Source organism: Arthrobacter oryzae, assembly GCF_031454875.1.
Classification (GTDB): Bacteria; Actinomycetota; Actinomycetes; order Actinomycetales; family Micrococcaceae; genus Arthrobacter; species Arthrobacter oryzae_D.
Genome location: NZ_JAVDRQ010000010.1, coordinates 112,214 through 168,534, shown reverse-complemented (window position 1 = coordinate 168,534; position 56,321 = coordinate 112,214). Strand labels below are relative to the sequence as shown.

Below are 56,321 nucleotides of genomic sequence, written 5' to 3'. Positions count from 1 at the left end.
GATGCCGCGCACAAGGCCGCACCGGCGTGGGGCAAGGCATCCGCCACGGAGCGCGCCGCCGTGCTGAACAGGATCGCCGACCGCATCGACGAAAACCTCGAGATGCTCGCCGTCGCCGAATCGTGGGACAACGGCAAGCCGATCCGTGAAACCCTCAATGCGGACATCCCGCTCGCGGCCGACCACTTCCGGTACTTCGCAAGCGCCATCCGAGCCCAGGAAGGCCGGCTCTCCCAGCTCGACGACGACACCACGGCCTACCATTTCCACGAACCCCTTGGCGTGGTGGGCCAGATCATCCCGTGGAACTTCCCCATCCTGATGGCCGTCTGGAAGATGGCTCCCGCCCTGGCCGCCGGCAACGCCGTGGTCCTCAAGCCTGCCTCCAACACGCCGGCCTCCATCCTGGTCCTGGCCGAACTCATCGCGGACCTGCTGCCGCCGGGCCTGCTGAATATCGTGAACGGCTTTGGTGCCGAAGTGGGCAAGCCGTTGGCCTCCAGCCCGCGGATCCGCAAGATCGCCTTCACCGGCGAAACCTCCACCGGGCGCCTGATCAGCCAATATGCCAGCGCCAACCTGATCCCGGTCACGCTGGAACTGGGCGGCAAGAGCCCCAACATCTTCTTCAACGATGTTGCCGCGTCCAACGACGCGTTCTACGACAAGGCGCTGGAGGGCTTCACCCTGTATGCCTTCAACCAGGGCGAAGTCTGCAGCAGCCCGTCCCGCGCCCTCGTCCAGGACGGTATCTACGAGTCCTTCATCGCCGATGCCGTGGCCAGGACGCAGAAGATCATCCAGGGCAACCCGCTGGACACCAACACCCAGATCGGCGCCCAGGCATCAGTAGGCCAGATGGAGAAGATCCTCTCCTACATCGACATCGGGCTCGAAGAGGGCGCCAGGATCCTGACCGGCGGTGCACCGACGGAGCTTGAGGGGGACCTGGCCGGCGGCTACTACGTCCAGCCCACCATCTTCGAAGGCCAGAACAAGATGCGGATCTTCCAAGAGGAGATCTTCGGCCCCGTGGTCTCCGTTGCACGCTTCGCGGACTACAGCGACGCCATCAGCATCGCCAACGACACCCTCTACGGCCTCGGCGCCGGCGTCTGGTCCCGCAACGGCAACGTCGCGTACCGTGCCGGCCGCGAAATCCAGGCGGGCCGTGTGTGGGTCAACAACTACCACGCCTACCCGGCCGGCGCTGCCTTCGGCGGGTACAAGTCCTCCGGCATCGGCCGCGAGAATCACGCCATGATGCTGGACCACTACCAGCAGACCAAGAACCTCCTGGTCAGCCACTCCGAAAACAAGCTCGGCTTCTTCTAAGCCCTGCACCAGCCAAGGCTCACCAGGACTGCCACCGCGTGACCGCCTACTGCACCATAACTACCGTTAGCTGCATGAAAAGCCAGTGGACGGCGGCGGGACATCCCGCCGTCGTACTCTGCTGTCACGCAGCGATGCATCCTGGTCGCAACTGACATGAAGCAACGGCACAACGAAGGGATATTTGAATGACGAGAATGTTGATTATTGGCCCGCCCGGGTCCGGCAAGGGCACGCAGGCGGAGCGCATCTCGGAGCGCCTCGGCGTTGTTGCGATCTCCACCGGCGACATCTTCCGCGCCAATGTGAAGGGCGGGACTCCGCTTGGCATCGAGGCCACGAAATACATGGACGCCGGTGACTTCGTGCCGGACAGTGTCACGAACGAGATGGTGCGCAGCCGCCTTTGCCAGGACGACGTCGACAACGGCTTCCTGCTGGACGGTTACCCCCGCACCACGGCGCAGGTTGATTATCTGGACGGGGTCCTGGCCAGGGCAGGGCAGGAACTGGACGTCGTGCTGCAGCTGACGGCCGATGACAACGAACTGGTGCACCGTCTCCTGGGCCGCGCCAAGGAGACGGGCCGCAGCGACGACAACGAAGCCGTCATCCGCCACCGCCTGGACCTGTACCACGAGCAGACCGAGGCCGTCGTGGCCAAGTACGCCGGGCGCGGCATCCTGACCCGGGTCGACGGCATCGGCGGCATCGATGAAGTGACCGACCGGGTGATGGGCGCCATCGAAAACCCAAGCACGGTCTCCATCGTCAGCGGACGGTGATTCCCGGCCACGTGAACGCCGCGGCTGTCCAGAGCTAAAGCGGAGGGCGACGGCGGGACTTCCCGCTGTCGCCCTCCGATTCAGTTACCGGGGCGGCTGCCGCGCGGCCGCTCGGGCTACGTCGTAGCGCGACGGTCCAGGTGTGGACGTATCATTTCTGCGGAGCCTTTCTGGCTACGGTTTCGGAGCGCACACGGCCCCAGGGGCAGTGGCGTGCCGATAATTGCGGCGGAGGGCAGAGATGGACGGGGCGGGTTTGGATCACATCGACCAGAAGATCCTTGCGGAACTCACAAGGAACGCACGGGTATCCCACGCCGAACTGGCCGCCAGGGTGCTCCTGTCGCGGAATGCCGTGCGGCAGCGTGTTGACCGCTTGGAGCGGCAGGGCTACATCCAGGGCTACACGATTGTGGCGGGCAGCGTAGGCCAGAGCATGGTTTCCGCCTTCCTGATGATTTATCGGAAGGACCGCATGCGCGGCGCCGACGTCCTGGCAGCCTTGCGGACTATTCCCGAAGTGGTCCTCTGTGATGTCCTGAGCGGCGACTTTGACCTGCTGGTGAGGCTGGAGGCGCGCTCGCTGGACAGGGTCCAGGAGATCTGGGAACAGATTGCTGCGCTCCCCGGAGTGGCCGACACCGTGACCGCACTGACCCTGTCCAACGTCATCCGACGGCGCGGAGCTGAACCTGACCGAGCTGACAATGACGGCGCAGCCGGTCACACCGCAGCCACTGACGGCGCAGCCGGGCTCTAGGACTGCCTCCGCTAGCCCCTGATGCAAACCACTTTGGGCTGTGTCATCTCCTCATAGGCGAACCGGACGCCTTCCCGGCCCATGCTGCCGTACTTGGACCCGCCGAACGGCATTCCGTCGAACCGGTAGTCGGAGCTGTCGTTGATCATCACTCCGCCGGCGTCCAGGTCCCGGGCCGCACGCATCGCTGCCGGAAGGGAGCGGGTAAAGATGCCCGCGTGGAGGCTGAAGTCGATGGAATTGGCCAGCTCGATCGCTTCGTCGTAGGTGCTGAACATCCTGAGCATGACCACCGGTGCGAAGACTTCCTCCAGCCAGAGGCGGCAATCCTCCGGGACGGACTCCAGGACCGTCGGCTGCAGGATGTTTCCCTCAGCGTGGTTGCCTGCCAGGACCGTTGCGCCGCCGTCGATGGCGCCCTGGATCTTGAGCTGGGCCGCGCCGACCGCGCCGGGGCTGATCATGGGGCCCATGTCGGTCCGTTCCTCGGCGGGATCCCCGGTGACCAGTGCCGTGGTGGCCGACACGAACTTCCGGCGGAATTCGCTGTAGACGGAGCGGTGGACCAGAATCCGCTGTACCCCCACACAGTTCTGGCCTGCGGCCCAGAACGCGCCGGACACACATGAGTGCACCGCCTGGTCCACATCCGCATCGTCCAGGACGATCACCGGCGCGTTGCCGCCCAGGTCCATGGCGAGCTTCTTCAGCCCGGCGCCGCGGGCAATTGCCTCACCGGTCGCGAACCCGCCGGTAAAGGACACCATCCGCACGTCCCTGGTTCCGATGATTGCCGACGCGACATCCCTCCCGCCGTGGACCACCGTGAGGACCTTCGGGGGCAGGCCGGCGTCGTAGAGGGCGCCGGCCAGCAGCTGGGCGGACAGCGGCGTGAGGGCTGACGGCTTGAGCACGACGGCGTTGCCCCCTGCGATGGCCGGGCCCACCTTGTGCGCCACCAGGTTCAGGGGATCGTTGAACGGTGTGATGGCCGCAATGATCCCGAGCGGCTCCCGCGTGAACCAACCGGTCCGGTCCTCCGACCCGGCGTATGAGTCAAAGGGAATGACCTCGCCGGCGCCGCGCGTGGCTTCCTCGGCGGACAGCCTGAGCGTGTTGACGGCCCGGTGCACCTCCTTGCGCGCCTGGCGGATGGTCTTCCCCGCCTCCGCCACGATGGTGCGCGCAAAGTCCTCGCTTCTGCGTTCAATGTCCGCCGCGGCCGTGGACAGGATGGCGGCGCGGGCATGGCGGGACAGGGACTTTGCGGCCACAGCGCCGGCGCGGGCCCCGACCATGAGCGAAGCAACAGCGGTGGCCTCGGTGGTGGGGACGGCTCCCACAACGCTGCCGCTGTAGGGACTGGTCACCTCGTGAAGCCGGGGAACCTGGACGTCCTGCAGAACGGTGGCCTCAGACACGCGACAGCCCTCCGTTTTCCAGGGCAGCCTCAAGGGAACCGGCCGCGGCAGGGGAGCCGGCGGCGCCGCGGCCCTCCGCGACCTGGTGGATGGCGATGATGTCAGAGAGCAGGGCGTAGGCCGTCTCGATGCGTCCGGCGCCGGGGCCGGAGACCGTCACAGGGCCCAGCAGGTCGGTTTCGAACGAAACTGCGTTCGTCGCGCCCGAGATACCCGCAAGGCTGTGCTCCAAATCGACGGCCCGCGGTGCAACGCTTGCCGCGATGCCTCCGTCGGGAGTACGCCGGGCGGATCCGATCAGCTTCCAGCGCCGGCCGGCCGCCGCTGCCCTGATGTCCTCCGGCGTTATTGCGGTGATGCCCTCGCGTTGGACGTCCTTCAGCTGGAGGTTCCCGCCGAGGAGCTCGTTGGCGAGGATCAACACCTTCAGCTGCACGTCGAAACCCTCAAGGTCCGCGGCAGGATTCGCCTCGGCGTAACCCAGCTCCTGGGCTTCCCGGACAGCCTCGCCAAGACCAAGGCCGGCTTCCATGCGTCCCAGCACGTAGTTGCTGGTGCCGTTCATGATCCCTTCGAAGCCGTTGAGCTTCAGCCCGCTGAACATCTGCTTGGCGAGCCGGATCACCGGAGTGCCGCTCATGACGGCACCTTCGAATTCAAAGCGGACTCCCTGCTGTTCCGCCAGGGCCGACAGTTCCCCGCCCCGAAGTGCCACAGGTCCCTTGTTGGTGGTGCAGACGCTCTTGCCCGATTCCAGGGCCCAGCGCACATGCGAAACCGCGGGCTCGCCGTCGTCGGGATTGGTGAAGGTGGCTTCGCAAATGATGCCCGCCGTGCAGTTGCGGATCACCGCTTCGTTGTCCGGTTCCGCGGAACCGCCGTGCTGGGCAAAGGTTTCGCCGGTTCCGCCCAGCGCCAGGGCCATGGACAGATCAATGCCGTTCGCGTCCATCAGGGAGCCCAGGCGGAGGTCGGTGATGGCGACGACACGCAGGCCGAAGCCCACCTCTGCGCGGAGGGTTTCGCCGCGGGCGGCGATCAGCTCAGCAAGGCTGCGGTTCACTCCGCCGAAGCCGATAAGTGCAAGGTCGTAGGTGGTCATGGCGTGTCCTTCTGTCGGAATTGCGTGGTGATTCCATGCTCAGGCCGTTCCCTGTCCGTCCCCCCATGTGAATCCGCCCGAAGGACTGCGCAAAGTGACCAAGGATGACGCCGTTTGTACCGTTGCCACTTAATATTCGTGCAATATATGCATCTAGGGATGTTTTTAAAGATCAAAAGCGGCCAAAAGTGTTACTTTCGTCACGGCGGTTGGGCCTACTAGTCCCCAACCCCCTCCGAGGCTTTCCGGTGCATCAATCCCGTTCGCACCTCGACTACTTTCCCGGGAGCAATTCATGGAACTTTCTTCCACAACCCGCTTGGATCCGCAGGCTTCTTCATCCCCTGGATCGGGACCCGCCGAACCGCGGCCTGCTGAATCAAAGCAGCCGGCGCCGGGGCTCCGCCGATCCATGGGGCCGCGGCACCTGGTGATGATCGCCATGGGCGGCGTCATCGGGTCCGGCCTCTTCCTCAGTTCGGGCTACACGATTTCCCAGGCCGGCCCGCTCGGTGCGGTCCTCGCCTATCTCGTGGGCGCTTTCGTCGTCTACCTCGTCATGGCCTGCCTTGGCGAGCTGGCCATCGCCTACCCGGTCTCCGGCGCGTTCCACATCTACGCCGCCAGGTCCATCGGTCCGGCCACCGGATTCACCACGGCCTGGCTCTACTGGCTCTGCTGGGCCGTGGCCCTGGGCTCGGAGTTCACCGCGGCGGGACTGCTGATGCAGCGCTGGTTCCCGGGAATCGACGTATGGGTCTGGTGCGTCGTCTTCGCGTCCGTTCTGTTTGCCCTGAACGCCGTATCTTCGCGATTCTTCGGCGAATCCGAGTTCTGGTTTTCCATCATCAAGGTGGGCGCCATCGTTGTCCTGATTGCCTTGGGCGGCGCCGCGCTGGTCGGCTTCCACCCGCTGGCCGGAGATGCCCACCCGTTCCTGTTCGAAAACTTCAATACGTCGGGCGGACTGTTCCCCAACGGCTTCTCCGGCGTCCTGGTGACTGTCCTTGCGGTGTTCTATGCGTTCTCAGGGTCGGAACTCATCGGCGTCGCAGCCGGCGAGACCGCCAACCCCGAGACCAGCATTCCCAAGGCCATGCGGACCACGGTGTTCCGCCTGCTGATCTTCTTCGTGGGCGCCATCGCCGTCATCGCTGCCACCATCCCCTTTGACCAGGTGGGTCTCGACGAGAGCCCGTTCGTAACGGTCTTCTCCTCCATCGGCATTCCCTACGCGGCGGACATCATGAACTTCGTCATCATCACCGCCCTGCTCTCCGCCGGAAACAGCGGCCTGTTCTCCTGCGCCAGGATGCTCTTCTCCCTGTCCGAGGAAGGGCACGCGCCCAAGGCTTTCCGGAAGCTGACCAAACAGGGGATTCCCCTCATCGCGCTCTGCGTGAGCATGGTGGGCGGGCTGGCCTCCCTGATCAGCAGCGTAGTGGCTCCGGAAACGGTGTACCTCGCACTGGTGTCCGTCGCCGGGTTCGCCGTGGTGGGAGTCTGGATGTCCATCACGGCGTCGCACTTCTTCCACCGGCGGGCTTTCGTTCGGAACGGCGGGAACATCGACGATCTCGCGTACAAGGCCCCGCTGTTCCCGGTGGTTCCGATCCTGGCCTTCACGTTGTGCCTGATCTCGCTGATCGGCATCGCCTTCGACCCGAACCAGGTGGCTGCCCTTTACTTCGGTATCCCCTTCGTGGGCGCCTGCTACGCCTTCTTCCACTTCAAGTACGGACGACGGCGGCAGCTCGCTAAGTAGCCTGCTGCGGCAGGTCTGCGGCAATCCCGCCGGCCCGGCGGCCGAACCAGTGTTCGGCCGCCGGGCCGCTGGCATGCCAGGCAGTTTGCCGGCCCTTCGGCGTAGCTCGAAAGCCGCCGGTGACCACGGCCCGCGCTGTGTGAGAATGGGCGTTGAAGTCCACCAGAGGGAGCGGTTCAGCTTGGAATTGTCGGAAGCGTCATCGCTGGGCCAGGGCCTGCGCATCGTCCGGCTCATTGTCGACCGCGAGAAGCGGGGCAGGGGACTGCTGGGGGTTTCCCAGCTCGCCGCCGAGCTGGAAATGGACCAGAGCCGGGTGTCCCGGCTGACCCAGGAGCTGTGCGAACTCGCCATCTTGGAGCGCGTGGAACGCGGACCGTTCCGTGCCGGCCCTGCATTCTTCAGGCTTGCGGGCAGCCTCAATGTGGGCTGGATCGGCCAGGCCAGGACCGAGCTGGAGCTCTTCGTAGCTGAGTTCGGACTCCGGGCCCGGCTGTCCGTCCGTGATGGCGTTCGGGTGATCCTGCTCAGGACGTCCAGCAATGACGGAGCGCTGGGAAGCTTTGTGAAACCGGGGATGGTCACGCCCGTCTGGTGCACGGGTTCAGGGCGTGCGCTCCTCTGGGACTACAAGGCCGCCGACGTAGAGGAACTCCTCCAGGGTGTGGACTTCATCGGTGTGGGCGGACCGGGGGCGGCTCACTCCGTGTCGGAAGTGTACGGGTTGATGGAACGCGACCGCCCGCAGGGCTTCATCAGGTCGGCCGAAGAGTTTGAGCACGGCATCCATGAGCTGGCCGTTCCCGTCCGGGATCCGGGCGGGCGCGTAGTCGCAGCCCTCACCGTCCTGGGCGGCAGTGCCGCATTTGGGCGGGCCGGGGAAATTGCCGATGCGTTGCACTCGGCAGCAAAGCGCCTGTCGGTGGCGGGCTCGGACGGCGGCGGTGTCAGCTAGGGCGGCCCAGGGCCGCTTCAAGCCACGCGCCCCACTTCAGGGCCGCAGCGGCAATCTCCTCGTTCCTCGGTTGCAGCCGGGCCCTTGATCCGACCACCTGTAAAGCTGAGATGGTCTCGCCGCGGAAATCACGCACGGGCACGGCCACTGAGTACAGATTGGGCTCCGCCTCTTCGTCCACCACGGAATAGCCGCGCTCCCGCGCCTTGGCCAGGCGAGCCAGGAAGTCCTCAATGTCGGCGGGAGTGTTGGGGCCGTGACGGACAAAGTCGGTCTGGCTAAAGACGGCCCGGACCTGGGCGTCGCTGGCGTCCCACAGGAGCGCCTGGCCGGCGTCGCTGCAATAAGCGGGGTAGGGCCGGCCGATCCACGAGCCCACCATCCTGCTGTTCGCCGGGACGTGCTCGCCGATCGTTACGGTGCTGTCCCCGTTGAGGACGCCGAGGAAGCAGCCTTCCCCGGTGTCCTCGACAAGGCCCTCCAGCGCTGCTATGCCTTCGGTCCGGAGTCTTTGCTCCGTGAGCAGCTGGGCATCCGTGTAGAGGCTCCAGTCCAGTGAATACTCCCGGTGCTCACCGCGGAGCAGGAAATTCTCCTGCTGGGCCGCCTTCAGCCCGCGGGATACCTGGCTGCGGTCCTTGCCCAGGTCGGCCGCGATGTCCCCGACTGTCGCGCCCCGCGCTCCTCTGCCGTGACGGGATCCGACGGCGAAGACAACTTGCATTCCGCGGCCCATGCTGGAGATCTTCGACATGGATCCGATCTTAGTTGCTGGCACTGCGGCGTGGCGGGCGCCGCCGTTCCGCGGATTGTCAGTGGATCGCGAAGACCCGGGCGGGAAATCCGCTACCGCCCTGGGGCTTCGGCCATGTGGCCACCAGGACAGCCCCTGATTCGGGCAGGCCGTCCAGGTTGGCGAGCAACTCTATCTGCCAGCAGTCCTGGGCAAGGATGTACGTTTCCAGGCTGAAGTCCTGGCGCGAGGTTGCCTTGCCCGGGTCCGTATCCGTCTGTTCGTGGCCGATCGCAGTGATGTTCCGCTCGGTCACCAGGAAGGTCAGCACGTCGCGGGACCAGCCCGGAGTGTGGCTGACGCCGTCGGAATCGCGGTTCGCCATCGCCTTCGGGTCCGGCCAGCGGTTGCTCCAGCCGGTCCGGAGCGCCACGAACGCGCCCGCCGGAATCCTGCCGTTGCGCTCCTCCCATTCATTGACGTCCGCCAGGGTTGGCGCCGCGTCAGCGTCGCCCGCGGCCCTGGCGCTGATGTCCAGCACCACCAGGGGCAGCATCATTTCGTCCACCGGGATGTTGTCCAGGCTTCGTCCGCCCCGGATGAAGTGCGACGGCGGGTCTACGTGCGTGCCCCACTGGCCGACGATGGAGTAGACGTGCGCGGTGAAGCCGTCCCCCTTTTCCAGGTCGAACAATGCCGTTCTGCCTTCGTCCGGAAAAGCAGGGAAATGCGGCTGACCCGGATGGAAAGCATGCGTCAGGTCCGTGAATGTCCGGCCGGACAACAGAGACTGAAAGCCCCTCCAGAGGCTGGGTGCCTGAGCGTCGATTGTCTGGGTGCCGGGGGACCTGGCCGTCATGACGCCTGGCCCAGGGCCGGACGAATCGCCGATGCAGTGGACACCCGGACCGGATCGGAGAGCTCGATGACCGGCACCTCCCAGGGGTGCACTTCGATCATGCGGGCCAGGAGTCGGCCGACGGCAGCCTCGGACAGATCGGCGTCCAGGTAGGTGGTCAGGACAAAAGTGGGCGACAGGGTCCGCTCACCGGCCCGGCCCAACGTGGGATTTGCCGCCGCCGATGCCGTGAACCCCTCGAAGCCGAGACTCGATTCGAACACATGCCGATAGTTTCCAAAGTCCCCCAGCTCGGGGCAGGACTCGAGTGTGTCAAAAAGTGACGCGAGGCCTGGGTCCGCTTTCAGGACCTCCAGATCGCCCTCCACCAGGTGCCTCAGCGAGACCGCCGCAATGGGCCAGTGGACGCGGAGTTTGCGCACACTTCTCATTCCAATGTTCATGTCTTGATGCCTCTTCCATGGATCGTCCGCCGCCAGCTCCTGTGGCTTTCGCATCATCCTGACAGAAGGTGATGCGCAACACAAGCATATCTACTTGCATATAATGCACATAGATCGGAATTGTTCCCTCCACGAAAGCGAAGTGATCCGCCTTGAGCACCTCCACCTCCCCGCTGCTTTTCGCCCTCTACGAACAGGCCAGTGTCGGTTGCGGCGGCGCCCCCAGCCTGTGGACGCACCCGCTGGATAACCGGCTGGAGCTCAACTCCCTGGACCGCTGGCGGGATGTGGCAATCACGGCCGAGCAGGCCAACCTTGATGCGCTGTTCTTCGCCGACGTCCTGGGCCTCTATGACGTCTACGGCGGATCGGCCGACGCCGCCCTGGGCTGGGCCGTGGAAGCCCCGGCGAACGATCCCTTTATGTACGTGCCGGCACTGGCCGCCCTGACGGAGCGACTGTCGTTCGTGATCACGGCCTCGACGACATACGAGCACCCGCTCTCCCTGGCCCGACGCTTCGGGACCCTGGACCACCTGAGCAACGGCCGGATCGGCTGGAATATCGTCACTTCCTACCTCTCCAGCGCCGCCCGCAACTTCGGCATGGACGAGATGCTCAAGCACGCGGACCGTTACGGCCGCGCGGACGAATTCATGGATGTGTTCTACAAGCTGCTGGAGGGCAGCTGGGCGGGCGACGCCGTCGTCGGAAGCAAGAGCGACAAGGTGTACGCGCGTCCCGGTTCCGTCCAACCGATCAACCACGACGGCGAGCACTTCCGCGTGGACGGACCGTCGCTGACGTCTCCGTCGCTGCAGCGGACGCCCACGCTGTTCCAGGCCGGGTGGTCGCCGCGGGGCCGAGAGTTCGCGGCCAAGCACGCCGAAGTGATTCTGCTTCCCAAGAAGGACCCGCAGGAAATAGCCGCCGGGCTGGCTGACATCAACCGCCGCGCACTGGATCGCGGGCGCCCCGCCGGTGAGGTGCGCTCCATGGCGCTGGCCCGGATCATTACGGCACCGACTGCGATTGAAGCCCAGGAAAAGTATGACGGGCTGCAGCGGAACTACCACCTGGAGGCGCAGCTCGTCAGCTACGCCGGCGATACCGGGATTGACCTCAGCAAGTATGCCGACGACGAGCCGCTGGCAACCGCATCCAACGGACTCACGTCGTATGTGGTCAAGGGGGCGCCGCAGGGCAAACCGCTCACCGCCGGGGATGTGCGCCGTAAATTCTCCGAGGTCACGCGCGGAACCGACCTGCTGTTCATCGGCACCCCGGCGGATGTTGCGTCGCAGATCCAGGGCCATGCGGCGACGTCAGGGCTGGACGGCTACATGATCAATCCGCTGGTGAGCCCCGGGTCCCTGAATGACTTCGCCGAGCTGGTGGTACCGGAACTCGCCAAACGCGGACTCTACGACACGGAACCCAAGAGCGGCAGCATGCGCTCCCGGCTTCGCGCTGACAACGCAGACCTGATGGCCGGCACCTCCTACGGGGCGGGTTTCCGACAGTCCTGACCCATTGACACCCATCTATCGCAGCCGTATTCTACAACCAAATGGTTGTAGATCAGATGAGCGAAGCCGATGTGGACCGCCTCTTCCAGGCGCTCTCCGATGCCACCCGCCGGGATATTGTGCGACGGGTGACGGTGGGGGAATATTCGGTCTCGGGCCTTGCCGCCCTCTACGCCATGAGCTTCGCCGCCGTTCAGAAGCACGTGGCGGTGTTGGTGCGCGCCTCGCTGGTTACGAAGGAGAAGCGCGGAAGGGAGCAGATCGTGCGGGGCAATCATGAAGGCTTGGAGAAGGCCCGGCGGCTGCTTGATGAGTACGAGGCGATCTGGCGGCAGCGTGCCGAACGGATCGCGGACATTCTGGCTGAAGGATAGGAAAGGTTCCGCAATGACTGTTGTCAGTTCCACCAAGAATCTCGAGGCACTGAGCTTCACCCTCGTCGCCGAGTTTGATGCGGACGTCAAGCGCGTCTGGCAGATCTGGGAGGACCCGCGGCAGCTTGAGCGCTGGTGGGGACCGCCCACCTGGCCCGCCACGTTCGAACAGCATGACTTCCAGTCCGGAGGAAAGGCTGCCTATTACATGACCGGCCCGGATGGTACCAAGGCCCGCGGCTGGTGGCGCATCACCTCCGTCCAGGCACCGAACAAGCTGGAGTTCGACGACGGTTTCGCCGACGACGACGGCGCACCGGTCGACGACATGGGAACCACCCACGCGACCGTCACCCTTGAGGATCTCGGCGGCCGCACCCGGATGACGGTGCTGTCCAAGTTCGAGTCCGAGGACCAGATGAACAAGATGGTCGAGATGGGCATGGAAGAAGGCATGAAGGAGGCGGCAGGCCAGATCGACGCCCTGCTCGCCGAGCACTCCCATGCCTGACCGGCAGCGCGCTTTCACGGCCTGCTGAGCGGCAGCCGCTTAAGCGGGAAACGCAAGAGAACGACGGCGGGAGCTCCCGCCGTCGTTCTCTTGCGTTCTACGTGTGGTTCCCTAAACGGTGAGGCCCTCGGCGGCTTTCCGGTTCAGGCTCACCGTAAAGGTGTTCGGCCCGCTGAGCGTGACGGCAACGTCGTTGCGGTGCGCGTTGGCCTTCGTGGAAATGTCGTGAACCAGGGCGTCCAGCGTGTGGTCAATCGCGGAGCGGTCCCAGATTTTCAGCGTCACGGAGTGGTTGGTTTCGAACGTCATTATTCGGTGCCTCATTCGTAAATTCGGTCATGGGCTTCGCGTCGGTGCGGAGCCCGGGACGGGTCTATTCATGAACGCTCAGAGGCCTTCTGCAGCTCGGGCGAGCTCACTGGTTTGGCCTCGTTGCGTCCACCAGGTTGGGTCCTTCTGGCCGCCGCACCTCTGCGCGAAGCGCGAGGATCAGGGCCGCCGCGGCTGGGAAATCGCATTCTCAGCCGCCCTTTCCATGATGCATGGAGGGGTGCAGGCGGCTCAAGCCAATACGCCATTCATTGCGCGTGAGACTCATCACAGCGGTTTCCGGGGGCCCACCCGTCCGGCTTCGGACCGGCTCCTATTGACAAGTGTACGGCGTACACCTAGTGTCAATCGCATTAGGTGTACACCGTATACCAGCCAGTGGAAGGCCCCACCATGCCAACGCAAACCATCCGCCTTGCAGCCGCACCGGTCCGGCGTTCCCGGCCCCAGTGGCCCGTGCCCACCGGGTTGATCCTGCTGAGCCTCATCCCGGTAATTTTCGGGGCACTCCGGCTGACCGAACTGACCTCCGGCGCCGAGGTCACGCCGCAAAACGCGCGGTTCTTCGCGTCTCCGGTCCCGGTGTTTACGCACATCGTCAGTGTCACCGTCTATTCCCTGCTCGGAGCGTTCCAGTTCGTTCCTTCGCTTCGGGGGCGGCGCGGCTGGCATCGCATCGCCGGACGCATCCTCATCCCCGCAGGCCTGCTCGCTGCCCTCTCCGGGCTGTGGATGTCCGCCTTCTACCCGCTTCCCGACGGCTACACCGACGTCCCGCTCCGGCTCTTCTTCGGCACGGCGATGCTGGTGAGCCTGGTCCTGGGGCTCGCAGCGGTCAGGCAGCGGGACTTCTTGCGGCACAGCGCCTGGATGACGCGCGCCTATGCAATCGGCGTCGGCGCAGGAACGCAGGCGTTGGTGGGCATCCCCTGGCTGCTTCTCATCGGCCCCACCGATGTGCCCACCCGTGCAGTGCTCCTGGGAGCGGGCTGGGTGATTAACGTGGCAGTGGCCGAGTACGTCATCCGCCGGCGGGCCAGGAAGGCATCCGCCGGCAGGATGCCGCGCCGGACAGTCAGTAGGCCTTCACCCGCTGTTCCACGATGAGGTGGATGAGGGCGAACATCCCGTCCCTGTCGATGGCCTGGAACGCGGCGTCGAGGGCGGCCGGCACATCACCGTCGCGGGTCACCGTGATGCCGAATCCGCCGAAGGCACGGGCCATGAGGCCGAAGTCAGGGTTCTTCAACTGCGTGCCGGACACCCGGTGCGGGTAGTGCCGCTCCTGGTGGGTGCGGATGGTGCCGTACTCCTGGTTGTCCATCACGATGATGAGCGGCGTGGCCCCATACTGCGCTGCTGTGGCCAGTTCCTGGCCGTTCATGAGGAATTCCCCGTCTCCGGCGATGGTGACCACGCGGCGGCGGGGACTGGCCAGTGAGGCGGCGATGGCGGATGGGACGGAGTAGCCCATGGAGCCGTTCCGGGCGCTGATCATTGAGGCGTAGCGGCGGGTGGGGAAATACCGGTGCGCCCAGTTGGTGTGCTCACCTGCTCCGAACGTCACCATGGCGTCCTCAGGCAACCGCGGGACCAGGTTGGCCATGAGTGTGTCCATCTTTGCCGGAGCGTCGCCCGTCGCGGGACCTTCTCCGGACGCCTCAGCGGCCCCGGATGCCGGGGCGTCGCCCGGCGGCAGGGCGGCGAAGGACGTCTGCTCGGCGCGCATCCTGGCCGTCCACGCCTTCCATTCCTCCTTGACCGGCAGGTCGATGCCCAGCAGATCGCGGACGAAGGCGTCAGGTTTCGCCAGGATCTGCCGGGAGACCGGGCCGGAACGGCCGCGCAGCGAGGGGTCGATGGTGACCAGGAAGTTTTTCTTGTTCCAGTCCTGCCGGCAGACGAATCCGTCGGTGATCACGTCCCCCGGGACGGTGCCGACAAAGACGAGCAGATCGGTCTCCTCCAGCAGGTCATAGGTGGGGCGGGGGCGGCCGTAGCCGATCGGACCAACATAGGACGGGGAGTCGAAGGAGACGGTTCCCTGGGTGCGCCATTCCGCCGCGGCCGGGATGTGGTGCCGTTCCAGCCACTCCGTGAGCTGGCTGGCCGCTTCCTGGGTCCAGTCGTTGCCGCCGGTGACAAAGAGCGGCTTCGAGGAGTTCTCCAGCGCGGCGGCCAGTGCTTGGGCGTCCGTGGTGCTCATGCCGCCCGAGGCCACCGGGATGATGGGGTGCGGGGCCGGATCAACCTGCTGGCGGATGATGTCTTCAGGCAGGCCGACGACTACCGGCCCCGGCCGTCCGCTCATGGCCGCAAACATGGCTTCCGCAACAATCTCGGAGGCGCGCTCGGCGTGATCGAGCACCATAACGCGCTTCGCACCGGTATCGAACCACGCCTTGATATCGAATTCCTGGAACGCTTCGCGGTCGCGGTGCGCAAAGGGAATGAGCCCCACGAAGAGCAGCATGGGCGTGGAGTCCTGCCAGGCCGTGTGCAGGCCGACATGGGCGTTGGCAGCCCCCGGCCCGCGGGTCACCATGGCAACGCCCGGACGCTGGTTCATTTTGCCGTCCGCCTCGGCCATATAGGCGGCGCCGCCCTCATGCCGGCAGACCACGGTTTCGATGTCCGAACCGTGCAGGCCGTCCAGCACGTCCAGGAAGCTCTCGCCGGGAACCACGTAGGTGCGCTCCACGCCGTGGGCCACGAGGGAGTCGACAATCACGTGCCCGGCGGATTTCAGGGCGTTTCCCCCGGCCGGGTTGCCGGTTGGGTTGCCGCCGGGGTTGGTGCCGGGGTTGGCATGGGCAGCCGATGGCGTGGGCTGGTTGGGGATTTGGCCTTCGAACGGTTGCGTGTGGGTTGCGGTCATGGTGGGTGCGGACTCCGTTGTCATTACTGCTTGTCTACTGGGGTTGGGTGGTGGTTGGGTGCGTTGGGTGGTGGCGCCGTGGCTGCCTAATCCGTTTCCGGTCCGGTGCAGAAGAAGCAGCCGTCCTCGCAGCTGTCCGTCGCCGGGCTTTCCATCGACGGCCGGTCGGTGTTGAGGGTTAGCAGGTTTTGTCGGTTCATGGCGGGCTTTCGTCGGTTGTTGGCGGAGTGGTTCTGACGGAGACGGGGCAATGTTGCGAGCTACCCGGTGGGAGCTACCGGATGGGAGTCCGGTTTGCGACCACCGGCGCGGCGCCGGTGTAGCCGTCGCGGGCTTCGGCGATCTCATGGATCTGCTTCCGGCACATGTACCAGCCGACCACCATCAAGGCGCAGGCGATGAGCGTCACCAGGAGGGTCAGGGGTGACTCGATGAAGACCATGACCAGGACGCCGACGAGGAACAGCAGCGAGAGGTAGCCGGTGTACGGCGCGCCGAACATCCGGAAGGAGGGGCGCTTGAGCCAGCCCTTGTCGGCCCAGCGCTTCAGCTGCATCTGGCACAGCACGATGGTGGCCCAGGTGACGATGATGCCCACGGAGGCGACGTTCAGGACGATTTCGAAGGCATCGGAAGGAACGAGGTAGTTCAGCGGAACGCCCAGGAGCGAGACGCCGGCGGTGATGGCGATGCCGCCGTAAGGGACGCCTGCCTTGTTCATGCGCTGGGCGAATTTAGGAGCAGATCCGGCGACGGACATGGAGCGCAGGATCCGGCCGGTGGAGTAGAGCCCGGCGTTCAGGGAGGACAGGGCGGCGGTGAGGACCACGAGGTTCATGATGACGTCCACGCCCTGGATGCCGATGGAGCCGAAGAAGGTCACGAAGGGGCTGACGCCCTTTTGGTAGGAGGTGTAGGGCAGCAGCAGGGCCAGCAGGATTACGGAGCCGACGTAGAACACGGCGATGCGGAAGACCACGGAGTTGATGGCCTTGGGCATGATCTTCTCAGGGTTTTCGGTCTCGCCGGCGGCGGTGCCCACCAGCTCGATCGAGGCGTAGGCGAACAGCACACCCTGCATCAGGATGATCATGGGCAGGATGCCGTTCGGGAAGATTCCGCCGTTGTCGGAGATGAGGCTGAAGCCCACTTGCTGGCCGTCCACGGGGGTGCCGAAGATGACGAAGTAGCTGCCGATGACCAGGAACGCGACCAGGGCGGCGACCTTGATGATGGCGAACCAGAATTCCATTTCGCCGAAGACCTTCACGGAGACGAGGTTCAGGCCCAGCACGACAACGAGGGCGATCAGGGCCCACGCCCACTGGGGGACGTCGGCCATCCAGGGCACGTAGTTGCCGAAGAAGTTCATGTAGAGGGCGGCGGCGGTGATGTCCACGATGGTGGTGGTGGCCCAGTTGATCCAGTAGAACCAGCCGGCGACGAATGCGGCTTTTTCGCCGAAGAATTCGCGGGCGTAGGAGACGAAGGAGCCTGAGGAGGGCCGGTGCAGGATGAGTTCGCCCAGGGCGCGCAGGATCAGGAAGGCGAAGAAGCCGCAGACGGCGTAGGCGATGACCAGGGACGGGCCCGCGGCGTTGAGCCGGCCACCCGCGCCGAGGAACAGGCCGGTGCCGATGGCCCCGCCGATCGCGATCATCTGGATCTGCCGCGGCTTCAGGCTCTTGTGGTAGCCCTTGTCCTCCGCGTGCAGCAGGCTCTCAGAGGCATGCGCGTGGCCGCCGTCAGCCTCGTACTGGCCAACCTCGTCATTGGGGTTGTTGGACATGGGGGATCCTTTCGACCGGTTGAAGATCTAACTGGGGGGTGGAACGGGAAAGTGCGGGGGCCGGGTCAGAAAACAGACCAGCCGGTGCGGTCGGACAGGTCAGCGAGGGCCGCCGTGCCTGCCAGGGAATTTCCTTTGGAGTCGAGCCGCGGACTCCAGACGCAGATGGCGCATTCCCCGGGGACGATCACCAGGATGCCGCCGCCCACGCCGCTCTTGCCGGGAAGGCCGACGCGGTAGGCGAATTCACCGGCGGCGTCATACATGCCGCAGGTGAGCATGACGGATCCGATGCGCTTGGCCTCGCTCCGGGAGAGGACTGGGCCGTTGGCTCCGTGCCCGCCGCGGGCCAGGAAAAGGCCGGCCTTGGCCATCTCGACGCAGCTCATCATGATGGAACACTGCCTGACGTAGTTTTCCACCACGGCTTCGGCGGGCCGGCGCAGATTGCCAAAGTCCTTCAGGAAGTGGGCCAGGGCCAGGTTTCGGCTGCTGTTGGCCAGTTCGCTTTTGGCGGCCGCCTCATCAATGAACGGCCCCTGCCCGCTGCTGCGCTGGCCTGCCTGGTCGCGGAGGAACTGCAGGACATGCCCGGCAGCGTCAGGAACCCTTTCCATCAGGTGGTCGGTCACCACCAGGGCGCCGGAATTGATGAACGGATTCCGGGGGATTCCATGCTCCACTTCAAGCTGCACCAGGGAGTTGAAAGAGGTTCCTGACGGCTCGCGGAGCACCCGGGACCAGAGCGTGCCGGCGCCGTCGGCGCTAAGGGCCATGGCCAGGGTGAAAACTTTCGAGATGCTCTGGATCGAGAATGGCAGGCTGGCGTCGCCGGCGCTGAACACGTCCCCGGCGGTTGTGGCCACCGCGATTCCGAAGCTGTTAAATGGCGGCGATGACAGATGGGGAATGCCAGCGGGAACGGAGCCCGCAACACTTCGGGGACGGTGGCTGCGGACAATGTCAGCCAGGACCAGTCCGAGGGGCGGTGAATCGAGTGCTGTCATCATTTCTTGCCCAGGTGCTCCTTATGCGTGGCAGCCCACTCCTGGATATGGAGCAGGGCGACCAATGAATCTTGGGGATTGCTGAAGTTCAGGCCGGTGACCCGGCTGATCTTGCTGATCCGGTAATAGACGGTGTTTTTATGCATCCTCATGCGCTGCGCGCAGCCGGCCACGTCCAGCGACGCCTCGAAATACGCCCGGAGGGTTTCGGCCAGTTCGCCGTCGTCGCGCAGGAGGGTCCAGAGGGTGCGATGGCGGAAGTCAGAGGCCGTGAAGTTCTCCACCGCCTCGTGGAACAGGATGTCCACTTCGAAGTCGTCCACCGTGGCCACCGAAGCGGTCCCGGACCGCCGCATGCAGCCGAGCAGGGCTTCCGTTTTGGCGGTCACGGAGTGAATTGACAGCAGATCCGGGGCGATCGGCCCCACTGCCGCGAACGGGCTGATGCCCAGGTGTTTCCCGGCGTCGCGGATGATGGCCTCGGCCAGGCTCCGAAGCCCGGCTTCGGCCTTGGCGGACTGGAGCGCAGGGACAATCACGGCGGTGTCGCCGTTGAGCTGCCCCACGATGGCTGACGCTTTGTAGGCCGCGGCATGGATGGAGGCGAGGTTGGCCAGTTCCCCGTGTTTGAGGGCAGCATCGTCTTGGTGGGCCTCCGCGGCGGACATTCCCAGCAGGATCAGTGCTGACGGGCGGTCTGCGGGGATCTTTTCGCTGTGTGCACTCGCTGCGGCTTCCGCCGGACCGGAGAGGATCCGTGCGATGCGGTCCTCGCGCATGTGCACCGACTGCTGGTTGCGGTAGCGGATCAGCTCGGCGGATACCCGGGCAGCCGATCCGGTCAGGACATAGTCGACGTCGGCGCCGAAGCCGTCCCCGGTTTCCTGCAGCCAGATGTAGCCCATGATGCGCTCACCGGCGAACAGGGTGATGGCGACGCGCTCCCTCAGTCCGTCCTGGGGCCGGGCCGGAACCCGGACCGGCAGGCGGGTCCGGTGCAGTTCGCGGTAGGCGCCGAGGTCCTTCAGCAGGAGTTCGTATTTTCGCGGACCACGGCGTGCCAGGATCGATGCCTTGCGGAGCTCATCGATGTCATTGGTCACCGTGGAGTAGGCCAGCACCTTGTTGGCCGCGTCCTCGATGACAACGTGGCTCGAGGTCAGGCGGGCCGTTGTCTGCGCAATGGCGAACAGGTCTTCTTCCAGCAGGGTGAGCACTTCGCTCTGGTAGCTGCGCGGCGCAATCCGGTCCTTGGCGATGGACAGCAGCCTGTCCCAGTCCGCGGCCGGGTCCACCAGGAGGAGGCCCGTTCCGGCTGCCCGGAGCAGCTCTTCCGCTTCCGCGAGTTCGCCGGGACTGCCCTTGACGGCGAGCACCAGGGGCGGGTTCTTCACGAGGCGCCGGAGTGCCGGCAAAGCGGACCGTCCACGGACCCCGATCAGCAGCACAAATGCGGCGCCGCCGTCGGCCGTCTCGTCGTCTGCGTCAACGATCAGAAAGCGTTCAATGGGAGATTCCGCGCGCGACGGCCGGAGAATGAGGCTGGCAAAACCCAGCGGGAGATCCGACAGGATGTCGTCCACTGTAGCTGCGGCCATGGGCTTCCTTCGGCATTGATACCTGACCGGACGGCTCTGTCCGGTCACCCCATGCTATCCAGTGCAATTGCCGGAAAATATGGATGCCGGACTAAATCCACCACCGGCTTTTAGGTCCCTGAACCAAGGTGCGGTTCGCTAGGGGAAAAGGGCATCGGATTCGGCGGTAATTCGGCGTGTAAGTCAGTGGAAAAACGGAAAGCGGACGACGGCGGGAAGTCCCGCCGTCGTCCGCTTGCTTGGCGGCCAGCGCCCTCGGGTTAGGCGCCCGTCACCGCTATTCCCGGAGCCAGCGCGTAGAAGGGCGTGCAGCGCCCCCTCGCTTCCGGGGAAATGTCGGAACGGACAATCGAAGCGCTCTCCAGCGCCGCCAGGTGGTATCTGACGCAGTCCCGCGAGAAGGCGATTCCGCTGCTGATGTCAGCTACTTTGCTGGCGCCGTTGCTTGCCAGGTATTTGATGATTTGTGCTCTGATCGGTGTGCTTCGCGCCCTTTTTCTCCGCTCGATGCGGTGCGCGTCCGGCGGGCTCTGGAGTTCAAAGTCAGCGGTCATTGGCCATGCCTTTCGTCCGGTCTGAGGGGAGGTTTGCTGGGTCAGTGCATCGAAACGCGCTCGGGCTCCCTGCTGTCCTCTGCGTGTTCGGCGTACGCGGGGTCATGGGTGTCGGCGGAGGCGCCGGCCGGCATCTCTTCGAGGAGGGAAGCGGTCCTGTCGTGTTTCCGGCCGATGACCGCGGTGGCGATCGCATTTCCCAGGATGTTCGTGGCGGTCCGTCCCATGTCCAGGAGCTGGTCGATCACCAGCAGGACGCCGATCCCGGCGGCAGGGATACCGAAGGCAGGAACCACGGCAGCCACGACGACGAGCGACCCGCGCGGCACGCCGGCCATGCCCTTGCTGCTGAGCAGGAGCATTGCGGTCATAGCGATCTGCTGGCCGAGGTCCATGTCGATCCCGTAGGCGTTGATCAGGAAGACCGAAGCGAAGGTCATGTACATCATGGAACCGTCCACGTTGAACGAGTAACCCAAGGGCAGCACGAAGCCGGTGGTGCGCTTTTCGATGCCGAACTTTGTCAGGCCTTCAATGAGTTTGGGCAGGGCTGCCTCGCTGCTGGAGGTGGCGAAGGCGATGACCATGGGTTCACGCACGATGCGGACCAGCCGGAAGGCGGCCTTGCCGAGGAAGACGACGGCGACGCCGATCATGATCACCCACAGGGCGGAGAGGGAGACGTAGAAGCCGCCGATGAACGATGCGTAGGTGGCAAACGCGTCGAGGCCCTCGGCGGTGAAGGCCGCTGCGATGCCGGCGAAAACGCCCACCGGGGCCGCCTTCATCACATATCCGGTGACCTTGAGCATGACGCCCATCAGTTCGTCGATGGCGTCCGCGATGGAGGAGCGGCCCTTCTTCCGGAGGTTCAGCAGGGCGATGCCGAAGAGAGCGCCGAAGACGAGGATCTGAAGCGGGTTGTTGGCCGTGAGGGCGGCGAAGACGCTGGTGGGGATGATGTGGGTCATGAACTCGGCGTAATCGAGGGGCTTCGTTTCCATCCCGGCGTCACCTCCCGGCATCAGGTTGAGCCCGTCGCCGACGTTCAGCACATGCGCGGTGATGAAGCCGAAGGCGCCCACCAGGACGGACGCGGACAGGAACCAGATCATGGACCGGCCGAAGAGCTTGCCTACGCCGGCGGACTTGGCAGCCCCTGCGATGCCGGAGACCAGGGTGGCGAAGATCAGCGGGGCGATGATCATCTTGATGAGGTTCAGGAACATGTGGGTCACGGTGTCCAGCACGGACACGACGGATTCGCGGGTGGCGTCCGGCAGCAGCCAGTGGAACAGCAGGCCGCTGAGGATTCCGAATACAAGCGCTGCCAGAATCCACATGGTTGATTTGTTTTTCATACTGAGTCCTTGCGTAGAGGCCGGGTTAGTGTGGCCCGGTGCTGGAACGGTCCTCGTCATCGAGTGCCGTTTTCTCTGTAGTCGGTCGGGATTTGGGCACGACGGTGTGCCCCTGTTCCCTGATGGGCGGGGTTAAGGAGGTGGGGGCGCCGGTCGAGCCTGCCGAGACCTGGCAGGTTCAGCCAGCGGTTGAGCCGGTGGTAATCGGTGGTCGAGCCTGTCGAGGCTTGGTTTCGGCGGGTTCAGCCAGCGGTTTGGTTGGGGATTTTGCTGAGGTTGGCCAGGCGTTGGGGGCTGAGGAGTTCCTGGAGTTGTTCGGCGGTGAGGAGTTGGTGTTCGAGGACGAGTTCGGCGACGCCTTTGCCGGTGGCGAGGGCTTCCTGGGCGATCGCGGTGGCGGTGGCGTAGCCGAGGTGGGGGTTCAGGGCGGTGACCAGGCCGATGGATTGTTCGACCGTGAGGCGGAGGTGTTCGGTGTTGGCGGTGATGCCTCGGATGCAGCGTGCGGTGAGGGTGCGGCAGGCGGCTTCGAGGTGGGAGATGCTCTTGTGGAGGCTGTGGACGATGATGGGTTCGAAGGCGTTGAGCTGGAGTTGTCCGGCTTCGGCGGCCATGGTGATGGTGACGTCGTTGCCGATCACTTCGTAGGCGACCTGGGAGACGACTTCGGGGATCACGGGGTTGATTTTGCCGGGCATGATGGAGGATCCGGACTGCACGGCGGGCAGGTTGATTTCGCCCAGGCCGGCGCGGGGGCCGGAGGAGAGCAGGCGCAGGTCGTTGCAGATTTTGGAGAGTTTCACGGCGACGCGTTTGAGGACGCCGGAGAGGTGCACGAACGCGCCGACGTCCTGGGTGGCTTCGATCAGGTCCGGGGCGGTGACCAGGGGCAGGCCGGTGATCTCGGCCAGGTGCCGGCAGGCTGCCTCGGCGTAGCCGGGGGGTGCGTTCAGGCCGGTGCCGATGGCGGTGGCGCCGAGGTTGATTTCGTGGATGAGCAGGTCCGCTTCGGCGAGGCGGAGCCGGTCTTCGCCGATGGTGACGGCGTAGGTGCCGAATTCCTGGCCGAGGGTCATGGGCACGGCGTCCTGGAGCTGGGTGCGGCCCATTTTGACGATGGTGCGGAATTCGGCGGCTTTGGCGGCGCAGGCTTCTTCGAGTTCGGCCAGGGCGTCGAGGAGTTCGCGGGCGGCGAAGATGGTGCCGAGTTTGACCGCGGTGGGGTAGACGTCGTTGGTGGACTGGGAGAGGTTGACGTGGTCGTTGGGGTGCAGGCGGGTGTAGTGGCCTTTGGGGTGGCCGAGGATTTCCAGGGCGCGGTTGGCGATGACCTCGTTGGCGTTCATGTTTGAGGAGGTTCCGGCGCCGCCCTGGATGACGTCCACGACGAACTGTTCGGCGAGGTGCCCGGCAAGGATTTCGGTGCAGGCCGTTTCGATGGCGGTGGCGCGTTCGGCGTCCAGCAGGCCGAGTTCGCGGTTGGTGCGTGCGGCGGCGAGTTTCACCGCGGCCAGGCCGCGGACCAGGTACAGGTTCGTGGAGAGCGGCTGGCCGGTGATGGGGAAGTTTTCCACCGCGCGGAGTGTGTGCACGCCCCAGTACGCGGCGGCCGGGACGTCCCGGTCACCGAGGAGGTCGTGTTCGGAGCGGGTGTCCGGGGCAGGATCGGTAATGGTGGTCATGGGGTCCTCACAGGGCTTCGTTGACGGGCACGGACAGGAAAATTTGGGCATAGGAACCCAGGGCAGGGGCAGTGCTGGGTGACGCCGCAGCCAGGGCGGCGGGCATGGCTGTTCCACGGCAGGGCAGCAGGGCATACGGCAATCGGGGACTTGGGGGGTTGGAGGAGGTCAGGGAAAAGCGAACTTCGGAGCTTGGGAACTAGCGCGTATGGCCGGCCCTGGACTGCTCGGTTCCGGGGACGAGGGTGCCCAAGGCACATTCAACCCCGTGCAGATGCATCCTCATGGCCTGGGATGCTTCCTCGGCTGACCCGTTCTCGATGGCAGTGAAGATGCGGGCATGCTCCTCACCCGACTCCTTGCGCCGATCGGCCACGAGGTTGAGCGTGTTCGACTGGTTGGCCATGGCGTCGCAGATGTCCGAGAGGAATGATTCGAACACGCCGTTGCCGCTGCACCGGGCAATGGTCACGTGGAACTCGGTGTTCAACTGCACCCACTGCTGGAGATCATCCTCCTCGGACATTTCCCGCAGGATTTCCCGGAGGGCCTCCAGGTCCTCGCTGCTCCGGCGTTGGGCCGCAAGGCCGGCGGCCGGAACCTCTACGTGGGGGCGGGCCTCCACGAGGGCGCTGGCCGAGTACTTGCCCAGCTTGAGGTCCTGCGCCACCTTGTCAGCGATGACGAAAGTGCCCTTGCCGGTGTGGGTGGCGGTGAGTCCCAACGCAGTGCATGAACGCAGCGCCTCCCGGACCATAGTGCGACTCACGCCGTACTGCTTGGCAAGCGACGCCTCCGAGTCGAGGCGGGTGCCCACCGGGATCTTGCCGCCTTCAATGGCGCTTCGGAGGGAGGCGAAGACCGCTTCGGCCGCGCCAACGCGGACCACTCGATCTTGTCCAGCTGTCCAGCTGTCCAACAGGTTCATATGAAGACTATGGCACGTGTCACAAGCCCTGTCAAAGGTTTCCCGTAATGTCAGGCGCGGAACACGATCAGGGGGAGTTCAGGCCGGTCAGGCCGGGCGGATTTGCGCCCGCAGGAGCCGCTCGCGATGCCACCTTTGCTGCCTCTTGATCGAAGAGTGCAGGTCCTGGACCCACCCCGGCTCGTCTCCGCGGCCTCCGGCGTCCAGAACGTTCTCCAGGCTAAGGACCAGCCGCGCGGAGGCTGCCAGGGAATGCAGCGGAAGGGTCTGTTCTTCTTCTTCAGTGAATGTCCGGATAGCGCGGTATCCGGAGAGGAAGGCATCCAGTAGGGCGGGCCGCATCGCTGAATCCGGGGTGACGCCCGTCAGGTCGCGAACTGCCAGGGCGACGTCGCCGGCAAACCAGCCCTCGTGAGCTTCGTCCGTATCGAAAAAGACCGGTCCGTCAGGTCCGAAGCGCAGGTTGTCGAGTTCAAAGTCCCCATGGCACATGCCTCGGGAGTGTGCGGCCGGGTCCTGCTGTCCCATTGCGTCCGTCAGTTCCCTGATGACATGCGTCAAAGGGTCCTCGCTGCGGGCCGGTCCAGGCCCAGCTGTTTCCTCTTGCCCGGCGTCCACTTCCGCGGCGTCCTCTTCCGGCCTTGCCTCCGGGACGGGCAGTCCCGTACATCCCTCCTGGTGCAGGCGGCCCAGCGACTCGCCCCATGCAGCCGCCCGCTCCATTGTCAGCTCTTCGACGGTGATCTCGACTCCCACGGCGGCCGGGACGAGCATCGCTACCATTAGCCCGTGTGCGGTGGGCACGGTCTCGGTCAACTGTCCCCGGAGGCTCGGCAGCGGCTTTACGGCACCCAGCCCGCGCTCAGACCACCCGGCCATCAGCTCGGCGGACGGGGCGAGCTTGCTGCCCTGCGCGGAGCGCGCCGGGGCGAACCGCAGAAAGAGCGCGCCCTCCGCCAAATGCGAGGCCGGAACGATGAAGACGTGAGTCGAGCTCGAGCGCAGCCAAAGTGCCGAGCCCCGCGGCAGGCCCCAGGCTTCGGCCGCAGCGTCGGCAACGGGACTCTGCCACTTGGAATTGACGCTGTCGCTGATTCGCCAGATCTCAGAAATCGGAAGCATGCCCAACTTTTTCACATCAGGTGGATGTCCGCCGGGAGGCGCAATATTCGCCAATACACGAGCCGAGTCTTGCATTGTGGGTTTAAACCCATAATATGGGAGAAGGCCCTGTGTCGCTCATCACTCTCTCTCGACCCTGTTCCAAGCCTTCAAGGTCGAAGGCCCAACGATCGGATCCCTTTATGTCAGACATCGCCGTCCTGATTAACACGGCCGTGGCGGTCCTCGCCGCGGTGGTGCTGATAGTTCGCTTCAAGGTCAACCCTGTAATCGCCCTGGTCATCGGCTCCGTCTACCTCGGCCTGGCCGCCGGCCTCGGCGTGGAAAACACCGTCAAGACAATCACGTCCGGCTTCGGCGAGATCATGGTGGACGTTGGCCTGCTCATCGCCTTCGGCGTCCTGATGGGCTCCATCCTGAACCAGACCGGTGCCATCCGGCGCCTCGTGGAACACCTGCTGAACACGTTCGGCCCGAAGCGCCTGCCCTACACTATGGGCCTTGCCATCGGGACGCTGCTCCAGTCCATCTTTCTGGATGTGCTGCTGGTCATTTCAGCCCCCTTGGCCCGCAAGCTGGCGCCGAGAATCGGCAAGCTCGGCACCGCACGGATGGCGACGGCCATGGCCATTGCCCTTGAATGCGGCATTGTCTTCACGGTTCCCGGGGTGGCGTCGCTGGCCCTGGCCGGCCTGCTGAACGTGCCCCTCGGAAAAATGCTGCTGTTCGGCCTGCTCCTGGTCATTCCCACGATCATCATTTCCATCGCCATCATGACGTTCCTCTTCCGCCGCGGCTTCTGGAACGAAGCCAAGGATGAGGACCACACCTTCGTCGAGGAGGAAGACCGGGAGGGTGAGGAAGAAGCGTACGACGGCGGCGCGAGGCCGGCTTCAGCTTCCGACCGCCAGCCGACGGGTGGCAAGGCTGCCACCAACGGAACCGGACTGGAGACGGGCAACGGAGCCGTTGCCGTCGCCGAACGCGAAACCAGGCAATTCCCCCTGCTTCTGCTTTTCGCCCCGCTCCTGACCTCGCTGCTGCTCATCGGCGCCGGTGCCATCCTGGAAATTCTCAAAATTGACGCCGAGTGGATGAAACTCCTGGGTGAGCCGGTGATCGCCCTCCTCATCGGACTGATCGGCACCTGCCTGGTGGCCCGTTCAGCAGTCGGCCAGAAACGGGTGGAGCAGGCCATCACGGTGGGCTTCAAGGAAAGCGGACAGATCCTGATCCTTACCGGCGTCGGCGGCTCGCTCGCTGCCACAGTCGCGGCAGCAGGCCTCGGCGACATCCTGGGCGGCTTCTTCTCGGCAAGCACCGTAGCCCCGCTGCTCGTTGTCTGGGCCATTGCCGCCGTGCTGCACATCGCCGTCGGCTCGGTCACCCTGTCCGCCATCACTGCGGCCGGACTGCTGGCACCGATCGCCCCGGCCATCGGCCTGGACCCGGTCCTGCTCGCCCTGGCAGCCGGCGCCGGCTCCCTGTTCATGGTCCATGTCACCAGCAACACCTTCTGGCTCCTGCAGTCCCTGCTGGGCCAGAGCGTTAGGGGAGCGCTGAAATCGGTGACCGTCGGCGTATCGGTGGCCTCCGTCGTCGCGATCCTGCTGATCCTGCCCATGAGCCTGCTGTTCTGACCGAACGCCCCACAAGAAGTACGCTACGAAAAAAGGAAACCCGATGACACAGACAGGCATTGCGCCGCTTGAGGGCGTCCGCGTCCTTGAACTTGGAAACTACATCGCCGCGCCTACGGCAGGGAGGATGCTTGCCGATTTCGGCGCGGAGGTCATCAAGGTGGAGCGGCCGGGAACCGGTGATGAGCTGCGCAACTGGCGCCTGCACAAGGGCGATACGTCCATGCTGTACCGCACCATTAACCGCAACAAGAAGTCCGTGGTCCTGGATCTTCGCACCGAAGCCGGGAAGCAGGCGGTGCTCAAGCTTGCCGCGAAATCGGACATCCTGCTGGAAAACTTCCGGCCGGGGACGTTGGAAAAATGGGGGCTCGGCCCCGACGTGCTCAACGAAGCCAACCCTGACCTGATCATCACCCGGATCTCCGCGTTCGGGCAGACGGGCCCGCTGTCCGAGCGCCCCGGCTTCGCCGCCGTGGCCGAGGCCTACGGAGGTTTCCGCAACCTTGTGGGTGACCCCGACCGCCCACCTGTCCGTGTCGGAGTTTCGATCGGTGACTCCATTGCGGGCCTGTACGCCGCCTTCGGCTCCATGATGAGCCTCTACCAGCGCGAAGCACGACGGCGGGATGCGGCCGGCGCGGTACCGCTCACCGAGCGGATCATCGACGTCGCGCTGAACGAGGCCATGTTCTCCATGATGGAATCCCTCATTCCGGACTACCAGGCCTATGGCGTCGACCGGCAGCGCGTGGGAGGCCGGATGGATGGAATCGCCCCTTCGAACGCCTACTTCTGCAAGGACGGTGCGAGCATCGTGGTGGCTGGCAACGGGGATTCCATTTTCCAGAGGTACATGGAGACCATCGGGCGCCCGGACCTGGCCGCCGATCCGGCACTGCAAAGCAACGCCGGCCGCTGGGCCCGCCGTGAAGAACTTGACCAGGCCATCGGTGCGTGGACAGGACAGCTGGATTCTGCGGAGGCACTCACCGCCCTCGATGCCGCCGGTGTCCCGGCCGGACCGATCTACACCGCGGCGGATATCAGCAGCGACAGCCAGTACGCTGCCCGCAACATGATCCAAAAATTCGATGTCTCCACAGGGGAGGAAACCCTGGCGGGCGTGGGCTTCCCCGGAATTGTTCCGGTGATCGGTGAGCAGTCGCTCCCCATCCGGAACCTGGGCCCCGACCTGGGTGAGAACACAACGGAAATCCTCGTCGGACTCCTCGGGATGGACGAGGCAGAAATCAGTGCGGCATCGGGCCGCGAGGAGGCACTTCAGGCATGACACAACCTTCAAACGGCAGCCACTTCGCTCCGCCCGCTGAATTGGGCAAAGCCGTCCTCCGGGACGTCACCCTCCGTGACGGACTCCAGCTCACCGGCAAGCTCCTTTCCACGGACCAGAAACTCGAGACGGTCCGGGAGCTGCTTCGCCTGGGCGTTCCGGCCATCGAGCTGGGCTCGATGGCCCGGCCGGACCTCGTCCCCACCATGGCCAACACGCTGGAAGTGGTCCAGGCCCTGACTCCGGAGGAACTGGAAAAATGCTGGATCTGGGTGGCCACCCCCGGGCACGTGGCCAAGGCGGCCGCCGCCGGGGCACGGAACTTCCAGTACTGCCTCTCAGCGTCGGACTCGCACAACAAGGCGAATATCGGCCGCACCACGGACGAAAGCCTGGCGGCACTGCCGCAGGCGGTGGAGTACGCGCAGGCGGTCAACGGACAGATCCAGCTTTGTATTGCGACGTCGTTCACGTGCCCCTTCGAGGGCAGAGTGCCGGAGGAGCGCGTCCTGTCCATCGCCAATGACCCGCGCGCCGAAGGCACCACGGACATCGTCCTTTGCGACACTCTCGGGCAGGCCATCCCCGCGCAGGTGTCCGGCCTGGTCACCAGGGTCAGGGAAGAATCCCCGGCTCGGAGGATCGTCTATCACGGGCACGACACCTGGGGACTTGGCGTGGCGAATACCCTGGCCGCCATCCAGGCGGGTGCAGCGATGGTGGACGGCGCACTCGGCGGCCTGGGCGGCTGCCCCTTTGCCCCGGGGGCCAGCGGAAACACCTCCAGCGAAGACATCCTGTTCGCCACGCGTCCGGGGTGGCTCACGACGGAAACGTTCGGTGACCTCGTAGTCCTGTCCGAGAAGCTGCTTGCCGAACTGGGCGAACCCAACCGCTCCAAAGCCGCCCAGGGTGCCCGTTCCAAGGCGGCCGCTTTCGAATGGGTCCTGCCCGCAGACAGTGCCGCCGCACCCTGCACCACGGGAGGCAACTGAAGATGGCCAGCAGTTTCCTGGTGACCACCGCCATCCCGGATCCCGGGCTTCAACTGCTGGACGACGCCGGACGGGTCACCGTGCTGCCCGAACCTCCCGACTACGGGACCCTGGCGGCGCTGTGCGCCTCAGGCGATTTCGACGTCGTCCTCACCCAGCTGCGGGACGTGATCGATGCGCCGCTCCTGGCCGGTGCCCGGCTGAAGGGCGTATCCAACTTCGCCGTGGGATACAACAACATTGACGTGGAGGCCGCCACCAGCCACGGCATCATCGTTGGCAACACGCCAGGCGTCCTGACCGACGCCACTGCGGATATCGCCATGCTGCTGATTCTCGGCACCGCGCGGCGTGTGGTGGAGGCAGACATGTTTGTGCGCGCCGGCCAGTTTCATGGCTGGGAACCCGAACTCCTCCTGGGCCGCGACGTCTCCGGTGCCGTGCTGGGCCTCGCCGGGTTCGGCAGGATCGCCCGCGCCACCGCCAGGCGTGCCCTGGGCTTCGGCATGGAGATCATCTTCTCGCCGCGGCCGCCCGGCGACCGTCACGTCAGCGACGAGGAACTCGGCGAGTTCGCGGGCAAAGTGCGGCAGGTGCCGTGGGAGGAACTCGTGGAGCGGAGCGACTTCCTGTCCGTACACGTCCCGCTGCACCACCAGACCCGTCACCTGGTGGACGCGGACGTGCTGCGCCGCATGAAACCCAATGCGATCCTGATCAACACCGCCCGCGGGCCGATCGTGGACGAGGCGGCACTCGTGGATGCGCTGCGGGGCGGCATCATTGCCGGCGCCGGGCTGGACGTCTTCGAGGATGAACCCAGGCTGGCACCCGGCCTGGCCGAGCTGCCCAATACGGTCCTGTTGCCGCACGTTGGCAGCGCCACGGTTTCCGTCCGGAGCGAAATGGCCCGGTTGAGCGCGCTGAACGCTGTGGCCATCGCAGAGGGACGTGTGCCGCCGCACGCGGTCAACCCCCTGGCCATGTCCCGGTAATTTCCGCGCTACACCTCGCCGGGAAACCGGCCGCCGATCAGTCTGGTCATATGCTCCGCTGTTGCCAGCAGCGGTTCCACCCATGCCTCGCAGGTTTCCAGCGGCATCCGCAGGGTAGGTCCGCTGATGGTCAGTGCCCCGACCAGGCCGGCCGCCGAGTCGAACACGGGTGCCGAGAGACCGGAGGCGCCGTCTTCCCGTTCGCCAACGGTGATGGCAAAGCCGTCTCTCCGGGTTGTCTTGACCGCGGTTTCCAGATCCTCGGAGCTGGTAATCGTGGATTCGGTGATGGATTCCAGGGGATCGCGAAGAACGGCGTCCATGAGCTCCTCATCCCAGGCGAGGAGCACCCGGCCGGCGGAACCAGCGTGGAGTGGGAGGAGCTTGCCCAGGTGCATTTCGCGGCGAAGCGCGTGCCGGGTTTCAGCAATTGCCACACACACGCGGTAGTGCTGTTCAGCCTTGAAGAAGCACGTGGTCTCGCCGGTGGTGTCCCGGAGGGTCTTGAGCACGGGACTGAGCACGTCCAGGACTTCCATTCCGCGGGTGGCCGGGGCGGCCCAATATGCCATCCGCATCCCGATGCGGTAGGCGTCTTCTTCCCGGTCCAGGAAGCCCTCGGAGGTCAAATTCGTCACCAGGCGCTGAACCGTGGAGTTGGGCATTCCGGTGGATTCACGGATATCGGACAGCGAGAGGACCGGCCGGGACAGCGAGAAGGCGTCCAGGATGGATGTGATTTTTGCGAGGACCAGCAAAGTGTTGCTGTTGGACTTCGCTGCAGAATCGGGAGCCGCCATAGGACTCACGCTAGACGGTGGGTGCACCCCGGTCCAATCCCGCTCAGGAAAGCGGACGACGGCGGGAGGTCCCGCCGTCGTCCGCTGCTGTACCTGCCCCCGACGCTGGAAAAGTCCGGACTAGAAGGTCCGCGCGTTCGCGAGCACCGGCAGCTTTCCGCGGACGTCGGTGATGACGACGGGGTCGATGTCCACTACGGCCAGCTCGGGTTCGGCGCCCAGGGTGACCATCGGGGAGCCGAGCGGGGAAACTACGGCGCTGTGGCCGATTCCGGTGGGCGCGGCTCCGGCGGACGGCAGGCCGATGCTGGCGGGATCACCCTGCCCGCATGCCACCACGAAGGTGGTGCTGTCCACCGCGCGGGCACGGACCAGCAGGTCCCACTGCTCCGCCTTGCCTTCCCCTGCGCCCCAGGATGCACAGACGATGTTGACCTGGGCTCCGGCACGGGCGTTGGCTGCGAACAGTGCGGGGAAACGCACGTCGTAACACGTCGCGAGGCCGATCACCGTGCCGTTGAGTTCAAAGGTCACCGGCGACGTGCCGGCGTCCACGGAGTCCGACTCCGCGAAACCAAATGCATCGAAGAGGTGGATCTTGTCGTAGGAGGTCTCGACGCCCGGGCCGGTGACGAGCAGGGTGTTGCGGACGCGGCCGCCGTCGCCCGGGGTAAACATGCCCGCCACAACGGTGATGCCCAGATCCAGGGCGATGCTGCGGACCGCGGCGGCCCAGGATCCGTCCAGCGGCTCGGCGATATCCGCCAGGCTGTTGCCGAAGGCGCGCATTGCCGCTTCCGGGAACACCACCAGCTCGGCCCCGGCGGCTTTCGCCCGTGTGGCGTATTCTCGAATGAGCTCCAGGTTGGCGGCCAGATCGGCTCCGGTGATGATTTGGGCCACTGCTAAACGCATGAAACTACTCCAGACTGTTGTATACATAATGTATGCGAAAAAGTTCGGGGACGGCGGCGTCCGGCCGCGAGAAGGCGTACGCGTACCTGCGGGAAAACATCCTGATAGACCCGGAGGTACAGGGGAAGTTCCTCAACGAGCAGGAGCTGGCCGCCGAAATCGGCGTCTCGCGCACGCCGGTCCGGGAGGCGCTCCTGCTGCTCGTCTCCGACGGCCTGGTGGAACTGATCCCGCAGCGCGGAGCGTATGTTCCACCCGTGACGGGCCGCGAAATGTCGGAGCTGATGGAACTTCGCGGCGTGCTGGAGAGCCACGCCGCCCGCCTCGTCATTGAACAGAGCCGGGTGCCGGCGCAGACCATGCAGGACACCCTGGACCAGCAGGCCCGGCTTCCCGAGCAGATGAACGCGGAGGCTGCGCAGGAGTTCATCCGGCTGGACACACTCTTCCACCAGCAGCTGATTGACGCTGCCGGCAGCGAGCTCATCTCCCGGACCTACAGCAAGCTCCACGTCCGGCAGATCCTGGTGGGCGTCTCCGCCCTGTTCCGCACCGGCGGCCGGCGCGGGCAGGTGTGCGCCGAGCACCAGGACATCCTCGATGCCCTGGTGTCCGGCAACGCCGTGAAGGCGCAGGAAGCCATTGACCATCACCTGGCTGTAACCCGGGACATCCTGCTCCGCACGTAAGTGCCTGTCACTTGGAATCGCTTGAGCCGGACGGCTGGGTTGCCACGCTGGCTCCTTCCAGCAGCAGGCGGTAGTCCGCGTCCTCCACGGTGTCGTTGTCCCGGCCGAGGGCCAGTCCCACTACGGTGACGGCCGCTGCTACGGCAACGTATATGGCCACCGGGATCCAGGTGCCGAACTGGGACAGGAGCAGCGTGAACATCAGCGGGGCGATGGCGCCGCCGATCACGCCGGCGAACGTGTAGGCCAGCGAGCTGCCGGTGGAGCGGAGCCGAGGCGAGAACTGCTCCACGATGAAGGCGGCCTGGGGGCCGTACATGAAGGAGTGCGCCATGAGGCCCAGGACAATGCCAATGACGAGCATCGGCTCGTTGTTTCCGCCCAGGATGCCGAAGAAAATGAACGTCCACACGGCTCCCACGACAGCGCCGACCCCGTAAACCAGGCGGCGGTTGAAGCGGTCGGACACGGCGCCGGCCAGCGGGATCATGAAGAGCTGGAATGCGGAGCCCACCAGGACGGCGGTGAGTACCTGGTTGCGTTCGTAGCCCAGGACCTGGATGCCGTAGGTGAGGGTGAAGACCGTGAACAGCGCGTACAGCACATCCGGGCCCACGCGGCACAGGATTGCGGCGATCAGCGGGCGGAGCTCCCTGCGGAAGACCTCGTAGATGGGGGCGTGGGGCTGCTCGCCGTGGGCCTGGATGGCCTTGAAGACGGGGGTGTCTTCCAGCCTCAGCCTGATCCAGAGGCCGAAAGCCACCAGAAGGGCGGAGACGAGGAAGGCGATGCGCCAGCCGAAGGAGAGGAACTGGTCCTCGGTCAGTGCCAGCGTGAGGACCGCCAGGGCGCCGTTTGCCATCAGGTTGCCTGCGGGCGGGCCCACCTGGGCCGCGGACGCCCAGAAGCCGCGCCGGTGGGGATCGCCGTATTCGCTGGAGAGCAGGACGGCGCCGCCCCATTCGCCGCCCACGCCCACGCCCTGGGCGAAGCGCAGCAGGACCAGGATGATGGGGGCGGCGATGCCGATGGTCGCGTAACCCGGCAGCACACCGATGAGCACCGTGGCCACACCGATGATCATCAGGGTTGTCACCAGGACCTTCTTGCGGCCGATCCGATCGCCGAGCCTGCCGAAGATGATGCCGCCGACCGGCCGGGACACGTAGCCCACCGCGTAGGTGGAGAAGGCCAGGATGGTGCCCGTCAGGGGATCGGACGTCGGGAAGAAGACGACGGGAAATACGACGGCAGCTGCCGCCGAGTAAACGGCGAAGTCGTACCACTCGAGCGCGGTGCCAGTAAGGCTGGCTGCGAAGGCCTTGTACAGGCCTTTGGGGTGAATCGGCTTATGCGGACCCGGCGTTGTGCCGGGCGCCGGGACTGGGACGTTTGCCATGGTGTTGTCCTCCACGAGATTTATATAGTGACGCCTGTCACGCTGGCGTTAAATGTATACATTACGCATACTGGATGTACATTGGCGACCGTTTCCGGTTTCTGGCTTGTAAAAACTTCTCCAGCAGCACACGCAAAGGATGGACCACCATGACGACTCTGACCTTCGAACTTCCCGACGGCAGCACCAAGGACGTACCGGTAAAGCACCTCCTGAACGCAGGCTACGCAGGGCGGGAGCAGGACGAAGTTCAGGCCCACATCGCCGAATTGGCCGAACTCGGCGTTCCGGGCCCCACCACCACTCCGGCGCTGTATCCGGTCTCGCCGTACCTGGCGCAGCAGGTATCGGAAGTCCGCGTGCAGCATGGGCGGACCTCCGGGGAAGCCGAGTGGGCGCTGGTGATCACTGAGGACGGTGTGCTGCTCACGGTCGCCTGCGACCACACGGACCGCGAGCTGGAGGTCCACGGGGTGGCCTGGAGCAAGAACGCGAGCCCTGACGTTCTGGGCCGCAAGGCCTGGCGCCTCGACGAGGTGCGGGACCACCTGGACCAGATCACGCTGAAAGGCTGGGTGGGGGAGGGCGATACGCCGGACACGCTGATTCAGGACAGCTCGCTGGCGGCCCTGCTGACGCCGGACTACTGGCTGGACGTCCTCACGGAACGTGGCCTGAACGCACCGGGGACCGTCCTCATTTCCGGCACCGTGGCCATGACACACGGCGTGAACCAGTTCGCCCGCAGCTGGAAGGTGGAAATGGCGGACCCGGTAACCGGCGCCTCGGTGGACGCACAGTATGTTGTGGAGCAGATGGCCGAACCGATCGGCTAGGTCGCCTGAATCGGCAACAGAAAGCGGACGACGGCGGGTTCTTCCCCGCCGTCGTCCGCTTTCTGCCGTGGGGGCGGATTCGTCGGCAGCCGCGCAGGCTCAGTCCCCGCCGCCACCTCCGCCGCCGTCGCCACCGCCTCCGCTACCTCCGCCGTCACTTGAGTTGTCGCCGTCGCCGTAATAGCCGCCGGAGCCCGAGCCGTCTGAGCCGACGAAGCGCCTTCGTGGCGTCATGACGCCGAACAGCAGCACGCCGGCTGCCTGGGGATCGCCGCCGGCGGCAGCAAAGGCGGCTTGCCGCTTTATGCCGGCTCGCCAGATGGTGAAAAGGAATACGGCATAAGAAAAGGCGACTCCGGAGAACGTGGCCGCCCGGGCTGCGGAATCCTCAAGCCCCAGTGCGGCGATCAGGGCAGCTCCGAAGAGCAGTCCGACCGGAAAGGCAGTGAGGAGGCGCAGGATCAGCCGCCACACCAGCTTTGCTTTCGGGACGGGAAGGGGATTCAGATGCCCGATCCCGGAACTCCGGCGACGACGCCGGTGAACCGGCTTGGCTGATGGTGAAGTGTTCTTGATGGCGCTGCCCCCAGGCTCTCGTGAAGGGCAATAATATCCCGCCAGAGGGGGAGGGCCGGCTCACAGCTGCGGCATAAAGGCGGGGAACGCCAATACAGCTTCGCACCTCTGGCCGACATCCGCGTTCTGTGCTGGGCTGTCTGGTGGGCTGAGCCTGAGACAGGCGCCGCCTACCATTCGGCCCGCAAAGAAGGGATCTGCTTCATGGCAACGTTCAGGATCGGCTACTTCGTTGGAAGCCTGGCCCGCGGCTCCATCAACCGCACCCTCGCTAACGCCCTGATCAAACTGGCCCCCGAAGACCTTGAGTTCACCGAGATACCCATCAAGGACCTCCCGCTGTACAGCTATGACTACGACGCCGATTTCCCGCCGGCCGGCCGTGCGCTGAAGGAAGCCATTGAGGGCTCGGACGGCATCCTGTTCGTGTCGCCGGAATACAACCGGTCCATCCCCGGAGCGCTCAAGAACGCCATCGACTGGGGATCCCGCCCCTGGGGCAGCAACTCCTTCGCACGCAAGCCCACCGGCATCATCGGCGCCTCGCCGGGCAGCATTGGCACAGCCGTGATGCAGTCCTCGATGCGCGCCGTCCTCAGCTTCCTCGACGCGCCCCAGCTCAACGCGCCAGAGGCCTACGTGAAGTTCAATCCGGCCGCATTCGCCGACGACGGCACGGTCACAGACGAGGGCACCGCGGATTTCCTGCGCCACTACATGGAGGAATACGGGGCGTTCGTGGAGCGCGTGCTCGCCGCCAACGCGCCCGGACACATCGGCGACCTCAAACCGGACGCGGCCAAGCTCTCGCGTTAGGTCCCAGGCAGGGCAATACGTCTCAGGCAGTCTGCTCGAGGATGAACTTCACTGTGGCTTCGGGCTGGTCCCAGTGCGGGAAGTGGCCGCAGTCTTCGAACCAGTGCAGCGTCGCGTCCGGGTAGCGCTCCGCGGCAACCTTCGCCTGGCTCGCCGGCGTGACTCTGTCCTGCCGGCCCCAGCCGATGGCCAGCCGGCCCTTGAGCGATCCGAGGGGCGCGCCGGGCTGCTTTGGCCCGTGCGCCAGCGACTTGCGCGCTTCGTCCACGCTTGGCGACGTCCTGAAGCCGCGAAGTTCGGTCATCACCTGCTGCGGATCCAGCTTCCAGGGCCGGACGGAGAACTGTGACAGGAGCGCAGTCCGTCCTGCGGCGTGCCGGGTGAGGAACGGCAATACCGGCTGGAGCCGCCGCACCAGCGCAATGGACGCCGTGATGGTCGTGTTGAAGACGGCCAGTTGGCGGTCATTCCAGAACCCGCCGGGGTCGAGTGCCACCACGGAACCCGCATGCCCGCGGCGGGCAAGCTCAATCACTATCCGTGCGCCCATGGAACTGCCAACCAAGTCGGCATTCTCGAGGCCCGTTTCGCTAAGGAACTCCTGCAGGGCGTCGGTCAGCGTGCCCATGGTGACCTTGCCCGCCAACGGGGCGCTGGCCCCGAAGCCGGGAAGATCCACCGCGATCACCTCGCGCTCGGCGCTCAATGCCGGCACCACCGGATCCCAGTTGCGGATGCTGGACCCCAGTCCGTGGACCAGCACCAGCGGCCTCCCGGTTCCGGTCCGTTCCATGTTCAATGTGGCCACTGCTCACCTTCCGTTGTCCGTTGCGCGGCCGGCTGGCCGCCCAACGGCAAGGGTGCGTGAAGCCAGTTTAGGCAGACTAAAGCGGACGACGGCGGGACGTCCCGCCGTCGCCGCTGTACTCTGCTATTTCACGACATGGTGCTGCGCGGCTATTTCACGACATGGTGCTGCGCGCTGACGCTCGCGGCAACGTCATAGTCAGCCCCGTGCATGTCCTCGCACAGTGCAACGCACGCACCGATGCGGGCCCTGAACTCTGGATCCTGCTTCCAAGCGTCCCGGGACGATTCGTCGGCCCACTCCGAATACGACATGTAGCGTCCGGGGGCACCCTTGTCATGCAGGAGTTTGGCCACCACCATCGACGGGTAGTTCTCCCGTGACCACTGAAGAAATTCCGTCCACTTTTGCACGAATTGTTCGTCGTTCCCTTGCTTTACATGCCAGACCCCGGAAGCGTAATGCTCTGCCATCGGTCTCACACCCTTTCCAGACTGCCCCAATAAAACAATTTTAGGACCGGCGGGTTCGTTAAGAACCGGGTTCTGGGTGCCTCCAAAGCCGTGCGGGAGACGTATTGAAACTCGTCAGGAGCCTCTGAATACTGGAATGCAAGCTATTCAGGATTCGGCCCGGGGACGGTGGGAACATGCCCAGTGAGGGAGCCAGTGGCGCGTTCAGGCGCCGGGTGGAACGTGCCGCTGAACTGCGCGCCGTCCGTGCCACCGGCATGACGGCCCAAGAGGAAGCTGAGCTCACCGCCGCCGAGGAAAAGGAACGGGAAAAGCGCCGGAAGGTGGATGACGCCAGAAGGGCCGAATACCTGATCCGTGACGCGATGGCACAGGGGAAGTTCGACAACCTCAAGTACGCCGGCAAGCCCATCCCCGGGCTGGGGGAGGGCTACGATCCCGATTGGTGGGTCAAGGGACTGATCCAGCGAGAGAACATCACGGGCATGGGGCCGAAAGCCATCCTCCTGCGGACCGAGGACTCCGAGTTGGATGCCAGGCTCGACGCCCAGTACGCGGAGAAGCAGGTCCGCGACATCCTGGAGGACTTCAACAAACGCGTGATCGATGCCCGCCGCCAACTCCAGGGCGGGCCGCCCGTTATCACCAAGACCCGTGACGTCGACGCGGAAGTGGAACGCTGGCGTGAACGGCGGGCGGCCGCCACCGCAGCAGCGCCGCCACCGGAGCCCGAAACGAAGCGCTCCTGGTGGCGGCGGAACCGGCACGGCAGCAGGTGAGGACGCCCCCAGCCTAGGCGGCAGGTGTACGGGTCAGACGGTGCGGGTAGCCCGTTCGAGGTTCTCGGTGAGCTCGGCCGCGTTCTGGCGCACGACGTACGCCGGACGGTCGCGTTCCACGCGCCAGCTTTCGGACAGCGGGCCCACGTTGACTGTGTCGAAGCCGAACTCGTCATAGAAACTCGTCACCAGGTCAGCCGCTTCGGGATAGTCGCTGGCCGTGGCAAGTGCGCGGCGGTTTGCCGTCCCCGCAGGCGCCCCGTCAGTGCCGATCTCCTTGGCCATGATGTGGTTGAAGCCCTTGGCCACCTTGGACGTGGGAAGGTGCTTCTGCAGCAGGCCGGACGTTGTGGCCTGGCCGCTGTCGAGCTCCGGGAACCGACCGTCACGTTCCCAGTAGTAGTTGTTCGTGTCAATGACCACCTTGCCCTCCAACGGCTGCACCGGAAGGTCTCCGATGCTCCTGAGCGGCACGGTTACGACGGCGAAATCGCCGGCTGCGGCCGCCTCCGCCGGAGTTGCCGCCCGGGCCCGTGGCCCCAGCTCCGCCACGATGCCCGCCAGCGTCTCCGGTCCCCGAGAGTTGCTGATGACCACGTCATAGCCGAGCTGCACCGCCTTGCGGGCAATCTGGCTTCCAATATGTCCTGCACCGATGATTCCGATTGTTGTCATGTCCGGGCCAACGCCACCCCGGCGGTGGATATTTCACAGCGTGCAATAAATCGTTATAACCGGCCACAGTTCGGCGCCAATCACGCCGCGTGCGGTCCGGAAGGCCAGGTACGGCGCCACAATGTAGAGACCGGCGATTTGGCTTAGGAGGATGGCATGCGCTCGCCAGTATCTTCCCGTTTTAGTTCCCCTGCGGCCCTTCTTCTTGCCTGCCTGCTGGTTGGCTGCGGCCAGCAGCCCGGGCCTCCCGGGGCGTCGCCGGCAACCGCGAGCGATCTGCCGGCTTCAGCGACGTCAAGCGCACCGGCGGGATCGACGCGCACCCCGGGCCCGGGCGAAACAAAAGGCCCGGAGGCAACCGCAGGTTCCGGGCCGTCTGCTGCCTGGACCACCTACACAACGGCGGACGCCCAACTGACCTTCGACCTTCCCGCAGCCTGGCGGGTGGAGGACCCGGCGGGCGAGCTACCGGAGGGCGGCGGCGCGTTCGCCGAGATCACCAATCCTGCCGGGAAACCGCTGGCCACGCTCCGGACCAACATGGCAACAGGCTCCACCTGCACGGACAGGTACCCCTACTCCGTCCTGGACTCGCAGGACATGACGGCGCTGACCCTGAAGGGGGCCACGCCCCGGTTTGTGTTTGAGACGCGCGGAACGGCGACGGTTCCCGGGCCGGCAGATACCCCGGCGGCAGCCTACGGCATCACGTCGGGCCCGCCCCCGTCCGGAGACTCGGCGTGCGCCATCTTCCACTTCTTCACCTGGCCGCCCACGGCCGCCATGTTCGGGGCGTTCTACAGTCCGGCGAACAACGAGACTCCGGGGGACGCCGCCCTGCCGTATCTGGAGAAAGCAAAGATGTATACAGAGACCGCCGAGTACCGAGACATCAGACGGATGATCACGTCCCTGCGCCCGGCGGGTTAGCCGCCGGCGGACTACAGCCAGTCCTCCTCAAAGTCAGGATGGTCGGCATAGGGTAACGCCAGTGCCTTCAAGGAACGTGTGGTCCACTCGATGGCCTCCGGAATCCAGCGGGATTCCTCCTCGAACGGGTCGCTGACCATGGTGGCCAGCGCCGTCTGCCGGGCTGATTCGACAATACGGATGACCCTTTTCTTCGCCTCGCACTCCAGCAGCAGGCGGTGTTCGTACCATCTGCCTGACTCGGACACCGAACGGTCACCGAGGATTTTGCGGGCCGCGGCCTCATCCTCCCTGATGCGCTCGGTCAGGAATTCGACAATATCCACAGCTATTCACGCGCCGGCGGCCGCCCCATCCGTGATGTCTGCGCCTGTGGTGTCGGCGCCTTCGGCGGGATCCTGTGAATGCACCCTGATATCCCGCGGATCAGCGTTCTCGTCGCCCTCGGCAGGAGCCTCACTGTGGACACGCTCCGACGCCTGTGGGTTCTCGCTCATGTCCGCTCCTTTTGATGTGGTTCCTGCTGTGAATGGTTGACGCCCCACTACTGATCATCTAGCGCCTGAAGTTGCGGGGCTGTCAAGAACCGGCCCGCCAGGAACCATTCCGGCGGGACCGGGGAGGAGTGGAGGACAATAAGTCCCATCGGATGACGGCCCACGCGAAGGAGCACCACGGTGTCAGACACGAACGGACCACGGCGCGCGGCGCAGCAGATGCAGGAGGCGGCCCGTTACCTGGCCCGTGCCGCCAGGAACCTGGACACGCCCTCGGACAGCCACGAGATCCTCCGCAGCCTCCTGGAAACGCAGGGGTCCATCGCCCAGACCATACGGGAGCTCGCCGAATGGCACCGGGCGGCGGCGGCAGGCACGTACTACTCCCGGCCCCATGACGAGAGTGCCCGCGGCGTCATGACCGCGGTGTCCGAACTGGACCTGGCGGCGCAGGAGGCTGACGCCCTCCAGGAAACGCTCAACCGGGCCCATGGTGGAAGCAGCGTAGTGGACTGGCTGGAGACGCCAGACGCTGAGGCGTCCGAACCGGAGCCGTCGCCGAAGAAGCCCCGCAACGACTGACAGGCGGGGCCGCTGCCCGGCCGGTCCAGAACGCAAGAGGACGACGGCGGGATGTCCCGCCGTCGTCCTCTGCCTTCAGTTGTTATTGCCCGCTACGCGTGCGCGTAAGTGAGGCAGTCCGCGTTGTCGGCGCCGGGTCCCACATGGACTTCGGGAGCCTTGCACATCAGATGGTCGTTGTGGACGCATTCCGTGCGCTGGCACGCTCCGACGTCGGCCAGGACCTTGGGCAGGCCGCCATGCATGCCGATGTCGATGAAGGTGGCGCAGGATGCGTGGTCTGTGGTTCCGCCCACCGTGATAGCGGCGGCGTTGCAATTCGAATGGTCGTTGAAGGAACAGTTGGTAACGCTGCAGTCTGCAACATGCGTTGTCATGGGAAGATCCTCCGTGGTTCGGCTGCCCCGTGCGGGCTGCTCCCTGTGTCCACGGTAGGCCTGTTATGCCCGATCAAAAAGACCCAATCGTGTGACCTAATTATTCAGGTCGCAGGGCTAGGGCATTAGGCCCTATGTGCGGGCCGGGCGGCGCTCCTAGAATATAGATACGGGCCGACGGCACGACTCCCGGCACGTCCGGGGGGCCTTCCCAAAACCGCCGCCGGCCCCTCACCCAGGGCCTGAAGAGTCGGCCCTGCCCTACGCGAAGCTGTCTTCCTTCTCCCGCTGTGCGTCAACTTCCTGCCGTCCCGCGCCGTCCCGTACCTCTGCCGGAGCGGGCGTGTGGTGATGGAACGGGTTGAACCTGCTGCGGGACAGTTCACCGAAGGCATAGGCGGTCTCGGCATGTTCGGAAAGGTCCACGCCCACCGTTTCGGCTTCCTCGCTGACGCGGAACCCGATTGTCCGGTGGATGGCGCGGCCGATGACCAGCGTGCCCAGACCGGACAGGGCGATGGTGACCAGTACTGCGACCGTCTGGGCCACGAGCTGCTGTATGCCGCCGCCGTACAGGAGGCCGCCGCCCAAGCCGTCCACCGGAAGGGCGATGAAACCAAGTGAGAGCGTGCCGATGACGCCGGCTCCGAAGTGGACGCCCACCACGTCCAGCGAATCGTCGAAGCCGAACCGGTATTTCTGGTCCACGAAGACCGCGCAGGCCGCACCGGCCACGAGTCCCAGGCAAAGGGCAGCGAGGGGGCTGATGTTGGCGCACGACGGGGTGATTGCCACGAGGCCGGCGACCACACCGGATGCTGCTCCCAGGGACGTGGGGTGCCCGTGGCGGATCTTCTCGGTGACGAGCCAGCTCAGCATGGCGGCGGCCGGGGTGACCAGGGTGTTGACCCAGATGAGGCCTGCCTGCTCCGCCGTGGTGGCGGCGCCGCCGTTGAAGCCGAACCAGCCGAACCAGAGGATGGCTGCGCCGATCATGATGAAGGGAACATTGTGCGGTCGGTGGTTGGGGTCCTTGGCGAATCCCTGGCGCTTTCCCACGATCAGTGCGAGGACGAAAGCGGCGGTTCCGGAGCTGACTTCGACGACGGCGCCGCCGGCGAAGTCGATCACCTGGCCAAAGACTGCGGTGAGGGCGCCGCCGGCACTCATGAGTCCGCCGCCCCAGATCATGTAGGCGAGCGGGCAGTAGACGAGCGTGACCCAGACGGGGACGAAGAGGGCCCAGGCGCTGAACTTGGCGCGGTCCGCGATGGCACCGCTGATGAGGGCAACGGTGATGATGGCAAAGGTGGCGCTGAATCCGGCTTTCAGCAGATCCGGCGAGCCCATGAGGTTCTGCAGGCCGAAGTTGGCGAAGGGGTTGCCGAACAGGCCCAGGATGCCGTCACCGGTGGTCATGGAGTAGCCCCACAGGACCCACACGACGCCAACGATGCCGGCCGAGATGAAGCTCATCATGATCATGTTGAGCGCGGCTTTGGCGCGGGTCATGCCGCCGTAAAAGAGGCCGAGGCCCGGGGTCATGAACAGCACCATTGCCGACGACAGCATCAGCCAGACGTTTTCCGCAGAGATTTGCACCTGCGTGTCCCTTCTCATCAAGTCTTCCGTACGGGACCTCGTGTCTTCCGGGCCACGCCCCCGGTCAATAGTTCACGTTGCGTGTTTCCGGTAATGGGGCGGCAAGTTGCCGGAAAGTTACAGGAACGGAGCCTGCATGAAGATCACGTGACGGCCTTGTTTCGGGCATGTTAACGGGGCCTCTTGGGTGGTGCCTCCCGATGGTGCCGGGCGGTGCGGGATCCCTGCAGCGGCGCGGGGACGGCGGGGGGCGCAGATAGTGACCGGATAGGTGGGAGGAAAACGGGCACGTTTCAGCAAGATGACTGGTGGCTCACCGCGGATAAGGAGCGGAGAGAGGACGACGGCGGGACGTTCCGCCGTCGGAGGTTCCGCGGCCGGGAAGGCGGCTACCGGGTAGGCGCCGGCGTCGGACCCTGCGGGGGGCTCATGGACGCAGGCGGCGGCGGGAATGGCTGCGCCGGGTACAACCCGGCCACCGCCATCATGTAATTTGCCCACTGCGGCCCGGCCAGCATGTAGCCGTCGATGTTCTTGTAGAAGGTGCCGTTGATGGTGACGTTCTGGCCCGCGCGTTTCTGGCCCTCCAAGGTGTCTCCGAAGAAGGACACCGTGGCCAGGCCGGTGGTGTATCCGGCCACCCAGGTGGCGCCGTTGTTGTTGGACGTTCCCGTCTTGGCCGCCACCGGCACCCGGCTTTGCACCTTCGGGTTGATGTAGACGCCGGAACCCATCTTCAGGACATCCTGCAGCACGGCATTGACGCCGCGGGCCACTTCGGGTTTGACGGCGGCGCGGCACTGCGTTGCCTCGGCCGGATAATGCCGCCCTGCAGGGTCACTGACATCCGCCACCGCGATCGGGCTGCAGTACCGGCCGTCATTGGCGAACGTGGCAAAGGCGTTCGCCAGGTGCAGGGGAGCCACCCCGATGGCACCCAGCAGGTTGCCGAGCTGGTGCATGTTCACCTGGGCACCGTCCAGCCCGCTGTGAAGTCCCACCGCATCCACCATCTTCTGGATGCCGCAGAAATCCAGCTGGGTAGCAGAGGCAAAGGTTGCCGTATTGATGGAGTTGTACAGGCCGTAGTTGATGGGCATGGGCCGGTAATACCCCTGGTCGTTATTCTGGAGATCGTCCGCCGCACCGAGACCGGCGTTCTTCTCGGCCGTGCTGTAGGCGCCCAGAACCTTGCCGCAGCTGGACCGCCACGGAAAGTTCAGCGGGTAGGTCCGGCGGGACGCATCGATCATCGCGTTCAGGGGTTTGCCCTCGTTCAGCCATTCCGCGAAGGTGAACGGCTTCATGGTTGACCCCGGCTGGAACCCGCCGGCCCCGTTGAGGTCATTGCCGTTGCCGTCCCTGGAATCGACGTTGAAGTTCAGCTGGGTGTCGAATTTCCCTTCCGCCGGCAGGAACACGGTGTTCTGTGCCATGGCCAGGATCCGGCCGGACCCGGGCTGGATGGTGACCAGGGCGGCGCCCCACTTGTCCGGGTTCGCTCCGGCGGTGGCATCCACCTGGGACTGGGCGGCGGCCTGCAGCCTGCTGTCCAGGGTGGTGACGATGGTCAGCCCGCCGCGGTACAGCAGCCGCTCCCGGTCCTTGAGCTCCGCTCCGTAAGCCGGGTTGTTCAGGATCAGATGGGATACGTAGTCGCAGAAGTACGGTGCCATTACGGCGGCGGCACAGCCCTGCCGGCCCGGGGTGGTCTTCAGTTCCACACCGGTGGCGACGGCGGCGTCGTGCTCGGCCTGGGTAATCTTGCCCAGTTCCAGCATGCTGCCAAGCACCTGGTTGCGTCGTTGCAGCGAGTTCTCCGGATTGGCGGAGGGGTTGTAGAAGCTGGGGCTGTTCACCAGGCCCGCCAACAGTGCGGCCTGGGGCAGGGTGAGGTCCTTCGCAGAGGTGCTGAAGAAGTGCCGGGCCGCCGCCTCGATGCCGTAGGCGTCCCGGTTGAAGAACACGATGTTCAGGTAACCCTCAAGGATCTGGTCCTTGGTGAACTTCTTCTCCAGCTCAATGGCGAGCTTCATCTCCCGCAGCTTGTCGCCCACCGTCTTTTGGCCGCTGAGGATGACCTCGTCGGTTTGTTCCGCAGAAACGTGCGACTCATTGATGACGTTGGTGACGTACTGCTGGGTCAGCGTGGATGCACCCTGGCGGTCGCCCTGGGTGAAGTTGTATGTCAGGGCGCGGAGGATGCCCTGCGGGTCAATGCCGGCGTGCTCGTAGAAGCGGCTGTCCTCGATGGCGATGATGGCGTCCTTGATGTACGGCGACATCTGGTCGAGGGTGACCCGCACGCGGTTTTCGGCGTAGAACGTGGCGATGGGCTGGCCGTCGGCGGTCACCATCTTGGTGGACTGCGACGGGACATCGACCGTCAGTTCGCCGGGCAGGCTGTTGAAGTACGTGATCGAGTTGTTGACGGTCACCGTGCCGGCCGCCACGCTGGGGCCGACCAAGCCGGCCGCCAGGACGCCGCAGACGGCACTCACGGCAACAAATCCGACGAGCCTTCCCAAGGCCGCGGTTAGACGGGAACCCCATCGCTTCTTCGGCGCCATTTTTTGTCCAGCTATCGAGCGTGCCAGTGCCTCAAGAATACGCCCGACGGCCGCCCGCGAGCCAGAGCCCGACGGTGATGCCCGGCTGGCGGGCGGCCGCTCAGCCTGCGTAGGGGTCGGCGATGCCGATGTATTGGGTGGTGGTGTATTCGGCGATGCCTTCGGTGCCGCCTTCGCGGCCCAGGCCGGACTGCTTGACGCCGCCGAAGGGTGCCGCGGCGTTGGAGATCACGCCGGCGTTGAAGCCCACCATGCCGAATTCGATCTGCTCGGCCACCCGCAGCAGCCGGTTGAGGTCGCGGCTGTAGAGGTAGGAGGCAAGCCCGTACTCGGAGGCGTTCGCCAGCCGGATCGCGTCCTGCTCGGTGCTGAAGGTGGTGACGGGGGCGACGGGTCCGAAGATTTCCTGGCCGAGGATGGCGGCGTCGTTGGGGACGTTGGCCAGGACGGTGGGCGGGTAGAAGTAGCCGGGGCCCTCGGCGGGTGTGCCGCCGGTGAGGGCGGTGGCTCCGGCGTCGACGGCGGCGCTCACCAGGGCGTGTACGTCATCGCGGGCGCCGCCGTCGATCAGCGGACCGACCTGGGTGGCGGGATCGGTGCCGCGGCCGGTGGCCAGGGCACCCATGGCGGCGGCGAACCTGGTCGTGAACTCCGCGGCGACGGATTCCTGGACGAGGAACCGGTTCGCGGCGGTGCAGGCCTCGCCCATGTTCCGCATTTTCGCGGCCATGGCACCTTCGACGGCCTTGTCCAGGTCCGCGTCCTCGAACACGATGAAGGGTGCGTTCCCGCCGAGTTCCATGGAGGTGCGGAGCACGTTTTGCGCGGCGTCGGCCATCAGGCGTTTGCCCACCGGGGTGGAGCCGGTGAAGGAGACCTTCCGCAGCCGGGAGTCCTTCAGCAACGGCCCGGAAATCCCGGAGGCCGACGAGGAGGAGACAACGTTCAGGACTCCGGCGGGCAGGCCGGCGTCGAGCATGGTCTGCGCGAAGTACTGGGCCGTCAGGGGCGTGAGTTTGGCGGGTTTGAGGACCATGGTGCAGCCGGCGGCGATCGCGGGGGCGACCTTGCGGGTGGCCATGGCGAGCGGGAAGTTCCACGGGGTGATCAGCAGGCACGGGCCGACGGGTTTGTGCTGGACGAGGATCTTGTTTTTGCCTTCGGGGGTGGTGAGGTAGCGGCCGTAGTCGCGGACTGCCTCTTCGGAGAACCAGCGCAGGAACTCGGCGCCGTAGGTGACTTCGCCGCGGGCTTCGGCCAGGGGTTTGCCCATTTCCAGGGTCATCAGCAGGGCGAAGTCCTCGGCGCGTTCGGTGACCAGGTCGAAGGCGCGGCGCAGGATTTCGGCCCGTTCCCGGGGTGCGGTTCGCGCCCAGGACGCCTGCGCGGCATCGGCGGCGTCCAGCGCGGCAACGGCGTCCTCGCTGGTGGCTGAGGCGAGGGTGGCGAGCACTTCCCCGGTGGCGGGGTCGTGCACGTCGAACGTGCCGCCGTCGGACGCTTCCACCCACTGGCCGCCGATCAGCAGGCCGGTGGGGACGGACGCGAGCAGCGAGGCTTCGCGTTCCGACGAAACGGCCGGCAAAAGGGCAGGGGGTAGCGCAGAAGTTACTGTCATGGGAAAGGTCCTTAAAGAGTTGTCAGTAGCTGGCTTTGGTTTCGGCCGGCTCAGCTACCGGGATGTAGTGGGCGGCCAGGGCTTCGGATCCGCGGGCCAGGATGGCGACGTCGGCGCCCACCAGGATGAAGGCTGCGCCGGCGTCGAGGTAGCTTTGCGCGGTGTCCCTGTTGAAGGCGTTGACGCCGGCCGGTTTCCCGGCTGCCCGTGCGGCGGCGAGGCAGCGTTCGACGGCGGCGCGCACCTTTGGGTGTTCCTGCTGTCCCAGCACGCCCATCGAGGCGGCGAGGTCGGAGGGCCCCAGGAAGATCGCGTCCACGCCGTCCACCGCCAGGATCTCCTCGACGGCGGCGACCGCGGCTTCGGATTCGATCTGGACCGTGACGCTGATGGTCTCCGACGCCCGCGCCAGGTAGTCCGGGATGCGGTTCCAGCGCGCGGCGCGGGCCAGGGCCGAACCGACCCCGCGGACGCCCTGAGGCGGGTACCGGGTGGCGGCCACGGCCGCTTCGGCTTCCGCGGCGGAGTTCACCATCGGGATGAGCAGGTTCTGCACGCCCAGGTCCAGGTACTGCTTGATTACCACGGTGTCGTTGACCGGCGGCCGGACCAGGGTGTGGACCGGGTAGCCGTGGATGGCCTGCAGCTGGGCGAGCACGGATTCGAGCCCGTTGGGGCTGTGTTCGGCGTCGACCAGCAGCCAGTCCAGGCCGGCCCCGGCGCAGAGTTCGGCGATGAGCGGGCTGCCGGAGCACACCCACATCCCTGCCAGGGGACGGCCGGCAGCGCCCGCTTGTTTGCGCAGGGCGTCGCGGAACGTGGCATCCGGTTCTACTCGAAACGGCATGTGACAACTCCCAGGGGTCCGTAGTCGGCGTGGACGGTGTCGCCCTTGTACACCCAGAGCGGACGGGTGAAGGAACCGGCCAGGATGATGTCACCGGCCTTCATCCCGTCGCCGTGCGCGGCGATCTTGTTGGCCAGCCAGTGCACGCCGTTGGCGGGGTGGTCCAGGACGCCGGCGGCGACGCCGGTCTCCTCCACGGTCTGGTTCTTGTAGAGGATGGCAGAGACCCAGCGGAGGTCCACGGCGTCCGGCTTCACCGGGCGGCCACCCACCACCATGGCGCCCATCGCGGCGTTGTCCGCGATGGTGTCCACGATGGTCCGGCCCTCCATTTCGATCCTGGAGTCCAGGATCTCGAGGGCCGGAACCACGTAGTCGGTGGCGTTGAGGACGTCGAAGATGGTGCAGCCCGGGCCTTTGAGCGCGTCTTTCAGGACAAAGGCGAGCTCCACCTCCACCCGCGGGTGGGTGTACTTATCCCACTGGACGGAGCAGCCGGTTTCGAGGACCATGTCATCGAAGATGGCGCCGTAGTCCGGTTCCGTAATGCCCGTGGCGGCCTGCATGGCCTTGGACGTGAGGCCGATCTTGCGCCCCACCAGGGTCCGCCCGGCTTCCTCGTTCCGGCGCCGCCACAGCTGCTGCACCGCGTAGGAATCCTCCACCGTCATGTCGGGGTACCGGGCCGTCAGACGGGGAACAGGAGTCCGGGACCGGCCTGCTTCGAGCAGTTCGTCGGCGATGGCTTCGATCGTCTTCGCGTCCATCATGGTTAGAGCTGCGCCCCGAGCTTGAAACCGGTATTCTCCCCGGCGAGACCATCCTCTTCCTTGCGCGTGTAGGAGAAGCCGTCGGCGCCTACCGTAACGGCCATCTCCGACTTTTCCTCGCGGACGATGACAGGCTGCGGGTTGCCGTCGAGGTCCAGGACCAGGGAGGCCTCGGTGTACCAGGACGGGACCACGGGGTTGCCCCACCAGTCGCGGCGCTGGTTGTCGTGGACGTCCCAGGTGATGGTGGGGTTGTCCGGATCGCCGGTGTAGTAGTCCTGGGTGTAGATCTCGATGCGGTGGCCGTCCGGGTCCAGGATGTACAGGTAGAAGGCGTTGGAGACGCCGTGCCGGCCGGGGCCGCGTTCGATCCTGTCGCTGATGCGCAGGGCGCCCATCTTGTCGCAGATCTGGATGATGTTGTGCTTCTCGTGCGTGGCGAAGGCGACGTGGTGCATGCGCGGGCCGTTACCGCCGGTCAGTGCGGTGTCGTGGACCGTCTGCTTGCGGTGCATCCACGCTGCGTAGGTGACGCCGTCGGAGTCCTGGATATCCTCGGAGACGCGGAAGCCGAGGTCCTCGAGGTACTTGCGGCCGCGGGGCACGTCCGGGGTGACCTGGTTGAAGTGGTCCAGGCGGACCAGTTCACCGGCGGAGTAGAGGTCGTAGCGCTGGGTGAGGCGTTCGACGTGCTCCACGTCGTAGAAGAACTCGTAGGGGAAGCCCAGCGGGTCCTCCACCCGGACGGAGTCGCCGATGCCCTTGGTGAAGCCGTCCTTGCGGCGTTCCGTGCGGCAGCCCAGTTCCTTGTAGTAAGCCTCGGCGGCGTCCACCTCAGCCGGGGACTTCACCCGGTAGGCGAAGGCGGCGACGGCGGCGATGGGGCCTTTGCGCAGCACCAGGTTGTGGTGGATGAACTCCTCGAGGGAGCGAAGGTAGATGTTGTTCTCATCTTCCTCGGTGACGTGCAGGCCCAGCAGGTCCACGTAGAACGCGCGGGACTTCGCGAGGTCCGTGACCACGATTTCCATGTAGGCGCAGCGGACGATGTCGGGGGCCGGGACGGAGGGGGTGGGAACGAAGTTGTGCTGTGAAACTTGGGTGTTCATGGGATTCTCTCTTCGTTGAAAGGGGGCCGGTAAGCGCGGGGTCGGAAAACTTAGGCTCCGAATTTGGGGGTATGGACGGTGCCCAGGGTGATGTGCACGGCCTGCTGGTCGGTGTAGAAATCGATGGAGCGGTAGCCGCCTTCGTGGCCCAGGCCGGAGGCCTTGACGCCGCCGAACGGGGTGCGGAGGTCGCGGACGTTGTGGCTGTTGAGCCACACCATGCCGGCCTCGACGTTCTGCGAGAAGTTGTGCGCGCGGGTCAGGTTCTGGGTCCAGATGTAGGCCGCCAGGCCGTACCTGGTGTTGTTCGCCAAAGCCAGCGCCTCATCGTCGTTCTCGAACGGGGTGATGGCGACGACGGGGCCGAAGATTTCCTCCTGGAAGATCCGGGCGTCCGGGGCGACGTCGGCGAACACCGTGGGGGCGATGTAATTGCCTTCGGGGAGGTGGCCCGGGCGGCCGCCGCCGGCGAGGAGCCGGCCTTCGGACTTGCCGATTTCCACGTAGGAGGCCACCTTGTCGTAGTGCTCAGGGTGGACCAGTGCACCGACCTGGGTCTTGGGATCGTGCGGGTCACCGACCACGATGTTCTTGGCGCGGGCGGCGTACTTTTCGCAGAACTCGTCGTAAATGGCGCGTTCGACGAGGATACGGGAGCCGGCGGTGCAGCGTTCGCCGTTAAGCGAGAAGACGCCGAACAGGGCGGAATCGATCGCGGCGTCCAGGTCGGCGTCGGCGAACACCACGCACGGGGACTTGCCGCCGAGCTCCATGGACAGGCCCTTGAGGTTGGCGGCGGCGTTGCGGAAGATCGTCTGCCCGGTGGTGGTCTCGCCCGTGAAGGAGATCAGCGGGACGTCCGGGTGCTTGACCAAGGCGTCGCCGGCTTCCTCGCCCAGGCCGTTGACCAGGTTGAAGACACCGTCGGGGAGCCCGGCGTCCTTGAAGATCTGTGCCCACAGGGAGGCGGAGAGCGGGGTGAACTCGGCGGGCTTGAGGACCACGGTGTTGCCGGTGGCCAGGGCCGGGGCGAGCTTCCAGGACTCCAGCATGAACGGGGTGTTCCACGGGGTGATGAGGCCGGCGACGCCGATCGGCTTGCGGTTCACGTAGTTGATCTGCGAGCCCGGGACCTTCATGGCGTCGTCGAACTGGGCCACGATCAGGTCCGCGAAGAAGCGGAAGTTCTCTGCCGCGCGCAGGGCCTGGCCCTTGGCCTGGGTGATCGGCAGGCCGGTGTCGAAGGTTTCCAGTTCGGCCAGGCGTGATTCCTGGGCCTCGACGGCGTCGGCGATTTTGTTCAGGACGCGGGCACGTTCGCGCGGCTTCATCTTCGGCCAGGGGCCGTTGACGAAGGCTTCGCGGGCGGCGGCGACGGCGAGGTCGATGTCTTCCTTCTGCCCTGCCGCCGCGGTGGCGTAGTTGGTGTTCGAGACCGGGTCCAGGACATTGAAGGTCTTGCCGCCCACGGAATCAACGAATTCGCCGTTGATGTAGTGCTGGATGTGGGTGGGAAGGTCCTGCGGAACGTAGTGGGCTGTGGTTTCTGCTGCAGTGAACGTCATTGTTTTTCCTTACCGCTCGGAGGGCTGGTGGTTGGGTGTCGCCTGTACCGCTGCCGGAGTGTGGGCAAGGTAGGCATCCAGGGTGGCGCTGCGGTGGTGGCGGGCGGCCATCTCGATCTGGTCGGCGCCGGCTCCGGTTTCAATCAGTTTCAGGATGGCTTCGTGTTCGTCCACCGAGTCATGGGCGCGGCCGGGGACAAAGCGGAAGGTGGAGGACCGCAGCGAGGCGAGCCGGTTCCAGCCGCGGTGGACGAGGTCAAGGATGTGCGGGTTGGGGCAGTGCTCGAACAGGACGCTGTGGAAGTCCTGGTTCAGCGCGGTGAAGCGGACGGGGTCGAAGTGCTGCAGGCATTCGCGCATCTCCTCGTTCACGGCACGCGCCCGGGCAATATCGGCTTCACCGATCAGGGGTGCGGACAGTGCCGTGGCGGCGCCTTCGACGATGCTCAGGGTCTGCATTGTGTAGAGGTACTCGGTGGGGTCGATCCCGGACACCGTGGCGCCGACGTTCCGTTCGAACTTCACCAGTCCCTCGGCCTCGAGCCGTCGGATGGCTTCGCGGACCGGGACCACGCTGACGCCCAGGTCCTCGGCGATCTTGGCGAGCACCAGCCGGTAACCGGGGGAATAGGTGCCGTCCACGATCCGGGCTTTGACGGCCGTGTAGGCCTGCTCGGATTTGCTGCCGGCAGCAGTCACCGTTTCAGTCATTTGCTGTTCCTGCTTCCCATCTGTTCCCATTCGTCATACTTAGTGCGCCATTCGCTGTTTAGCGGGTAGAGGCCGTCCACGCTGTGGCCCTGCTGCACCATCTCGGCGATGAACACTTCCTCGCGTTCCTGGGCGATTGAATCGTCCGCGAGTTCCTCGGCGAGGGCCGGCGGGATGACCAGGATGCCGTCCGAGTCGGCCACGATGATGTCGCCGGGCTGCACGGTGGTGCCGCCGCAGGCGATGGTGATGTCCGTGTCCCACGGGATGTGCCGGCGGCCGAGTACGGCGGGGTGCGGGTTGGCGTAGTAGGTGGGCATGTCCATAGCGGCCACTGCGGAGAAGTCGCGCACACCGCCGTCGGTGATGATGGCTGCGGCGCCGCGGACCTGGGCGCGGAGGGCCAGGATGTCGCCGATGGTGCCGGTGCCCTTTTCGCCGCGGGCCTCCATGACCAGGATCTCGCCTTCGTTGACGGAGTCGATGGCCTTCTTCTGGGCGTTGAAGCCGCCGCCGTGGGTCTTGAAGAGGTCCTCGCGGTTGGGGACGTAGCGCAGCGTCCGGGCCAGGCCCACGATCCGCTTCTCCGGCCGGGTGGAGGTCAGGCCGTCGATGCTGACGTTGTTCAGGCCGCGCTTGCGCAGCTGGGAGGACAGGGTCGCAGTGCAGACGCTTTCCAGTTTGGCCTTCAGCTCCGGGGTCAGTAGCGACGCCGGGGTCCCGGCAGGCGCCTCTGCTGACTGCGCCGGAAGGCCGGCGGCTTCCCGCGAACCGTACGCCTCCTCCCGCTGCACGTCATCGGTCTTGGGCAGGGCACCAAAGTCCGCGAACGCCGTCGTACCTTCCGTCACCCGGGTGACCAGCCGGCCGGTGCTGACGCCGGCAGCGGCGCCGCCCGGCGTCGTCGTACTGGTGCTGACTTCGACCTCGACGACGTCGCCCGGCTTGGCGACGGAGGCACCGGCCGGGGTGCCGGTCAGGATGATGTCGCCCTCTTCGAGGGTGAGGAGCTGGGACAGGTCCGCGATAAGCCGCGCGAACGGGAACAGCAGGTCTTCGGTGGTGTCGTCCTGGACCACGTCGCCGTTGTGCCAGGTGCGGATCCGGAGTTTTGCGGGATCCACGGTGTCCGCTGCGATCAGTCCCGGGCCCACGGGGGTGAAGCCGTCGCCGCCCTTGGAGCGGAGGTTGGAGCCCTTGTCCGCGTAGCGGAGGTCGTAGACGCCGAGGTCGTTGCTGGCGGTGACCCACTCGACGTGGCTCCAGGCGTCCTCGATGCCGACGCGGCGGGCCGGTTTGCCGATGATCAGGGCGACCTCGCCTTCATAGCCGAGCAGTTCGCAGCCGGCCGGGCGCTCGACGGTGGACGGAGCCTCCGCCGGGCCAAGGGCCAGGGAGGAAGAAGGCTTCAGGAAGTACGAGGGCTGCTCCGGGGTGCGGCCGCGCTGGGCTGCCCGGCTGGGGTAGTTGATGTGCACCGCGATGACCTTGCGGGCCGCGGCCAGGATGTGGTCGGTGACCTGTTCCAAGAGTTACTCCTCATCGAGTACGAAATCGTATACGATAACTATTACCTAGGAGCTCCCGGACGTCAACCCCTGATTTTTCGGGAGTTTTGAGAGGCGCTTGTAACGCAGGTCATACCTGCGTACAGTTTTGAATCAGCATCCATATTTCTATTATCGAACGATTAGTTCCGATATCGAACACAAAACGGCCCTAGACCGCCACACAACGAAGTGAGGAATCCCGTGCATTTCCACCACCACGGCTACGTATCCGGTGACCCGCGAGTTCAGCCCGTCGCCGGCGTCGGCGTCAACCGGCCCAACCAGCTTCCCGACGAAGTGGACGTGCTCATTGTGGGCACTGGCCCTGCAGGTATGCTCACCGCTGCCCAGCTGTCCCAGTTCCCGGGCATCACCACCCGCATCGTGGAGCGCCGCGACGGCAGGCTTGCCATCGGCCAGGCGGACGGCATCCAGGCCCGCAGCGTCGAAACCTTCCAGGCCTTCGGCTTCGCCGAGCGCATCATCGCCGAGGCCTACCGGATCACCGAAATGGCGTTCTGGAAGCCGGACCCCCTGAACCCTGCGAACATTGTCCGCGCCGCGCGCACCCTGGATGACGCGCACGGGATCAGCGAATTCCCACACCTCATCGTTAACCAGGCCCGCGTGCTGGACTACTTCGCCGAGGTTATGGCCAACGCCCCCACGCGCATGTCGCCGGACTATGGCTATGAGTTCCGCAGCCTCGAAGTCGGCGAGGGGGAGTACCCGGTTACCGTGACGCTCGTCCACACCAGCGGCCCCGATGAAGGCCGGGAACGTGTTGTCCGGGCCAAGTACGTGGTGGGCGCCGACGGCGCCCGCAGCAAGGTGCGGGAATCGATCGGCTGCACCCTGGCCGGCGACCAGGCCAACCACGCCTGGGGCGTGATGGACGTGCTCGCCAACACCGATTTCCCGGACATCCGCCTCAAGTGCGCCATCCAGTCCCACGACGGCGGCAGCATCCTGCTGATCCCGAGGGAAGGCGGGCACCTCTTCCGCATGTACGTGGACCTCGGCGAAGTGCCCGCGGACGATCACGGCGCGGTCCGCAGAACCACCATCGAGCAGATCATCGCCAAGGCCAACGCGATCGTCCACCCCTACACCGTGGATGTGCGCAATGTGGCCTGGCACAGCGTTTATGAGGTGGGCCACCGCCTTACCGACAGGTTCGACGACGTCCGTCCGGAAGAGATGGGCACCCGCACTCCGCGCGTGTTCATCACCGGCGACGCCTGCCACACGCACAGCGCCAAGGCCGGCCAGGGCATGAACGTGTCCATGCAGGACGGGTTCAATATCGGCTGGAAGCTCGGCCACGTCCTTGAAGGCCGCAGCCCGGAGAGCCTCCTGTCCACCTACTCGGCCGAACGCCAGGTCATCGCGAAGAACCTCATCGACTTCGACAAGGAATGGTCCACTCTGATGGCCAAGAAGCCCGAGGAGTTCGCCTCCCCCTCGGAGCTCGAGGACTTCTACGTCAGCACCGCCGAATTCCCGGCCGGATTTATGACCCAGTACGCCCCGTCGATGCTCGTCGGCAGCCCGGCGCACCAGGAGCTTGCCACCGGCTTCACCATCGGCAAGCGCTTCAAGTCAGCGCCCGTAGTGCGGGTCTGCGACACGAACCCGCTGCACCTCGGCCACCAGGCCAAGGCTGACGGCCGCTGGCGCATCTACGTTTTCGCGGACGCGGCAACCCCCGTCATGGACAACGAAGGTACGCCGTCACCGGCCGCCGAACTCGCCGGCTGGCTCGCCAACGCGCCGGACTCGCCGCTCGCCGCCACGCCGGAAGGCGCCGACGCCGACGCCTGGTTTGACGTGAAGGTCATCTACCAGCAGGACCACACCAGCATCGACATCAACGCAGTGCCGGACGTGTTCAAGCCGGAGGTGGGACCGTTCAAACTTTCCTACCTGGAAAATGTCTACGGCACCGACCCCGCGGCCGACATCTTCGAATTGCGCGGCCTCGATCGCGGCGGTGTGATGGTGGTGGTCCGCCCGGACCAGTACGTGGCGAACGTCCTGCCCTTGACGGCGACGGCGGAGCTCGCCGCCTTCTTCGCACCG

54 protein-coding genes (2 of these 54 running past the window's edge) are annotated in these 56,321 nt (G+C 65.5%); 20 read left to right on the top strand and 34 right to left on the bottom strand.

Annotated features, from left to right (window positions below; all coding sequences use genetic code 11):
• The 3 genes from exaC to J2805_RS18355 form a co-directional block, all read left to right on the top strand.
• Positions 1-1,335, top strand: partial view of an acetaldehyde dehydrogenase ExaC gene (gene exaC, locus J2805_RS18365; RefSeq protein ID WP_309978785.1) — the 3' portion only. The gene continues 189 nt to the left of window position 1, outside the view; 1,335 of the gene's 1,524 nt are visible here — the last part of the coding sequence; its start codon lies beyond the left edge, outside the window; it ends in the stop codon at positions 1,333-1,335.
• 197 nt (positions 1,336-1,532) lie between these two features.
• The gene (locus J2805_RS18360) at positions 1,533-2,120 is read left to right on the top strand and encodes an adenylate kinase (RefSeq protein WP_309978847.1); all 588 of its coding nucleotides are present in this window, start codon (positions 1,533-1,535) and stop codon (positions 2,118-2,120) included.
• Positions 2,121-2,376: 256 nt separating this feature from the next.
• Positions 2,377-2,880 (top strand): Lrp/AsnC family transcriptional regulator, encoded by a 504-nt coding sequence (locus J2805_RS18355; RefSeq protein WP_309978783.1) that lies wholly within the window; start codon positions 2,377-2,379, stop codon positions 2,878-2,880.
• 11 nt (positions 2,881-2,891) lie between these two features.
• On the opposite strand, the gene J2805_RS18350 is transcribed toward J2805_RS18355, so the two are convergent.
• Positions 2,892-4,301: an aldehyde dehydrogenase family protein gene (locus J2805_RS18350; RefSeq protein ID WP_309978781.1), complete on the bottom strand. Its 1,410-nt coding sequence runs from the start codon at positions 4,299-4,301 to the stop codon at positions 2,892-2,894.
• Positions 4,294-5,403 carry a homoserine dehydrogenase gene (locus J2805_RS18345; protein WP_309978779.1) on the bottom strand — a complete coding sequence of 370 codons (1,110 nt, stop codon included), beginning with the start codon at positions 5,401-5,403 and terminating at the stop codon, positions 4,294-4,296. Before J2805_RS18345 ends, J2805_RS18350 begins: the two co-directional genes overlap by 8 nt.
• Positions 5,404-5,698: 295 nt before the next feature.
• Here J2805_RS18345 and J2805_RS18340 point away from each other — a divergent pair, with 295 nt between their 5' ends.
• The gene (locus J2805_RS18340) at positions 5,699-7,168 is read left to right on the top strand and encodes an amino acid permease (protein ID WP_309978777.1); all 1,470 of its coding nucleotides are present in this window, start codon (positions 5,699-5,701) and stop codon (positions 7,166-7,168) included.
• A gap of 145 nt (positions 7,169-7,313) precedes the next feature.
• The gene (locus J2805_RS18335; RefSeq protein WP_396134412.1) at positions 7,314-8,123 is read left to right on the top strand and encodes an IclR family transcriptional regulator; all 810 of its coding nucleotides are present in this window, start codon (positions 7,314-7,316) and stop codon (positions 8,121-8,123) included.
• Here the strand turns inward: J2805_RS18335 and J2805_RS18330 are convergent.
• The 3 genes from J2805_RS18330 to J2805_RS18320 are packed head-to-tail and all read right to left on the bottom strand — an operon-like array spanning position 8,116 to position 10,146.
• Positions 8,116-8,877, bottom strand: coding sequence for an IclR family transcriptional regulator (locus J2805_RS18330; protein WP_309978773.1), 762 nt, complete (start codon positions 8,875-8,877; stop codon positions 8,116-8,118). The two genes, J2805_RS18335 and J2805_RS18330, sit on opposite strands and share 8 nt — an antisense overlap.
• Positions 8,878-8,935: 58 nt before the next feature.
• Positions 8,936-9,715 (bottom strand): cyclase family protein, encoded by a 780-nt coding sequence (locus tag J2805_RS18325; RefSeq protein WP_309978771.1) that lies wholly within the window; start codon positions 9,713-9,715, stop codon positions 8,936-8,938.
• Complete coding sequence (locus J2805_RS18320) at positions 9,712-10,146, bottom strand: YqfO family protein (protein ID WP_309978845.1); 435 nt, start codon at positions 10,144-10,146, stop codon at positions 9,712-9,714. Before J2805_RS18320 ends, J2805_RS18325 begins: the two co-directional genes overlap by 4 nt.
• 164 nt (positions 10,147-10,310) lie before the next feature.
• On the opposite strand from J2805_RS18320, the gene J2805_RS18315 reads away from it, so the two are divergent.
• Genes J2805_RS18315 through J2805_RS18305 form a run of 3 tightly spaced genes read left to right on the top strand, consistent with a single transcriptional unit; the run spans position 10,311 to position 12,572 of the window.
• Positions 10,311-11,687 (top strand): NtaA/DmoA family FMN-dependent monooxygenase, encoded by a 1,377-nt coding sequence (locus J2805_RS18315; RefSeq protein WP_309978769.1) that lies wholly within the window; start codon positions 10,311-10,313, stop codon positions 11,685-11,687.
• A gap of 41 nt (positions 11,688-11,728) precedes the next feature.
• Positions 11,729-12,061: an ArsR/SmtB family transcription factor gene (locus J2805_RS18310; protein ID WP_309978767.1), complete on the top strand. Its 333-nt coding sequence runs from the start codon at positions 11,729-11,731 to the stop codon at positions 12,059-12,061.
• A gap of 13 nt (positions 12,062-12,074) precedes the next feature.
• The gene (locus J2805_RS18305; protein ID WP_309978765.1) at positions 12,075-12,572 is read left to right on the top strand and encodes an SRPBCC family protein; all 498 of its coding nucleotides are present in this window, start codon (positions 12,075-12,077) and stop codon (positions 12,570-12,572) included.
• A 111-nt stretch (positions 12,573-12,683) separates the two neighbouring features.
• Here the strand turns inward: J2805_RS18305 and J2805_RS18300 are convergent, their stop codons facing one another.
• Positions 12,684-12,881, bottom strand: coding sequence for a hypothetical protein (locus J2805_RS18300; RefSeq protein ID WP_309978764.1), 198 nt, complete (start codon positions 12,879-12,881; stop codon positions 12,684-12,686).
• A gap of 414 nt (positions 12,882-13,295) precedes the next feature.
• Here J2805_RS18300 and J2805_RS18295 point away from each other — a divergent pair, with 414 nt between their 5' ends.
• Entirely contained in the window at positions 13,296-14,009 is a 714-nt protein-coding gene (locus tag J2805_RS18295; RefSeq protein WP_309978762.1) for a DUF2306 domain-containing protein, read from the top strand.
• On the opposite strand, the gene J2805_RS18290 is transcribed toward J2805_RS18295, so the two are convergent.
• From J2805_RS18290 to J2805_RS18250, 9 genes are all read right to left on the bottom strand, one after another.
• Positions 13,978-15,804 (bottom strand): thiamine pyrophosphate-dependent enzyme, encoded by a 1,827-nt coding sequence (locus tag J2805_RS18290; RefSeq protein WP_309978761.1) that lies wholly within the window; start codon positions 15,802-15,804, stop codon positions 13,978-13,980. The genes J2805_RS18295 and J2805_RS18290 overlap by 32 nt on opposite strands.
• Before the next feature lie 250 nt (positions 15,805-16,054).
• A complete protein-coding gene (locus tag J2805_RS18285; protein ID WP_309978759.1) occupies positions 16,055-17,569 on the bottom strand; it encodes an amino acid permease in 1,515 nt (504 codons plus the stop codon).
• Between the two features lie 65 nt (positions 17,570-17,634).
• A complete protein-coding gene (locus tag J2805_RS18280; protein ID WP_309978757.1) occupies positions 17,635-18,579 on the bottom strand; it encodes a glutaminase in 945 nt (314 codons plus the stop codon).
• Positions 18,576-20,174 (bottom strand): PucR family transcriptional regulator, encoded by a 1,599-nt coding sequence (locus tag J2805_RS18275; protein ID WP_309978755.1) that lies wholly within the window; start codon positions 20,172-20,174, stop codon positions 18,576-18,578. Before J2805_RS18275 ends, J2805_RS18280 begins: the two co-directional genes overlap by 4 nt.
• Positions 20,175-20,434: 260 nt before the next feature.
• Positions 20,435-20,728 (bottom strand): winged helix-turn-helix domain-containing protein, encoded by a 294-nt coding sequence (locus J2805_RS18270; RefSeq protein WP_309978753.1) that lies wholly within the window; start codon positions 20,726-20,728, stop codon positions 20,435-20,437.
• Positions 20,729-20,769: 41 nt separating this feature from the next.
• Positions 20,770-22,089, bottom strand: a complete 1,320-nt coding sequence (locus tag J2805_RS18265; protein ID WP_309978751.1) for a dicarboxylate/amino acid:cation symporter — start codon at positions 22,087-22,089, stop codon at positions 20,770-20,772.
• 242 nt (positions 22,090-22,331) lie between these two features.
• Positions 22,332-23,771 carry an aspartate ammonia-lyase gene (locus J2805_RS18260; RefSeq protein ID WP_309978749.1) on the bottom strand — a complete coding sequence of 480 codons (1,440 nt, stop codon included), beginning with the start codon at positions 23,769-23,771 and terminating at the stop codon, positions 22,332-22,334.
• A 199-nt stretch (positions 23,772-23,970) separates the two neighbouring features.
• A complete protein-coding gene (locus J2805_RS18255; protein WP_309978747.1) occupies positions 23,971-24,699 on the bottom strand; it encodes a FadR/GntR family transcriptional regulator in 729 nt (242 codons plus the stop codon).
• An 87-nt stretch (positions 24,700-24,786) separates the two neighbouring features.
• A complete protein-coding gene (locus J2805_RS18250; RefSeq protein ID WP_309978745.1) occupies positions 24,787-25,821 on the bottom strand; it encodes a phosphotransferase enzyme family protein in 1,035 nt (344 codons plus the stop codon).
• A 182-nt stretch (positions 25,822-26,003) separates the two neighbouring features.
• Between J2805_RS18250 and J2805_RS18245 the strand changes: the two genes are divergently transcribed.
• The 4 genes from J2805_RS18245 to J2805_RS18230 are packed head-to-tail and all read left to right on the top strand — an operon-like array spanning position 26,004 to position 30,745.
• Positions 26,004-27,461 carry a GntP family permease gene (locus J2805_RS18245; protein WP_309978743.1) on the top strand — a complete coding sequence of 486 codons (1,458 nt, stop codon included), beginning with the start codon at positions 26,004-26,006 and terminating at the stop codon, positions 27,459-27,461.
• A gap of 43 nt (positions 27,462-27,504) precedes the next feature.
• Complete coding sequence (locus J2805_RS18240; protein WP_309978741.1) at positions 27,505-28,755, top strand: CaiB/BaiF CoA transferase family protein; 1,251 nt, start codon at positions 27,505-27,507, stop codon at positions 28,753-28,755.
• On the top strand, positions 28,752-29,750 hold the full coding sequence (locus tag J2805_RS18235; RefSeq protein WP_309978739.1) for a beta/alpha barrel domain-containing protein: 999 nt from the start codon (positions 28,752-28,754) through the stop codon (positions 29,748-29,750). The genes J2805_RS18240 and J2805_RS18235 overlap by 4 nt, the downstream gene beginning before the upstream one ends.
• A gap of 2 nt (positions 29,751-29,752) precedes the next feature.
• Positions 29,753-30,745 carry a 2-hydroxyacid dehydrogenase gene (locus J2805_RS18230; RefSeq protein WP_309978737.1) on the top strand — a complete coding sequence of 331 codons (993 nt, stop codon included), beginning with the start codon at positions 29,753-29,755 and terminating at the stop codon, positions 30,743-30,745.
• An 8-nt stretch (positions 30,746-30,753) separates the two neighbouring features.
• Here J2805_RS18230 and J2805_RS18225 read toward each other — a convergent pair whose 3' ends face one another.
• Together J2805_RS18225 and J2805_RS18220 are read right to left on the bottom strand one after the other, a co-directional pair.
• Positions 30,754-31,545: an IclR family transcriptional regulator gene (locus J2805_RS18225; RefSeq protein WP_309978735.1), complete on the bottom strand. Its 792-nt coding sequence runs from the start codon at positions 31,543-31,545 to the stop codon at positions 30,754-30,756.
• A gap of 120 nt (positions 31,546-31,665) precedes the next feature.
• Positions 31,666-32,460 carry a carbon-nitrogen hydrolase family protein gene (locus J2805_RS18220; RefSeq protein ID WP_309978734.1) on the bottom strand — a complete coding sequence of 265 codons (795 nt, stop codon included), beginning with the start codon at positions 32,458-32,460 and terminating at the stop codon, positions 31,666-31,668.
• A gap of 32 nt (positions 32,461-32,492) precedes the next feature.
• Between J2805_RS18220 and J2805_RS18215 the strand changes: the two genes are divergently transcribed.
• Positions 32,493-33,149, top strand: coding sequence for a GntR family transcriptional regulator (locus tag J2805_RS18215; RefSeq protein WP_309978731.1), 657 nt, complete (start codon positions 32,493-32,495; stop codon positions 33,147-33,149).
• A 7-nt stretch (positions 33,150-33,156) separates the two neighbouring features.
• On the opposite strand, the gene J2805_RS18210 is transcribed toward J2805_RS18215, so the two are convergent.
• Positions 33,157-34,548, bottom strand: coding sequence for an MFS transporter (locus J2805_RS18210; protein WP_309978729.1), 1,392 nt, complete (start codon positions 34,546-34,548; stop codon positions 33,157-33,159).
• A gap of 149 nt (positions 34,549-34,697) precedes the next feature.
• On the opposite strand from J2805_RS18210, the gene J2805_RS18205 reads away from it, so the two are divergent.
• Complete coding sequence (locus J2805_RS18205) at positions 34,698-35,384, top strand: DUF2848 domain-containing protein (RefSeq protein ID WP_309978727.1); 687 nt, start codon at positions 34,698-34,700, stop codon at positions 35,382-35,384.
• A 99-nt stretch (positions 35,385-35,483) separates the two neighbouring features.
• Here the strand turns inward: J2805_RS18205 and J2805_RS18200 are convergent, their stop codons facing one another.
• Entirely contained in the window at positions 35,484-35,858 is a 375-nt protein-coding gene (locus J2805_RS18200; RefSeq protein WP_309978725.1) for a hypothetical protein, read from the bottom strand.
• 306 nt (positions 35,859-36,164) lie between these two features.
• Between J2805_RS18200 and J2805_RS18195 the strand changes: the two genes are divergently transcribed.
• Positions 36,165-36,776, top strand: a complete 612-nt coding sequence (locus J2805_RS18195; protein ID WP_309978723.1) for an NADPH-dependent FMN reductase — start codon at positions 36,165-36,167, stop codon at positions 36,774-36,776.
• A gap of 22 nt (positions 36,777-36,798) precedes the next feature.
• On the opposite strand, the gene J2805_RS18190 is transcribed toward J2805_RS18195, so the two are convergent.
• Positions 36,799-37,584, bottom strand: coding sequence for an alpha/beta fold hydrolase (locus J2805_RS18190; protein ID WP_309978721.1), 786 nt, complete (start codon positions 37,582-37,584; stop codon positions 36,799-36,801).
• Positions 37,585-37,733: 149 nt separating this feature from the next.
• The gene (locus tag J2805_RS18185) at positions 37,734-38,057 is read right to left on the bottom strand and encodes an antibiotic biosynthesis monooxygenase family protein (RefSeq protein WP_309978719.1); all 324 of its coding nucleotides are present in this window, start codon (positions 38,055-38,057) and stop codon (positions 37,734-37,736) included.
• A 176-nt stretch (positions 38,058-38,233) separates the two neighbouring features.
• Here J2805_RS18185 and J2805_RS18180 point away from each other — a divergent pair, with 176 nt between their 5' ends.
• Positions 38,234-38,836 (top strand): DnaJ family domain-containing protein, encoded by a 603-nt coding sequence (locus J2805_RS18180; protein WP_309978717.1) that lies wholly within the window; start codon positions 38,234-38,236, stop codon positions 38,834-38,836.
• 33 nt (positions 38,837-38,869) lie between these two features.
• Here the strand turns inward: J2805_RS18180 and J2805_RS18175 are convergent, their stop codons facing one another.
• Complete coding sequence (locus J2805_RS18175; protein ID WP_309978715.1) at positions 38,870-39,511, bottom strand: NADPH-dependent F420 reductase; 642 nt, start codon at positions 39,509-39,511, stop codon at positions 38,870-38,872.
• 156 nt (positions 39,512-39,667) lie between these two features.
• On the opposite strand from J2805_RS18175, the gene J2805_RS18170 reads away from it, so the two are divergent.
• Positions 39,668-40,441 (top strand): hypothetical protein, encoded by a 774-nt coding sequence (locus J2805_RS18170; protein WP_309978713.1) that lies wholly within the window; start codon positions 39,668-39,670, stop codon positions 40,439-40,441.
• Positions 40,442-40,452: 11 nt separating this feature from the next.
• Here the strand turns inward: J2805_RS18170 and J2805_RS18165 are convergent, their stop codons facing one another.
• Both J2805_RS18165 and J2805_RS18160 read right to left on the bottom strand, forming a co-directional pair.
• Complete coding sequence (locus J2805_RS18165) at positions 40,453-40,767, bottom strand: DUF6221 family protein (protein WP_309978712.1); 315 nt, start codon at positions 40,765-40,767, stop codon at positions 40,453-40,455.
• A gap of 6 nt (positions 40,768-40,773) precedes the next feature.
• Positions 40,774-40,938 carry a hypothetical protein gene (locus J2805_RS18160; RefSeq protein WP_309978710.1) on the bottom strand — a complete coding sequence of 55 codons (165 nt, stop codon included), beginning with the start codon at positions 40,936-40,938 and terminating at the stop codon, positions 40,774-40,776.
• 180 nt (positions 40,939-41,118) lie between these two features.
• On the opposite strand from J2805_RS18160, the gene J2805_RS18155 reads away from it, so the two are divergent.
• Entirely contained in the window at positions 41,119-41,520 is a 402-nt protein-coding gene (locus J2805_RS18155) for a hypothetical protein (RefSeq protein ID WP_309978707.1), read from the top strand.
• 92 nt (positions 41,521-41,612) lie between these two features.
• Here the strand turns inward: J2805_RS18155 and J2805_RS18150 are convergent, their stop codons facing one another.
• The 10 genes from J2805_RS18150 to J2805_RS18105 all read right to left on the bottom strand — a co-directional run bounded on the left by J2805_RS18150 (position 41,613) and on the right by J2805_RS18105 (position 54,218).
• A complete protein-coding gene (locus tag J2805_RS18150; protein WP_309978705.1) occupies positions 41,613-41,897 on the bottom strand; it encodes a DUF1540 domain-containing protein in 285 nt (94 codons plus the stop codon).
• A gap of 261 nt (positions 41,898-42,158) precedes the next feature.
• On the bottom strand, positions 42,159-43,499 hold the full coding sequence (locus tag J2805_RS18145) for an ammonium transporter (protein ID WP_309978703.1): 1,341 nt from the start codon (positions 43,497-43,499) through the stop codon (positions 42,159-42,161).
• A gap of 389 nt (positions 43,500-43,888) precedes the next feature.
• Positions 43,889-46,069: a transglycosylase domain-containing protein gene (locus J2805_RS18140; protein WP_309978701.1), complete on the bottom strand. Its 2,181-nt coding sequence runs from the start codon at positions 46,067-46,069 to the stop codon at positions 43,889-43,891.
• A 100-nt stretch (positions 46,070-46,169) separates the two neighbouring features.
• Complete coding sequence (locus J2805_RS18135) at positions 46,170-47,687, bottom strand: NAD-dependent succinate-semialdehyde dehydrogenase (RefSeq protein ID WP_309978699.1); 1,518 nt, start codon at positions 47,685-47,687, stop codon at positions 46,170-46,172.
• Positions 47,688-47,709: 22 nt separating this feature from the next.
• On the bottom strand, positions 47,710-48,534 hold the full coding sequence (locus J2805_RS18130; RefSeq protein ID WP_309978697.1) for an HpcH/HpaI aldolase family protein: 825 nt from the start codon (positions 48,532-48,534) through the stop codon (positions 47,710-47,712).
• On the bottom strand, positions 48,519-49,304 hold the full coding sequence (hpaH, locus tag J2805_RS18125; protein WP_309978695.1) for a 2-oxo-hept-4-ene-1,7-dioate hydratase: 786 nt from the start codon (positions 49,302-49,304) through the stop codon (positions 48,519-48,521). Before hpaH ends, J2805_RS18130 begins: the two co-directional genes overlap by 16 nt.
• 2 nt (positions 49,305-49,306) lie before the next feature.
• A complete protein-coding gene (hpaD, locus tag J2805_RS18120; protein ID WP_309978694.1) occupies positions 49,307-50,413 on the bottom strand; it encodes a 3,4-dihydroxyphenylacetate 2,3-dioxygenase in 1,107 nt (368 codons plus the stop codon).
• Between the two features lie 50 nt (positions 50,414-50,463).
• Positions 50,464-51,978: a 5-carboxymethyl-2-hydroxymuconate semialdehyde dehydrogenase gene (gene hpaE / locus J2805_RS18115; RefSeq protein WP_309978693.1), complete on the bottom strand. Its 1,515-nt coding sequence runs from the start codon at positions 51,976-51,978 to the stop codon at positions 50,464-50,466.
• A 9-nt stretch (positions 51,979-51,987) separates the two neighbouring features.
• Positions 51,988-52,689 carry a GntR family transcriptional regulator gene (locus J2805_RS18110; RefSeq protein WP_309978692.1) on the bottom strand — a complete coding sequence of 234 codons (702 nt, stop codon included), beginning with the start codon at positions 52,687-52,689 and terminating at the stop codon, positions 51,988-51,990.
• Positions 52,686-54,218: a fumarylacetoacetate hydrolase family protein gene (locus tag J2805_RS18105; RefSeq protein ID WP_309978690.1), complete on the bottom strand. Its 1,533-nt coding sequence runs from the start codon at positions 54,216-54,218 to the stop codon at positions 52,686-52,688. Before J2805_RS18105 ends, J2805_RS18110 begins: the two co-directional genes overlap by 4 nt.
• Before the next feature lie 222 nt (positions 54,219-54,440).
• Here J2805_RS18105 and J2805_RS18100 point away from each other — a divergent pair, with 222 nt between their 5' ends.
• Positions 54,441-56,321, top strand: partial view of an FAD-binding monooxygenase gene (locus J2805_RS18100; RefSeq protein WP_309978688.1) — the 5' portion only. The gene runs 36 nt beyond the window's last position; only the first 1,881 of its 1,917 coding nucleotides appear in the window; its start codon is at positions 54,441-54,443; the stop codon falls past the right edge of the window.

Coding starts and splice junctions, on each gene's coding strand:
- J2805_RS18360 (WP_309978847.1), top strand. CDS start 1,533: ATGTTGATTATTGGCCCGCCCGGGTCCGGCAAGGGCACGCAGGCGGAG.
- J2805_RS18345 (WP_309978779.1), bottom strand. CDS start 5,403: ATGACCACCTACGACCTTGCACTTATCGGCTTCGGCGGAGTGAACCGC.
- J2805_RS18340 (WP_309978777.1), top strand. CDS start 5,699: ATGGAACTTTCTTCCACAACCCGCTTGGATCCGCAGGCTTCTTCATCC.
- J2805_RS18335 (WP_396134412.1), top strand. CDS start 7,314: ATGGGCGTTGAAGTCCACCAGAGGGAGCGGTTCAGCTTGGAATTGTCG.
- J2805_RS18330 (WP_309978773.1), bottom strand. CDS start 8,877: ATGTCGAAGATCTCCAGCATGGGCCGCGGAATGCAAGTTGTCTTCGCC.
- J2805_RS18325 (WP_309978771.1), bottom strand. CDS start 9,715: ATGACGGCCAGGTCCCCCGGCACCCAGACAATCGACGCTCAGGCACCC.
- J2805_RS18320 (WP_309978845.1), bottom strand. CDS start 10,146: ATGAGAAGTGTGCGCAAACTCCGCGTCCACTGGCCCATTGCGGCGGTC.
- J2805_RS18310 (WP_309978767.1), top strand. CDS start 11,729: ATGGTTGTAGATCAGATGAGCGAAGCCGATGTGGACCGCCTCTTCCAG.
- J2805_RS18305 (WP_309978765.1), top strand. CDS start 12,075: ATGACTGTTGTCAGTTCCACCAAGAATCTCGAGGCACTGAGCTTCACC.
- J2805_RS18300 (WP_309978764.1), bottom strand. CDS start 12,881: ATGACGTTCGAAACCAACCACTCCGTGACGCTGAAAATCTGGGACCGC.
- J2805_RS18295 (WP_309978762.1), top strand. CDS start 13,296: ATGCCAACGCAAACCATCCGCCTTGCAGCCGCACCGGTCCGGCGTTCC.
- J2805_RS18290 (WP_309978761.1), bottom strand. CDS start 15,804: ATGACAACGGAGTCCGCACCCACCATGACCGCAACCCACACGCAACCG.
- J2805_RS18285 (WP_309978759.1), bottom strand. CDS start 17,569: ATGTCCAACAACCCCAATGACGAGGTTGGCCAGTACGAGGCTGACGGC.
- J2805_RS18280 (WP_309978757.1), bottom strand. CDS start 18,579: ATGATGACAGCACTCGATTCACCGCCCCTCGGACTGGTCCTGGCTGAC.
- J2805_RS18275 (WP_309978755.1), bottom strand. CDS start 20,174: ATGGCCGCAGCTACAGTGGACGACATCCTGTCGGATCTCCCGCTGGGT.
- J2805_RS18270 (WP_309978753.1), bottom strand. CDS start 20,728: ATGACCGCTGACTTTGAACTCCAGAGCCCGCCGGACGCGCACCGCATC.
- J2805_RS18265 (WP_309978751.1), bottom strand. CDS start 22,089: ATGAAAAACAAATCAACCATGTGGATTCTGGCAGCGCTTGTATTCGGA.
- J2805_RS18260 (WP_309978749.1), bottom strand. CDS start 23,771: ATGACCACCATTACCGATCCTGCCCCGGACACCCGCTCCGAACACGAC.
- J2805_RS18255 (WP_309978747.1), bottom strand. CDS start 24,699: ATGAACCTGTTGGACAGCTGGACAGCTGGACAAGATCGAGTGGTCCGC.
- J2805_RS18250 (WP_309978745.1), bottom strand. CDS start 25,821: ATGCTTCCGATTTCTGAGATCTGGCGAATCAGCGACAGCGTCAATTCC.
- J2805_RS18245 (WP_309978743.1), top strand. CDS start 26,004: ATGTCAGACATCGCCGTCCTGATTAACACGGCCGTGGCGGTCCTCGCC.
- J2805_RS18240 (WP_309978741.1), top strand. CDS start 27,505: ATGACACAGACAGGCATTGCGCCGCTTGAGGGCGTCCGCGTCCTTGAA.
- J2805_RS18235 (WP_309978739.1), top strand. CDS start 28,752: ATGACACAACCTTCAAACGGCAGCCACTTCGCTCCGCCCGCTGAATTG.
- J2805_RS18230 (WP_309978737.1), top strand. CDS start 29,753: ATGGCCAGCAGTTTCCTGGTGACCACCGCCATCCCGGATCCCGGGCTT.
- J2805_RS18225 (WP_309978735.1), bottom strand. CDS start 31,545: ATGGCGGCTCCCGATTCTGCAGCGAAGTCCAACAGCAACACTTTGCTG.
- J2805_RS18220 (WP_309978734.1), bottom strand. CDS start 32,460: ATGCGTTTAGCAGTGGCCCAAATCATCACCGGAGCCGATCTGGCCGCC.
- J2805_RS18215 (WP_309978731.1), top strand. CDS start 32,493: ATGCGAAAAAGTTCGGGGACGGCGGCGTCCGGCCGCGAGAAGGCGTAC.
- J2805_RS18210 (WP_309978729.1), bottom strand. CDS start 34,548: ATGGCAAACGTCCCAGTCCCGGCGCCCGGCACAACGCCGGGTCCGCAT.
- J2805_RS18205 (WP_309978727.1), top strand. CDS start 34,698: ATGACGACTCTGACCTTCGAACTTCCCGACGGCAGCACCAAGGACGTA.
- J2805_RS18195 (WP_309978723.1), top strand. CDS start 36,165: ATGGCAACGTTCAGGATCGGCTACTTCGTTGGAAGCCTGGCCCGCGGC.
- J2805_RS18185 (WP_309978719.1), bottom strand. CDS start 38,057: ATGGCAGAGCATTACGCTTCCGGGGTCTGGCATGTAAAGCAAGGGAAC.
- J2805_RS18180 (WP_309978717.1), top strand. CDS start 38,234: ATGCCCAGTGAGGGAGCCAGTGGCGCGTTCAGGCGCCGGGTGGAACGT.
- J2805_RS18175 (WP_309978715.1), bottom strand. CDS start 39,511: ATGACAACAATCGGAATCATCGGTGCAGGACATATTGGAAGCCAGATT.
- J2805_RS18170 (WP_309978713.1), top strand. CDS start 39,668: ATGCGCTCGCCAGTATCTTCCCGTTTTAGTTCCCCTGCGGCCCTTCTT.
- J2805_RS18160 (WP_309978710.1), bottom strand. CDS start 40,938: ATGAGCGAGAACCCACAGGCGTCGGAGCGTGTCCACAGTGAGGCTCCT.
- J2805_RS18150 (WP_309978705.1), bottom strand. CDS start 41,897: ATGACAACGCATGTTGCAGACTGCAGCGTTACCAACTGTTCCTTCAAC.
- J2805_RS18140 (WP_309978701.1), bottom strand. CDS start 46,069: ATGGCGCCGAAGAAGCGATGGGGTTCCCGTCTAACCGCGGCCTTGGGA.
- J2805_RS18135 (WP_309978699.1), bottom strand. CDS start 47,687: ATGACAGTAACTTCTGCGCTACCCCCTGCCCTTTTGCCGGCCGTTTCG.
- J2805_RS18130 (WP_309978697.1), bottom strand. CDS start 48,534: ATGCCGTTTCGAGTAGAACCGGATGCCACGTTCCGCGACGCCCTGCGC.
- hpaH (WP_309978695.1), bottom strand. CDS start 49,304: ATGATGGACGCGAAGACGATCGAAGCCATCGCCGACGAACTGCTCGAA.
- hpaD (WP_309978694.1), bottom strand. CDS start 50,413: ATGAACACCCAAGTTTCACAGCACAACTTCGTTCCCACCCCCTCCGTC.
- hpaE (WP_309978693.1), bottom strand. CDS start 51,978: ATGACGTTCACTGCAGCAGAAACCACAGCCCACTACGTTCCGCAGGAC.
- J2805_RS18110 (WP_309978692.1), bottom strand. CDS start 52,689: ATGACTGAAACGGTGACTGCTGCCGGCAGCAAATCCGAGCAGGCCTAC.